A 53739-nucleotide genomic window follows, 5' to 3' on the forward strand; every position below is an offset into this window, starting at 1 on the left:
TAGCAAGGTCTGGCCAGTGCGACGCCTTGTGGCAGTGTCTTTTCCCCTTCAGGAAAAGATCACGAGAGCAAGGTGTCGGCACACAGGTACTACTAAGAACAAAAGGCCGCTCCATTCGGGGCGGCCTTTTGCGTTTGAAATTGTAAGTGAAACTAGCAAGTGAGCAATGAAGCAAAACAACGTGCTATGATAGTTATTCCATTTCTGGAGTTTCACGAACGCGCACGCAAAGACGTTAGAGAGCAAAGCAAATCGAGTTGCGTCAATTTGTTGACTGCGCATCAATTGGCATGGGCGGCCTTGATTTCATACCAAAACCGTTTCCAAAATGTTCAATTCTCTACTGAAAGCCAGTCAATTTTGGGGCGGCTTGGCTTGATTTCGCAATTTGCTATGGGAGTGGAATTGGTCGAGACTTCAATTTGTGAAGGGTTATATCCCCAAGCCGCAAACCTTCTTAAACAAGCTTTAGAGACCCTAGCTGCAGTCGAAGAAATTACAAAAGACCGCCGCGTGGATGGAAGAGCACCCAGATTTATTGGCAGGCTTCAAAATTTTGGACGCCGCTACGGTGAGTTGAATGAAATTGCGCATCCGACGCGCAGTTCGATGGTCGATTACTTCTCACGTCATACCGAAGGAGAACGAACGGGTGCATCCAGCGTGCCGAGATTTAACAAAGAAGTTTATAGGGAGTTATATGGTATGCAGATCTCGCTCATGGTTGTCGCCCTACAGCAAATGAGGGAAGTATTTCTGGAACTTGGACAACTTGACTGGGATGAGGCTGAAGTGCGTCTGGCGCATTCAGCGACTCAGATCCTCTTGGACGAAGGCTTGATAGAAAGTGCGCTCTAGAAGGCTTTTTGCCCGCACAAATTGCTACATCTACCGAACAAGTCGGTATTCACAAATTCTTATAGGTATCGAGTGCCGATTGTTGCTGACAACCCCTTGCCACCTGCCCCGACTCCCCCTATACGCCCCCTAACTCCCGGGGTGCGCCAATGCGTGCCCCGTTTGAGTTGCACTATGCGCGACGAGGGTGCCGGATGAGCCGGTATCTTCCAATCCGCTAAAGCCCTGATTAAAGGGATGATATATACATGGCACAAAGCCAAAATATCCGCATCCGGCTCAAGGCGTTTGACTACCGTGTGCTGGACAGCTCCACACAGGAAATCGTCAACACCGCCAAGCGTACCGGCGCATCTGTTCGCGGCCCGATTCCGCTTCCGAACAAGATTGAGAAATTCACCGTTTTGCGTGGCCCCCACGTAGACAAGAAATCCCGTGACCAGTTCGAGATCCGCACGCATAAGCGTCTGCTGGATATCGTTGATCCGACTCCCCAGACCGTTGACGCGCTGATGAAGCTCGACCTCGCCGCTGGTGTGGATGTCGAGATCAAGTTGCAGTCGTAAGGAGGGCAAATCTATGTTGCGCTCAGGCGTTATTGCAAAAAAGATGGGCATGACCCGTCTGTTCATGGAAGACGGCAAACAGATTCCTGTGACCGTTCTTCAACTCGATAACCTTCAGGTTGTTGCACAGCGTACCATCGAAAAGGACGGCTATGTTGCTGTTCAACTTGGTGCCGGTACGGCCAAGGCCAAGCGGACCTCTCAGGCGATGCGCGGTCACTTTGCAGCAGCAAAGGTTGAACCAAAGCGCAAGGTTGCAGAGTTCCGCGTTGACGAAGACGCGATGTTGCCGGTTGGCGAAGAGATCATCGCGGATCACTATTTCGCGGGTCAGTATGTTGATGTTGCAGGCACGTCGATCGGTAAAGGTTTTGCCGGTGCGATGAAGCGTCACAACTTTGGCGGTCTGCGTGCGACGCACGGTGTTTCGATTTCGCACCGTTCGCATGGTTCCACTGGTCAGTGTCAGGATCCCGGCAAGGTTTTCAAAGGCAAGAAGATGGCCGGTCACATGGGTGCAGCCCGCGTAACCACGCAGAACCTTGAGGTTGTAAAGACCGATACGGCGCGTGGCCTGATCATGGTCAAAGGTGCTGTTCCCGGTTCCAAAGGTGGATGGGTGACTGTCAAGGATGCGGTGAAAAAGCCGTTCCCAGAGAATGCCATTGTTCCAGCCGCCCTGGCCTCTGCAGCACGTGAAGCCGCGAAAGCCGCTGAAGAAGCAGCAGCCGCAGCAGCAGCCGAAGCAGAAGCAGAAGCCAAACGTCTTGCCGAAGAGCAGGCAGCCGCAGAAGCAGAAGCACTGAAAGCAGCCGAAGCGGAAATCGCGTCTGATAAAGAAGAAGCTGGCGACCAGAGTGAGACTTTGGATGCTGACAAGAAAGAGGGTGACGCATGAAACTCGATGTCATCAAACTCGACGGCGGCAAAGCCGGATCGGTAGACTTGGACGAGGCCCTGTTTGGTCTTGAGCCACGCGCCGACATCCTGCACCGTGTCGTCCGCTGGCAGCGCAACAATGCGCAGGCCGGTACGCACAAGGTCAAGACGCGCTCCGAAGTGAGCTACTCTACCAAGAAGATTTATCGTCAGAAAGGTACCGGCGGCGCGCGTCACGGTGCACGTTCTGCGCCGATCTTCCGTGGTGGTGGTGTCTACAAGGGACCAGTGGTGCGTTCGCATGGTCACGAACTGACCAAGAAGTTCCGCAAGCTGGGTCTGCGTCACGCTTTGTCTGCAAAGGCAAAAGCGGGTGAGCTGGTCATTATCGAGGATGCAACATCCGAAGGTAAGACAGCAGCTTTGGCCAAGCAGATTTCCAACCTCGGTTGGAAGCGCACATTGGTCATTGACGGTGCCTCCGTGAACGAAAACTTCGCACAAGCCGCGCGCAACATTGAAGGCCTGGACATCCTGCCGACAATGGGCGCTAACGTATATGATATCCTCAAGCGTGACACTCTGGTGATCACGAAGGCGGGCATCGAAGCATTGGAGGCCCGTTTGAAATGAGCGCCAAGCACACACATTACGACGTGATCCGCAAACCGATCATCACTGAAAAGGCAACCATGGCATCTGAAGCCAATGCGGTTGTGTTTGAAGTGGCGATCGACAGCAACAAGCCAATGATCAAAGAGGCCGTTGAGGCGCTCTTTGGTGTCAAGGTGAAGGCAGTCAATACCTCCATCACCAAAGGCAAGGTCAAGCGTTTCCGTGGCCAGTTGGGCAAGCGGAAAGACGTGAAAAAGGCCTATGTGACGCTCGAAGAGGGCAACACGATCGACGTATCTACCGGTCTGTAACCAGATCTGAATTTAGCGGAAAGGCCCTCGCGAATGCGGGGGCCTTTTGCATTGACGGGCAGTGCATCGCCTCAGGGAGGCGCAGGCTGGTTTGTACCGCAGCGGCAGATAGGACGTGTCGCGGAATCACCCGGAGCTGGGGTATTTCCGCCAATCGGTCGGCTTTGACAGTTGCCGCTTGCTATGTGGTGACAAAAGCGTCATGAGAGCGTTGCGACGTTACCTCTTTCGGCATTACTGCTCCTTACGGCTCAGTCTTTCGATCAAGATCACGACTTAGCCAATCTGCCGCATCCTGTGGGCAGAAAATTCAAGGAATATGACAATGGCCACTGGTACAGTCAAATGGTTCAACACAACTAAAGGCTTCGGCTTTATCGCTCCCGATGGCGGCAGCAAGGATGTATTCGTACATATCTCTGCGGTTGAGCAAGCAGGCCTGACGGGTCTGTCCGATGATCAGAAAGTGACGTTCGACATCGAAGCCGGCCGCGATGGCCGCGAGAGCGCGACAAACATCCAGCTGGCATAAGCTGGCCGCCCCTTTGGGGGCGTTGATGTGAGAGATTTGGGAAGGGGCGTGGCTGTAGTGGTCGCGCTCTTTTTCTTTGTTTGAAAATAAAGTTAGGTTCTCGTATTTCTAGAAGATAGAGATTTCAAAAAACAAAAGGAAATTTCGTGGTTGAGATGACTAATATCACATCGGTTGAAAGAGACCGGCTTGTTTTGTTGCACGAGGGTCATTTCTTCGACTTTAAGAGTAAAGAAATCAGCCCAGCCAGCTTAAGCAAGACGATCTCGGCCTTCGCAAATTCGAGTGGTGGCGAGGTCTTGATTGGTGTCGACGAAGTAGAGGGTCTGTCTGGTGGCGAGCGTCAGTGGAATGGGTTTGTTGAACCCGAGCAAGCCAACGGCATTTTCCAAGTCCTTCATGATCTGGACCCTGTTGGAAGCAACTTTGTAGCGCAATTTCTTTCTGCTGAAGGTGCAAAGGGTTTCGTCCTGCACTTGATGGTTGAAAAAACCCAATCGGTTGTTCGCTCAACCAGCGGCAAAGTCTACGTTCGTAGAGGCGCACAAAACCTACCATTATCAGAGGATGCAATCAAGCGGTTGCATTATGATAAAGGTATCATCTCTTACGAAGATGAGCTTGTTAATGTTGTACATAAAGAGATCACTAATTCTGAGATGGTAATCGAGTTTCTTCTCAATACAATTCCAACTGGTGAACCTCCAGAATGGTTGGAAAAGCAAAAAGTCCTGCTGTCTGGTCGCCCTACAGTAGCTGGAATATTGCTGTTTTCAGACAGCCCGCAATCAACACTTCCAAAACGATCAGCGGTCAAGATTCTTCGTTATCAAACTAAAGATGACGCCGAGCGCGACTACTTGGTCGGGACCCCTGAAACGATTGAGGGACCAGTTTACAGTCTCGTTTTTGATACAGTAGCGCGTGTTCGCGAAATTATCGAAGGCATTGAGAAAGTCGGAGCAAGGGGAATGGAAAAAATTTCATATCCGGAGGAAGCACTTCATGAACTTGTAACGAATGCGATTCTTCACAGAGACTATAGTGTGGCTGCTGACGTACAGGTAAGAATTTTTGACAATCGAGTTGAGATTGAAAGCCCAGGGAAATTGCCTGGTCACGTAACACTCCTGAATATTGCTAAGACCCAATTTGCAAGAAACCCGAAACTAGTTCGTTTGGTAAATAAATTTGAAAATCCACCCAATAAGGACGTGGGTGAAGGTATCAATACAGCCTTCGAAGCTATGGAAAAGTTGAGGTTGAAGAAACCAGAGTTTTCTGAAAGCGACGCGGGTCTCTTGGTTACACTGAGGCACGAAAGCTTGGCATCTCCCGAGCAACTCGTGATGGAATATCTTAAGTCGAACGATGAGATAACCAATCAACAGGCAAGAGAAATTTCAGGAATAAAATCGGAGAATACGATGAAAAACGTGTTTTACAGACTTAGAGGCGCAGGTCAGATTGAGCAAACACCTAAGGTGCCTGGGAAAAAATATTCTTGGCGATTGAAGACCGATAACTAGTTGGTTTGACAGATGTAGTGGTGATTTTCGTTTACGATACCTTGACCCTAACCCCCATCCCCCCTAAACGACCCCATCGGCACTGCCCCAGATTCGTCTGGGGCTTTGTTGTTGTTCGTTAAGGACACACAATCGGGCACCTACGGGGGCCTATAAACCACGCCAGCCTCACTGCTGGCAGCAAGCTAAACGGAAGACAGACAACATGGCACTCAAGTCGTACAAACCGACGACGCCGGGCCAGCGTGGGCTGGTACTGATCGACCGTTCGGAGCTTTGGAAAGGACGTCCGGTCAAGGCCCTCACACAGGGTCTGACGAAATCGGGCGGACGGAACAACACCGGACGGATCACAATGCGTCGAACAGGTGGTGGTGCAAAGCGCCTCTACCGTATCGTTGATTTCAAGCGCAACAAGCTGGACATGTCCGCGGTTGTCGCACGGATCGAATATGACCCGAACCGGACAGCATTTATTGCCCTGATCCAGTACGAAGATGGCGAGCAAGCCTATATCCTTGCCCCTCAGCGTCTGGCGATTGGCGACAAGGTGATTGCTTCGGCCAAGGCCGACATCAAACCCGGCAACGCAATGCCATTCTCTGGCATGCCCATCGGGACAATCATCCACAACATCGAGATGAAGCCTGGCAAGGGGGGGCAGATCGCCCGTGCCGCCGGTACCTACGCCCAGTTCGTGGGGCGTGACGGTGGCTATGCCCAGATCCGTCTGAGCTCAGGAGAGCTGCGTCTCGTACGTCAGGAATGCATGGCCACCGTCGGTGCCGTGTCCAACCCCGACAACTCCAACCAGAATTACGGTAAAGCGGGCCGCATGCGTCACAAGGGCATCCGTCCTTCTGTACGTGGTGTCGTGATGAACCCGATCGACCACCCGCATGGTGGTGGTGAAGGCCGGACCTCTGGTGGTCGTCATCCGGTGACCCCATGGGGCAAGCCGACAAAGGGTGCAAAAACCCGGAACAAGAAAAAAGCGTCAAGCCAGCTGATCATCCGCTCGCGCCACGCCAAGAAGAAGGGACGCTAATTTATGTCTCGTTCAGTATGGAAAGGTCCTTTTGTTGACGCATATGTCCTCAAAAAGGCCGAAGCATCCCGTGAGAGCGGTCGGAATGAAGTGATCAAGATCTGGTCGCGCCGTTCCACCATCTTGCCCCAGTTTGTCGGCCTGACATTCGGTGTCTACAATGGTCGCAAGCATATCCCAGTAAACGTCACAGAAGACATGATCGGTCAGAAGTTCGGTGAATATTCACCAACGCGGACCTATTACGGTCACGCAGCTGACAAAAAAGCGAAGCGGAAATAAGCCATGAGCAAGGATAAGAATCCCCGCCGCGTGGCAGACAATGAAGCGCGCGCAAAACTGCGCATGCTGAAAACGTCGCCGCAGAAATTGAACCTGGTTGCTGGTCTGATCCGCGGCAAGAAGGTGGAACGTGCCCTCACGGACCTGACCTTCTCGAAAAAGCGCATCGCGCAGGATGTGAAGAAATGTCTTCAGTCCGCGATCGCCAATGCCGAAAACAACCACAACCTTGATGTGGACGAGCTGATCGTGGCGGAAGCCTATGTCGGCAAGAACATGACTTTGAAGCGCGGACGCCCACGTGCCCGTGGCCGTTTTGGCAAGATTCTGAAGCCATTTGCCGAAGTCACAATCGTCGTGCGTCAAGTTGAGGAGCAAGCATAATGGGTAACAAAGTAAACCCGATCGGCATGCGTCTGCAGGTCAACCGCACCTGGGACAGCCGCTGGTACGCCGACACAAAGGATTACGGTGATCTTCTGCTGGAAGATCTCGCCATCCGCGCATTCATCAAGAAAGAATGTGCGCAGGCCGGTATTTCCCGTGTGATCATCGAGCGTCCGCACAAGAAGTGCCGTGTGACAATCCACACTGCGCGTCCTGGCGTCATCATTGGCAAGAAAGGTGCAGACATCGAAGGTCTGCGCAAGAAGCTGGCGAACCTGACAGCATCCGAAGTGCACCTCAACATCGTTGAAGTGCGCAAGCCAGAGCTGGATGCGGCCCTTGTTGGTGAAAGCATTGCACAGCAGTTGGAGCGCCGGGTATCTTTCCGCCGCGCCATGAAGCGTGCGGTTCAGAACGCCATGCGTATGGGTGCCCTGGGCATCCGTTGTAACCTTGCCGGCCGTCTTGGTGGTGCAGAAATCGCGCGTACCGAATGGTACCGTGAGGGTCGTGTACCCCTGCATACCCTGCGGGCCGACATTGATTATGCCCACGTCGAAGCCTCCACTGCCTATGGCATCATCGGCATCAAGACGTGGATCTTCAAAGGCGAGATCATGGAACATGATCCCTCCGCGCATGATCGCAAGTTACAGGAACTTCAAGACGGCCCAGCACCTCGCGGTGCAGGCGGTCGGCGTTAAGGAGTAGATAGATGCTACAGCCAAAACGGACGAAATTCCGCAAGCAGTTCAAAGGCTCGATCAAGGGTCTGGCGAAGGGCGGGTCCGACCTCAACTTCGGCACCTATGGTCTCAAGGCAATTGAACCCGAGCGGGTAACCGCACGTCAGATCGAAGCTGCACGTCGTGCCATGACGCGTCACATGAAACGTCAGGGCCGTGTCTGGATCCGTATTTTTCCAGATGTGCCAGTTACCTCCAAGCCTGTCGAAGTGCGTATGGGTAAAGGTAAGGGTTCCGTGGACTTTTGGGCATGCAAGGTCAAACCCGGCCGCGTGATGTTCGAGATCGACGGTGTGAACGACGACATCGCACGCGAAGCGCTGCGTCTGGCGGCGATGAAGCTGCCGATCAAGACACGGGTCGTTGTGCGCGAAGATTGGTGAACGTCGACCCCGCCTCGGCGGGGTCTGGCGAGTCGGAGGCAGGGAATCCTCTTGGGGATGCCCGTTCCGACACCGGTGATTTAGAGAGCCCCCGCTGAGTGATCGGTGGGGGCTTTTTCTAGGCTCGACGTCCCAGAAAATTCATCAGTGTTCTCCAAAACCAAGAGTGTGGCTTACCAGCATTCTTGAGAATCTTTTCGACTGTCTTTGCTTCTCGCTGTGTGAAGCGGGCTTCTTCGCCAGTAGGTGTTTGAGTTGCCTTTTGGCGAATTTGCTTGACCCTTCTAGAGAATTTGTAGCCGATCAAGCCGAGTAAACTGAGCGAAAAAAACGCGATAGAAATTGGTATTATCACCGGCACCGCAGGGACTAGACCAATAGACATAAGAAATCCGGTTATGCCTGTCGCGCCTATTGTTGTTCCAAAAAAACCTGCACTTCCAACAAGTGAAATGACTGCGCCTGAAATAGTCCCGTAGCCTAGCATTGCTGCGCCACCAATTGCGGTAGCTGTTCCTGAAACGGCTAGGGCGGTGGTTGTTCCCGTAAGAAAAGATGCCAGTGCAGCAGTGCTTATATACGTGCCCGCAACATAACTTCCCGTCGAACTCAATACAATCAGGCCACCAGCGGAGTGGGCAACTAATTTCCCCCCTGAGGTCAAAGCCGCAACTGCAGGAAAAAGTGGTAACATGTTTCGATCCTCTTTCACTGAAACTGTAAAACTAATGACAAAAACGCATAATGGCAAAAAGTGAATCATTGGCCCGAGATATCAGAAGATCAGTCCAAATGTTTTATTTACGGAGATTTCAAACCCCACCCATCAACACATCCACCGCCCGCGTAATCTCATCCCCGCTGTCCACCGCAATCCCAACCCGCCGCAAACGCGCCCGCCGCACTGCCGCAATCAACCGTGTCGCGAGGATCAACTCCGCCTCACCCACGCGGATCACTGGGTTTAGCCGCGACACAGCGGGATAGTCGCGCAGCAACGGCATTACCACAACTGCCGGATCAGGCGGGAGCAGGTCGCCTTCCACCACCACCATCAGCACATCGCCATATGCCGCGATGTCGAAGCGGTTCAGGGATTCCACGTCTCACCCGCCGGACCTGTCATGATGTCTGCAAGCGGGTGGTCGTTGTTTTCGTGCCATATGGCCTGTGCTGCGAAGGCATCGGCGTTTTCTTCGAGCCATTTTTGGTGGCGGGCTTTGGCGACGGCTTGTTCTAGGGCTTTGTCCGCAACCGCAGATACGTTCACGCCGTATTCTCGCGCGGCATCCAAGCTGTCTGCATTCAACGTCAGTGATGTCTTGCGTTTTGCAGCCGTATTCATAGCGTTACATCCATCGTTACGTATACCGATATATATACCGCACAATGGTGTGCATCAAGTGTGTGGGCTTAGTCGCTCCATCCGTAATTGAACGACACCGAAACCCGATCTTCCTCAACCATATTCATTGGTACCTCGTGGCGCAGCCAGCTTTCCCAGAGCAGCACGTCGCCCACCGCTGGTTCCACATAGATAAACTGCCGCAACTCCTCCGGCGCGTCCTTTACCCGCCCTGGCGCGGCCATCATCATGGCAAGGCGCGGGTCTTCGAATTTGATCGCGCTCGCGCCTTCGGGCATGGTCACATAGGTTGTGCCGGAAATCACCGAATGCGGGTGGATGTGGGCGGTGTGAATGCCACCCTCGGGCAGGATGTTGATCCACAGGCTATCGAGTTTCAGTTTCCGCTCGCCAAGGTCAAAGGCCAGATCCTTGGCAAAGGTTTTGACGTGTTTATCCAGCACCTTTTTCAGATCCTTGAAGATCGGGAACCGGTAGGGCAGGTCGTCGAGCGACGCATAGGAGGTGTAGCCGGCATAGCCGTTTTCCTCGCACCAGTCCTGCCCCGCCTCATCGTCGTTGGCGATGGCGATACAGGAGGCCTCCATCTCATCGGGATCGATTGGTGCGCCGTGCGCGGAAAGTTGCGCGTGATAAAGACGGGTGGCAAAGAGGGACTTGATCTGGGTCATGGGAATGTGGTCCGGCAAAAGCGTGGGTTTCACCCACCCTATATCACCGCGTAGGGTGGGTGAAACCCACGCTCGACAACCTTTATTCGCAAGGGGGTTGCGCCGCAGAGATAACCCTCCTATACGGCGCACTTCGGAACAGACTCCACCGGAATCAGGGTGACGCATGTGCGGCCTGCCGGTGATGTTGAAAGGAGAGCGTCAATGAACGCCAAAGAACTGCACGACAAGACGCCGGACCAGCTCCGTGACGAACTTGTGAATTTGAAGAAAGAAGCCTTCAACCTGCGTTTCCAGCAAGCCACCGGCCAGCTGGAAAACCCTGCGCGCCTGCGCACGGTCAAGCGTGACGTGGCCCGTGTCCACACTGTGTTGAACCAAAAGGCAGCAACCGCTGCAACGGAGGCCTGATCCATGCCCAAGCGAATTCTGACAGGCACCGTTACCTCGGACGCCAATGCACAAACAGTAACCGTTTCCGTAGAGCGCCGCTTTACCCATCCGGTTCTGAAAAAGACCATTCGTAAGTCCAAGAAATACCGGGCGCACGATGAGAACAATACATTCAAGGTTGGGGATTCTGTCCGCATCATCGAATGTCCGCCACGTTCCAAAACCAAGCGTTGGGAAGTTCTGACTGCGGAAGCGTAAAGAACCATCAACTTAATCGAAACCTCGGGGATAACGCACGCATCGCGCCCCAAAGGTCGGGAGAAACCAAATGATCCAGATGCAGACCAACCTGGATGTAGCTGACAATAGCGGCGCTCGCCGTGTTCAGTGCATCAAGGTACTGGGTGGTTCCAAGCGTAAATACGCATCCGTCGGCGACATCATTGTCGTGTCGGTCAAGGAAGCCATCCCTCGCGGTCGTGTGAAGAAAGGTGATGTCCGCAAGGCTGTCGTCGTTCGCACCGCCAAGGAAGTTCGTCGTGAGGATGGCACCGCCATTCGTTTCGATCGTAACGCCGCCGTCATCCTGAACAACGCAAACGAGCCCGTAGGTACACGTATCTTCGGACCAGTCGTTCGCGAACTGCGCGGGAAGAACTTCATGAAGATTATTTCGCTTGCGCCGGAGGTGCTGTAATGGCTGCTAAACTTCGCAAAGGTGACAAGGTCATCGTGCTGGCCGGCAAGGACAAGGGCAAGACAGGTACATTGACCTCTGTTGACCCTAAGTCTGGCAAAGGTATCGTGGAAGGGATCAACATCTCTATCCGTGCAACACGCCAGTCGCAGGAAAGCCAGGGCGGTCGTATCCCCAAGGCAATGCCGATCGACCTGTCCAACCTCTCGCTTGTTGATGCCAATGGCAAAGCAACACGCGTCGGCTTCAAGATGGAAGGGGACAAGAAAGTCCGCTTTGCAAAAACCACGGGGGACGTGATTGATGCTTGATACTGCTAACTACACACCCCGCCTTCTGAATGTCTATCGCGACGAGATCCGCGCCAAGATGACAGAAGAGTTCGGCTATAAGAACCAGATGATGGTTCCGCGGTTGGACAAAATCGTCTTGAATATCGGTTGCGGTGCTGCCGCAGTGCGGGACAGCAAGAAAGCCAAGTCCGCACAGCAGGACCTGACGCTGATCGCTGGCCAGAAAGCCATGACAACGATTGCCAAGAAATCCATCGCGGGATTCCGCGTACGTGAAGAAATGCCGCTGGGCGCCAAAGTGACTTTGCGCGGTGCACGTATGTATGAATTCCTTGACCGTCTGATCACGATTGCTATGCCTCGTATCCGCGATTTCCGCGGTATCTCGGCTAAATCTTTCGATGGCCGTGGCAACTATGCCATGGGCTTGAAAGAGCACCTCGTGTTCCCGGAAATCGATTTCGACAAGATCGATGAAAACTGGGGAATGGACATCGTCATCGCCACCACGGCGAAAACCGACGCAGAAGCGAAAGCATTGTTGAAAGCCTTCAACATGCCGTTCGCAGAATAAGCGCGGGAAGGATTTAGATATGGCTAAGAAATCCATGATCGCACGCGAAAAGAAGCGTGAAGCACTGGTCAAGAAGTACGCCGCAAAGCGTGCAGAATTGAAAGCAATCGTAAGCGACCAAGAAAAGCCGATGGAAGAGCGTTTTCGCGCGTCCCTGAAGCTGGCGAAACTGCCGCGCAACTCTTCGGCTGTGCGTTTGCACAACCGTTGCCAGCTGACCGGCCGTCCGCACGCTTATTACCGTAAACTGAAAATCTCGCGTATCGCGCTGCGTGATCTTGGCTCATCCGGCCAGATCCCCGGCATGGTCAAATCGAGCTGGTAAGGAGCGCATCAGATGAACGATCCTATCGCAGATATGCTGACACGCATCCGTAACTCTTCCATGCGCGGCAAATCCACAGTCATGACACCTGCCTCCAAGCTGCGTGCATGGGTATTGGACGTGCTCGCCGATGAAGGCTACATCCGTGGCTATGAAACAATGACAGGCCCAGATGGTCACCCTGCCATTGAAATCAGCTTGAAGTACTACGAAGGCGAACCTGTTATTCGCGAGTTGAAGCGGGTCTCCAAGCCCGGTCGCCGTGTCTACATGGGCTCGAATGACATTCCGCAGGTCCGTCAGGGCCTGGGTGTGTCGATTGTCTCCACCTCCAAGGGTGTGATGTCGGATGCTGCTGCACGTTCTGCCAATGTTGGCGGCGAAGTGCTCTGCACCGTATTCTAAGGAGTGCAAGATGTCTCGTATTGGTAAAAAAGCGGTTGAGCTGCCCAGTGGTGTTACCGCCACTGTGTCTGGCCAGTCGATCGAAGTAAAAGGCCCCAAGGGTGTCCGCACTTTCAAGGCAACAGATGATGTTGATCTGAAAGTCGAAGACAATGCGGTTTCCGTGATCCCACGTGGCAAATCCAAGCGCGCGCGCCAGCAGTGGGGCATGAGCCGCACCATGGTTGCAAACTTGGTCACCGGCGTTACCGACGGTTTCAAGAAAGAACTTGAAATCCAGGGTGTTGGTTATCGTGCCGCGATGACCGGCAACGTCTTGAAACTGAACCTCGGCCTGTCCCATGATGTCGATTACACGCCACCTGAGGGTGTCACCGTAACCGCGCCAAAGCAGACCGAAATCGTTGTGGAAGGCATTGACGAACAGCTTGTTGGTCAGGTCGCCGCGAACATCCGCGCATGGCGCAAGCCCGAGCCCTACAAGGGCAAAGGCATCCGCTACAAGGGTGAGTTCGTCTTCCGCAAAGAAGGCAAGAAGAAGTAAGGAACGCAAAGATGGCAAACAGCAAAAGACAACTGTTCATCAAACGCCGCTTGCGCGTTCGGAACAAACTTCGCCGCGCGAACCGGGGCCGTATGCGCCTGTCCGTGCACCGTTCAAACAAGAACATCATGGTCCAATTGATCGACGACGTGAATGGCGTGACACTCGCCTCTGCATCGACGCTCGAAAAAGACCTGGGTTTTGTTGGCAAAAACAACATCGAAGCGGCCACAAAAGTAGGTGCAACGATCGCGGAACGCGCCAAGAAAGCCGGAGTTTCAGAGGCCTATTTTGACCGTGGCGGATTCCTGTTCCACGGCAAGGTTAAAGCCTTGGCCGAAGCAGCCCGTGAAGGCGGCTTGAAGATATAAGTAGGTTGTACCCACCCTACGTAGGGTGGGTGAAACCCACGCATGAAACGCGAAGAGGGCGCGCGCTGTGCCCTCTCGATGATCCGGGGGCGTCACGCTCACCGCGATTGACAAAAACCGGGCATCCGCCCGCAGATCAAGGAGGCCGACATGGCCAGAGACGACAACCGAGGGGGCAATCGCCGGGGTAACCGCGACGAGACTCCAGAATTTCAGGATCGCCTTGTCGCGATCAACCGTGTGTCCAAAACTGTAAAAGGCGGTAAGCGCTTTGGTTTTGCTGCACTGGTCGTAGTCGGTGACCAAAAAGGTCGCGTGGGTTTTGGCAAAGGTAAAGCCAAAGAGGTGCCTGAGGCGATCCGCAAGGCCACTGAGCAGGCAAAGCGCCAGATGATCCGCGTTCAGCTGCGCGAAGGCCGTACGCTGCACCACGATATGGAAGGCCGTCACGGCGCAGGCAAAGTTGTGATGCGCTCTGCACCTGAAGGTACAGGCATCATCGCCGGTGGTCCGATGCGTGCGATTTTCGAAATGCTGGGTGTGAAGGATGTTGTGTCCAAATCCATCGGTTCACAAAACCCCTACAACATGATCCGCGCCACAATGGACGGTCTGCGCAAGGAATCTTCCCCGCGCTCCGTTGCACAGCGCCGCGGCAAGAAGGTTGCAGACATCCTGCCCAAGACTGACGCGCCAGCGCCAGCCACTGAGGAGGCCTAAATCATGGCTAAGACAATTGTTGTTAAGCAGATTGGTTCACCAATCCGTCGCCCCGCAGATCAAAAAGCGACTCTGGTCGGTTTGGGCCTGAACAAAATGCACCGCACCCGTGAGCTTGAGGATACGCCCTCTGTGCGCGGTATGGTGCGCAAGGTCTCTCACATGGTAGAGATTGTGGAAGAGAAGGGGTAACGTTTTCTTTTAAAGAAAACGGCCCGGAGTTTTTTGAAAACTCCGTTGCCCGAGATAGAGCGCCTCGTGGGAAACTGCGGGGCGTTTATTCATTTAACCCGTTAGCAGTTACTTTGGGATTATTCTGAAAAACCTGTTCCATTTTCATCCTATTTGAACCCAATCCGTGGAAGCGGCTCAATTCTTTCCCGCCATCGTCTTCGCAGCTCTCAAGAACAACGCCTGTTCGGTGCATACGGAATCGGGAATTGCCGGGTATAAAGCTCCTAAGAACGTCTTCAAATTTATCTCGAACTGAAGGCCATTTTGTCGTGGGAGGATTATCGACACCCCGACCGGTTCCTCTTTATCTACGACCGTTCGCAAACCGAAATCCGCTGCTTTCTGGTAAAAAAGAGCCTCAACCTCTTTTACAAATTCACTTTGTTCTTGCAAACATTGCTTGCGCGCTTGGCGTTTCACGTAGCACCAACGAGCGATATTATTGAGAATGTTCAAATCACCAACCCTACGGAATTCTATTACCTAAGAGACCGCGCCACATCCATCCGCTGGTGTAGAATGCGTATTACGACGATCTCATCGCTGTCTTCTTGAAAGTAGACCACATGCGATGCCACACGGACCTTCCGACACCGCTCCAAGACATTTTCCGCTGACAGGCTAATTCCAGTTCCATCAATTAGCCTGTCAAGAACTCTCTGAATGCCTCGAAAATAAGTTTGAGCCTGATCCGTTCCCCAATTTTCGACTGAATACGCCCAGATCCCATCCAGATCAGTCCGCGCTTTTGGTCTGAATTTCAGTGCCTTCACGGAGAAAGTTTCTCAGCGACGAAAGCATCGAAATCGAAAGCTTGCGGCTCGCCGGAATTTTCACCCTCAATAAGTGCCTTGCGAAGTGCTTCCAGATTGGCTTCCTGTTCTTCCAACAACCTTAAACCCGCACGCACCACATCGCTGGCCGAATTGTAACGCCCTGAACAAACACTGTTTTCAATGAATCCGGCAAAGTGGTCGCCCAATGATATTGACGTGTTCTTTTGCATATCTTCCTCCGTTGCTAATTATATACCAATAATTGGTACATTCTTCAACCCACCCCCCTTGCCACAAACCCCCACCCGCTCTATACGCCCCCAGTGGCCCCGATTCCGGCCACCACATTTGTAACGCCGCGTCTGCCCACTTCCCGTCGCTGGGGGGCATTTCCGGCAAAAGGAGAAGCGACATGAGACTGAATGAACTGTCTGACAACCCAGGTGCCACCAAGAAACGCAAGCGCGTTGGTCGTGGTCCAGGTTCCGGCACCGGTAAAATGGGTGGCCGTGGTATCAAGGGTCAGAAATCCCGCTCAGGCGTAGCGATCAAAGGGTATGAAGGTGGCCAGATGCCCCTCTACCAACGTCTGCCAAAGCGTGGCTTTAACAAGCCGAACCGCAAATCCTATGCTGTTGTGAACCTTGGTCTGATCCAGAAGTTCGTCGACGCCAAGAAACTGGACATCAAAAAGCCGATCGACGCCGCTGTGCTGATCGAATCCGGTCTGGTGCGCCGCGAATTGGACGGCATTCGCCTGCTTGCCAAGGGCGAGATCACTGCCAAACTTGACCTGCATGTGCATGGTGCCTCTAAAACCGCCATCGAGCTGGTTGAAAAGGCGGGCGGCAAGGTGACCCTGACAGCAAAAGTAGAAGCCGCGGACGCGTAAAGCAGCCTTAAGGCTTGTGAGCGGGCTGCGTCCCGCTTACATAACTCACGAGTTTTCCCAAACGCCGCCCCGCTGGAAAACAGCCTGGGCGGCGTTTGCATAACAACAAAAAGAGATCGTACTCATGGTATCAGCCGTCGAAAACATGGCCGCCAACACCAGCTGGGCTGCGTTGGGCAAGGCCACGGACCTTCGAAACCGTATCCTGTTCACCTTGGGCTTGTTGATTGTCTATCGTCTTGGCACTTTCATCCCCGTTCCGGGCATCGACGGCGGTGCCCTTCGCGACTTCATGGAAAGCGCCGGGCAGGGCATCGGTGGCATGGTCAGCATGTTCACCGGGGGCGCATTGGGCCGGATGGGTATATTTGCCTTGGGCATCATGCCCTATATCTCGGCCTCGATCATCGTGCAGCTTCTCGGGTCAATGTATGCCCCGTGGGAACAGTTGAAGAAAGAGGGAGAGCAGGGGCGCAAGAAACTGAACCAGTATACGCGCTATGGTACGGTGACGCTGGCGATCCTGCAGTCTTACGGCCTCGCGGTATCTCTGGAAGCAGGGGACATTGCCGCGGATCCGGGCATTTATTTCCGCATTGCCTGTATGATCACGCTGGTGGGCGGCACGATGTTCCTGATGTGGCTGGGTGAACAGATCACCGCGCGCGGTATCGGCAACGGTATTTCCCTGATCATCTTTGTCGGCATCATTGCCGAGGTACCCGCCGCCATTGCACAGTTCTTTGCTTCGGGCCGGTCCGGAGCGATCAGTCCGGCCGTCATCATCGGCGTGTTGGTCATGGTGGTTCTGACAATCATGTTCGTGGTGTTCATGGAGCGCGCCCTGCGCAAGATCCATATTCAGTATCCCCGCCGTCAGGTGGGCATGAAGATGTATGATGGCGGATCAAGCCACCTGCCGGTCAAGGTTAACCCGGCCGGCGTCATCCCCGCGATTTTCGCGTCCTCCCTTTTGTTGTTGCCGATTACCATCAGCACCTTTTCAGGCAATTCCACAGGGCCAATCATGTCGGTTCTGCTTGCGAACTTTGGCCCCGGCCAACCGCTGTATCTGTTGTTCTTTGTCTCGATGATCGTGTTCTTCACCTATTTCTATACGTTCAATGTCAGCTTCAAACCGGAAGAAGTGGCCGACAATCTAAAGAATCAGAACGGTTTTGTTCCGGGCATTCGCCCAGGCAAGAAAACGGCAGAATATCTGGAATACGTGGTGAACCGTCTGCTTGTTCTTGGATCCGGTTATCTGGCATTGGTCTGTGTGTTCCCTGAAATCCTGCGGGGCCAGTTTGCTATTCCGTTCTATTTCGGCGGCACCTCGGTGTTGATCGTTGTGTCGGTAACGATGGATACGATCCAACAGGTTCAAAGCCACCTGCTGGCCCATCAATACGAAGGCCTGCTTGAAAAATCGAACCTGCGCGGTAAAGGTAAGGGTTCACGCAAAAAACGGAGCCCGATACGTAAATGAACATTATTCTTCTTGGGCCTCCGGGCGCGGGCAAAGGCACGCAGGCACGGCATCTGGTTGAAACCCGTAATATGGTTCAGCTTTCGACAGGTGATATGCTGCGTGAAGCCAAAGACAGCGGTACCGAAATGGGCAATATGGTTGCCGGTGTCATGGCGCGTGGTGAATTGGTCACAGACGAGATCGTAATCGGATTGATCCGCGAAAAACTGGAAGGCGATAACAAGGGCGGTTTTATCTTTGACGGGTTCCCCCGTACCTTGGAACAGGCGGATGCCTTGGGTCATTTGATGTCGGACGAAGGCAAGACCCTTGATGCGGTGATTGAAATGCGTGTTGACGATGAGGCATTGGTTGACCGGATCACGGCAAGGTCAACGTGTTCGGGCTGTGGTGAGGTGTATAACGACAATACCAAGCCGATCCCCGAAAATGGCAAATGTACCAGCTGTGGCCAAGAAAACCTTTTCACCCGGCGCGCCGACGATAATGAAGAAAGCCTCAAGACCCGTCTGATGGCCTATTACAAACAAACCTCGCCTTTGATTGGTTACTATTATGCCAAAGAAATGCTGAGTTCGGTGAATGGCCTGGGCACGGTCGAGGCGGTTCAGGGTGAAATCAAGAGCGCGCTTGAAACCTGATCGGGCTGGCTACCTGCCGCACATAACCGGTTCGTTGGTTATCAAGTTTGCGCCTGATGCTGCAACTGCATTTCAGGCGGGTTGACGCCAATCTCAAAACCCCATAGTCAGCGCTATCTCGTATGAGAATCAATTTGCGGTCAGGGTCGCTCCCGCCCGCATGATCACCTGATCAGCTTTAGCCCGATGGTCTTAATTGCCTCGGGCTTATGTTGTGAAAAAAGGGTCTGGAATAACGGACCCGCAACAAAAAAGGATATGCAATTTGGCACGTATTGCCGGCGCAAACCTACCCACTGCAAAGCGGGTTCCAATCGCCCTTACATATATCACCGGTATCGGTAACACATCAGCTCGCGCCATTTGCGAAGCGATCGGCATCGACCTTTCGCGCCGCATCAACGAGCTGTCAGATACTGAAATTCTGAAAATCCGCGAGCACATCGACGAAAACTATATGGTCGAAGGTGACCTGCGTCGTGACACGCAGATGAATATCAAGCGTCTGATGGACCTTGGTTGCTACCGTGGCCTGCGTCACCGTCGTAACCTGCCTGTCCGTGGACAGCGCACACACACAAACGCTCGTACACGCAAAGGCCCCGCAAAGGCCATTGCCGGTAAGAAGAAATAAGGGAGGCTGATTAGATGGCACGCGAAGCACGCAAGACCAAGCGCAAGGTCTCCAAGAATATCGCCGCAGGTGTGGCGCATGTGAACTCTTCTTTCAACAACACGAAGATCCTGATTTCGGATGTTCAGGGCAATGCAATTGCATGGTCTTCTTCCGGCACCATGGGTTTCAAGGGTTCTCGTAAATCAACACCCTATGCCGCTCAAATGGCCGCAGAAGATGTGGGCCGCAAGGCGCAGGAACATGGTGTGAAAACGCTGGAAGTCGAAGTCCAGGGTCCGGGTTCTGGCCGTGAATCAGCGCTTCGCGCGTTGGCTGCCGCAGGCTTTAACATCACGTCCATTCGTGACGTGACGCCGATGGCACACAACGGCTGCCGCCCTCCAAAGCGCCGCCGCGTTTAAGCGACGACAATTTTACGGGGTCTGTATGTTTTCATGCAGGCCCCATACCGCCTTTTTGAAACCTCGAGCGTAACTGCCGACGGACATGCAGCAGTTACAAGGATGGAGGGATACCATGATCCACAAAAATTGGGCCGAATTGATCAAACCTGCACAGTTGGACGTAAAGCCGGGCAATGACCCTGCGCGTCAGGCAACTGTCATGGCTGAACCGCTTGAGCGCGGCTTTGGTTTGACAATGGGCAACGCGCTGCGTCGCGTTCTGATGTCTTCTTTGCAGGGTGCCGCGATCACATCTGTACAAATTGATAACGTTTTGCACGAATTCTCGTCTGTTGCCGGTGTGCGTGAAGACGTGACCGACATCATTCTGAACCTCAAGGGTGTCAGCATCCGCATGGAAGTCGAAGGGCCAAAGCGCCTGTCGATTTCGGCAAAAGGTCCGGGCGTTGTGACGGCTGGCGATATATCCGAATCTGCGGGAATCGAGATTTTGAACCGTGATCACGTCATCTGTCACCTTGACGATGGCGCGGATGTTTACATGGAACTGACGGTGAATACCGGTAAGGGCTATGTTTCTGCCGAAAAGAACAAGCCAGAAGATGCACCGATTGGTCTGATCCCGATCGACGCGATCTATTCGCCGGTCAAGAAAGTCAGCTATGACGTGCAGCCGACCCGTGAAGGTCAGGTTTTGGACTATGACAAACTGACGATGAAAGTCGAAACAGACGGCTCCATCACGCCGGATGATGCCGTGGCATTTGCAGCGCGTATCCTGCAGGACCAGCTGGGTATCTTCGTGAACTTTGACGAGCCAGAGTCTGCCTCCCGTGCGGACGAGGATGACGGTCTTGAATTCAACCCGCTGCTGCTCAAGAAAGTGGACGAGTTGGAATTGTCTGTCCGTTCGGCCAACTGCCTGAAGAACGACAACATCGTTTATATCGGTGATCTGATCCAGAAGACCGAAGCCGAAATGTTGCGCACGCCAAACTTTGGTCGCAAATCCTTGAACGAAATCAAGGAAGTGCTGTCAGGCATGGGTCTGCACCTTGGCATGGACGTTGAGGACTGGCCACCGGACAACATCGAAGATCTGGCGAAGAAGTTCGAAGACAACTTTTAAGAACGCGTGGGTTTCATCCACCCTGCGTAGGGTGGGTGAAACCCAACCATCACGACCGGGCATCTGCCCCAAGGAGAACCGGTGACACGCATCGCCGGTCAGACAAAGTAAAACCGCCCGTAGAGGGCATATCTAGGAGACTACAACATGCGTCACGCACGTGGATACCGCCGCCTGAACCGAACACATGAGCACCGCAAGGCGCTCTGGTCAAACATGGCAGGCTCGCTCATCGAACATGAGCAGATCAAGACAACATTGCCTAAGGCAAAAGAACTGCGTCCGATCATCGAAAAAATGATCACTCTGGCCAAGCGCGGCGACCTTCATGCCCGCCGTCAGGCTGCGTCCAAGTTGAAAGAAGACAAATACGTTGCGAAACTGTTTGAAGTCCTGGGCCCGCGCTACAAGGATCGCCAGGGCGGTTATGTGCGCGTATTGAAGGCCGGTTTCCGGTATGGCGACATGGCACCAATGGCGATCATCGAATTTGTTGATCGTGACCGCGATGCCAAAGGTGCAGGCGACAAAGCCCGCTTGGCCGCAGAAGAAGCCGCCGAATAAGATATTCCGCAAGTTGCGAATGCGAGGCCCTGCCATCTGGCGGGGCCTTTTGTTTTGAATATTGGAATTTGATTGCAAAAAGAGGAGAGGAGTTGCGCAAGCGGTCAAGCCTGCGCATATCTGGGGGATGAAGTATCTGATCCTTGTTCTCATGTTCTGCGCCGCCCCTGTGCTGGGGCAGCAAGTGCCGTCCACTGCCGCGCAAATTCAGCTCAGCTTTGCGCCACTGGTCAAAGAAGCCGTGCCGGCCGTTGTCAACATTTACGCCAAGATCATGGCCGAACCCGCACGAACCCCCCTGCAGCGCGATCCCTTTTTTGAACGGTTTTTTCGTGACCCGTTTTCCGAACAACCAAGGGTTCAGAACTCTCTTGGGTCCGGTGTGATCCTTTCTGAGGACGGCATAGTGGTGTCGAATTATCACGTGGTGGGTATGGCGACTGAAATCCGTGTCGTGCTGAACGACCGCCGCGAATTTTCGGCGCGGGTCTTGCTCGGGGATGAAGAGGCGGACCTTGCGATTCTCCAGATTGAAACCGATGACAAGTTGCCATTCCTGAACCTGCGCGAAAGCGAGAGTGTGGAAGTCGGAGAGCTGGTGTTGGCGATTGGCAATCCCTTTGGTGTTGGGCAAACCGTCAGCAGCGGCATTGTGTCCGGTCTGGCCCGGAGCCGCGCAGGTGGGGGCAATTCCGGACTGGGATATTTCATCCAGACGGATGCGCCGATCAATCCAGGTAACTCCGGTGGCGCATTGATCGACATGGCTGGACGTCTAATCGGGATCAATACCTCGATCCTCACACGGTCCGGTGGGTCCAATGGAATCGGCTTTGCGATTCCATCCGATCTGGTTGCAGCTTTTGTTGCTCAGGCGCGGACAGGTCAGACAAGTTTTGGCAGGCCTTGGGCAGGGATCAGTGGTCAACCGGTGGATGCCGATATGGCAGGCCCTTTGGGGCTGGACCGTCCAGGCGGGATCATCGTGTCGGGTATGCACGAGGCCAGCCCGTTTCGTGGCGCGGGGTTGCAGGTGGGGGATGTGATTACCCATGTGGGCGGGCAACCGGTCAATACACCGGCTGAAATGATTTATCGGATGAGCGTCGAAGGCTTGGGCACCAGCGCAAATGTGACGCTGTTGAGAGGCGGAAATGCGCTTGAGATCTATGTTGATCTGATTGCGGCACCGGACAGCCCCCCCAGAGCCGAAACTGTTTTGGGCGACCGCAGTTTACTGCCCGGTTTGAGGCTTGTACGGGTAAATCCGGCCGTGATTACGGAATTGAACCTGATTCTGGAAAGTAACGGCGTTGCTATCTTGGACCCGGGCCGGTTTGGCCGTCGGGTTGGATTGCAGGCCAGAGATCTGATCCTTGAGGTAAACGGGATCGAGATTGACCACCCGGAGGATGTTGCGGCCATCCTTTCGGGTCAGGTGCGGCGGATTGAAATGGTTGTTCAACGCGGTAACAGGCGCACGTTGCTGCGTTTCAGAGTTTGAACCATGGCTGATTTATTCGAAAACACCGAAAAGGTGGCAGAGGCCGGGCATCGTCCCCTGGCGGACCGGTTGCGGCCTCAGTCGATCGGTGAGGTCATCGGCCAGCAAAAACTGCTCGGTCCGGAAGGGCCGCTGACGGTAATGCTGGAATCTGGAAGTCTTTCGTCTTTGATTTTTTGGGGACCGCCAGGCGTGGGGAAAACGACAATCGCGCGGCTGTTAGCAGATGAAACAGACCTGCATTTTGTACAGATCTCGGCAATCTTTTCTGGTGTGCCAGAGTTGCGCCGCGTTTTTGAGGCAGCGAGGCTGAGGCGGCAGAACGGGCAGGGCACCTTGTTGTTCGTCGATGAAATCCATCGCTTTAACAAGGCACAGCAGGACGGGTTTTTACCGCATATGGAGGACGGCACCATATTGCTGGTGGGGGCTACAACGGAAAACCCGAGTTTTGAATTGAACGCAGCGGTGATGAGCCGTTCGCAGGTCATGGTGTTGGAACGCCTGTCATTGGCCGAGTTGGAATTGTTGGCGCAACGCGCGGAAAACGAAGTGGATCGCCCCCTGCCGCTTGAAGATTCGGCGCGTGAAACCCTGCTGGAAATGGCTGATGGCGACGGCCGTGCGTTGTTGAACCTGATCGAGCAGGTGACGGCTTGGAAAAGTGATGTCAAGCTGGACAAGGCGACCCTGGCAACACGTCTGATGCGGCGGGCGGCGCAATATGATAAGGGCGGCGATGCGCATTACAATCTGATTTCCGCCCTGCACAAATCAGTGCGCGGGTCGGATCCTGACGCGGCCTTGTATTGGTTTGCGCGTATGCTGGAAGGCGGCGAGGACCCCAGGTATCTGGCGCGGCGGATCACGCGGATGGCGGTTGAGGATATTGGGCTGGCCGACCCACAGGCCCAGGCGATTTGCCTGCAAAGCTGGGAAACCTTTGAACGCCTGGGCAGCCCTGAAGGTGAATTAGCCTTGGCGCAGGCGGTGACCTATCTGGCCTTGGCCCCCAAGTCGAATGCCACCTATCTGGCCTACAAGGGCGCGCGCAGGGCAGCGCGGGAAACCGGATCAGAGCCGCCGCCAAAGCATATTTTGAATGCGCCTACCAAAATGATGAAAGAACAAGGTTATGGTACTGGGTATGCCTATGATCATGACGCAGAAGATGGATTTTCAGGACAGGATTATTTTCCGGAAACCATGCAACGGCCGATGCTTTATACACCGGTTGAGCGTGGGTTCGAACGCGATCTGAAAAAGCGGCTGGACTATTTTAGCAAGTTGCGGGCAAAGCGTGCGGGTAAAGCCTGAGCCCCTTGGTTGCTTGACAATTGCGTTGCAAACCACGACAGACCGCAGATGTTTTCAACGTTGCTTCTTGTTGCCTTTGGTGGTGCCCTGGGTGCTGCGCTCCGGTTCCTGTCGGGTGTTGCCGTCTTGCGCCTGACGGGTCCAATGGAATTTCCATTGGCGATCATTACCGTCAACGTGATCGGCTCTTTTCTGATGGGGGTTTTCGTAACCGTTGCGGCGCAAAAAGGGCTGACACATCTCAGCCCTTTTGTGATGACCGGCTTTCTGGGCGGGTTTACCACATTCTCGGCGTTTTCGCTTGAGACCGTGACGTTGATGGAGCGGGGCGAGTTCGCATCGGCCTGTATATATGTGGCGCTCTCGGTGGGTTTGTCCGTCGGGGGGCTGATGGCGGGGCTGTGGCTCGCGCGGGGGATGATGATATGAGCCGTGTTCAAATGTTAACGGTGGGCGAAGATGACGGGGATCAGCGGCTTGACCGATGGTTCAAGCGCAATTTCCCACTGATTTCCCAAGGCAAGATCGAAAAGATGTGCCGCAAGGGTGATATTCGCGTGAACGGAGGTCGTGTCAAAGGTTCGACACGGTTGGAAGTCGGTCAGCAGGTGCGTATTCCCCCATTGCCAGATGTAGAGGCACCACCGCCACCCAAACGGACACGTGTGACGGATGCCGATGCGAAATTCATCCGCAATTGCGTGATTTACCGGGATGAACATGTGATCGCCCTGAACAAACCGCCTGGCCTGCCGGTGCAGGGAGGCTCGGGGCAGGGGGATCGCCATGTCGATGCCTTGTCCGAAGCGCTGATCTTTGACGCCGATGAAAAACCGCGTTTGGTGCATCGGCTGGACAGGGATACGTCGGGGGTACTGTTGCTTGCCCGCACGCGCATGGCAGCCAAGGCGTTGACCGCGGCCATGCGTCACCGCGAAACGCGCAAGATTTACTGGGCGATTGTCGCCGGTGTGCCCACGCCATTTCTTGGCGAGATACGCTATGGACTGATCAAGGCCGGGGGCCATGGCAAGGGTGGTGAAGGCGAAAAGATGATCGCCGTCCATCCGCGGGATGTGGATGACACGCCCGGCGCGAAACGGGCGCATACGCTTTACGCTACCTTGTACCGTGTTGCCTCGCGGGCCTCCTGGGTCGCGCTTGAGCCGATTACCGGGCGCACCCACCAGTTGCGCGCCCATATGGCAGAGATCGGCCATCCCATCGTCGGGGACGGCAAATACGGTGGTTCAGGTCAGGAAAACAAGGGTGACGGCTGGGGAGCCCAGCTTGGCGGTATGATCTCGAAAAAATTACATCTGCACGCGAGGATGATGCGGTTTCAGCATCCAGAAACGCGCAAGATCATCACCGTGACCGCAGAACTGCCTGATCATATGGCACATTCCTGGGAAACCTTTGGTTGGACCGAAGATTTGGCGGCGGATGATCCGTTCGAGACATTGCAATGAGTGACGGCTTGCGATTGGTGATATTTGATGTGGATGGCACACTGGTTGATAGCCAGCGCGATATAGTTGCCGCTATGGAAGTTGCCTTTGCCGCTGTTGCCAGACCGATGCCCCAACGCAGTGAAGTGTTGGGGGTGGTCGGTCTGTCGCTTGACGTTATCTTCCCCCGCCTGGCACCGGATTTGCCGGCTGATGCGCATTTGCAAATGTGTGAGGCCTATAAGGCCGCCTATATCGACATGCGCGCGCGCACTGGTGTGAAAAAATCTTCGCCGCTTTATCCCGGCGCGATAGAAATGCTGCGTCGTCTTCATGCAATGCCGGAAATCCTGTTGGGTGTGGCCACGGGCAAATCCAGACGTGGACTGGATAAATTGATTGAGGGTCACGGGTTGCAAGGGCTCTTTGTAACCCAACAGGTCGCCGACCATCACCCCTCCAAACCCCATCCGTCGATGATCCTGCAGGCGATGGCCGAAACGGGTATCGCGCCGCAAGACACTGTCATGATTGGCGATACGAGTTTTGACATGGACATGGCCGCCGCGGCGGGCGTGCGCGGGATCGGCGTGGAATGGGGCTATCATAACCGTGACGCATTAGGCAGTGCCACGGTGTTGATCGACAGCTACGGGGGACTGTTGCCTGCGCTGAATGAAATCTGGAGCGTCCCTGCATGAGTGACTGGAAAGCAAAGCGATTCTGGAAAGAAACTGCTGTCGAAAAAGTAGCAGAGGGTTTCGAAATCAAACTAGATGGCCGTTCGGTCAAGACTCCTGCAAAGCGGGCGTTGATTCTCCCCACGCAAGCCATGGCCAAAGCGGTCGCTGCGGAATGGGATGCCCAGGAGGGTGAGATCATACCGCATAAGATGCCTGCAACAAAAACCGCCAACGCGGCCATCGACAAGGTATTGGTTCAGCATCGGGAAGTGGCCGAAATGCTGGCGGCCTATGGTGACAGCGATCTGTTGTGTTATCGGGCCGAAGCACCCGAGGAATTGGTGACTCGGCAACATGCTCTCTGGGATCCGATGTTGGACTGGGCGCAAGAAAATTTAGGTGTGCAACTGGGCTTGCGCACCGGCGTCATGCATCAACCCCAAGAGGCTGCTGCATTACAGGTGCTAAGGGATCAGACCCGGAAACTCAGCGCATTTGAACTGGCGGCCTTTCATGATCTGGTCAGTTTGACTGGATCGCTGATCCTTGGGTTTGCCACGACCCGCCAGGCCCGTCCGCCAGAAGAAATTTGGGAACTCTCCCGGCTGGACGAAACCTGGCAAGCGGAACAATGGGGCAGCGACGATGAAGCCGAAGAAATGGCCCGGATCAAAAAGGCCAGTTTCCTGCATGCAGCCCGGATGTTCATGCTTTGTCGCGCTGGCTGATCACATTTGTGCGAATTTGCAGTGCTTTACTTAGCGTTGTGTGACGATATAGCCCGATTTTCAGACCGTACCACTTGACCTTCAAACGGGAATCCGAGCACACTCCTCTCCACTGAGCGGGATAAGCCGTGAAGTATCGCCTCCGATGCCACAAAGGCATTGGATCAACCGCCCAAAAACGTGGCGGACTATCAGGAAGAGGTAACAATGAATAAATCTGTAATTTTCGGTGCATTGACGATCGCCGGTCTTGCAGCCGGCGCTGCGGCTGCTGGCACACTTGACGACGTAAAGGCGCGCGGCAAGCTGAACTGTGGTGTGACAACCGGTCTGGCTGGCTTTGCTGCACCTGATGCGACCGGCGAATGGAAAGGCATTGACGCTGCGTTCTGCCGTGCCGTCGCTGCGGCCGTTCTGGGTGATGCGACAGCCGTAGAGTTCGTACCAACAACCGGCAAGACCCGCTTTACCGCGCTGGCGTCGGGTGAAATTGACGTTCTGGCGCGTAACACCACATGGACCCTGTCCCGTGATGTCGACCTCAAGTTCGATTTCCTCGGTGTGAACTATTATGACGGCCAGGGCTTCATGGTTCCCAAAGCACTGGGCGTTTCGTCAGCCAAGGATCTGGACGGTGCCACCGTCTGTGTACAGACAGGTACAACAACTGAGCTGAACCTCGCGGATTTCTTCCGTGCCAATAACATCAGCTATGAGCCAGTGCCGATTGAAACAAACGCTGAAGGTGCACAGCAGTACCTCGCGGGCGCTTGTGACAGCTACACAACCGACGCATCCGGTCTGGCCTCTACTCGTGCGACATTTGAAAACCCGGGCGACCACACCCTGCTGCCAGAGATCATCTCAAAAGAGCCTCTTGGCCCGCTGGTCCGTCACGGCGATAACGAATGGGGCGATGTTGTCCGTTGGACGCTGAATGCTCTGATCTCAGCCGAAGAACTGGGTGTTACTTCTGCCAATGTCGGTGAAATGTCGACAGGTTCAACCAACCCCGAGATCAAGCGCCTTCTGGGTACCGAAGGTACTCTGGGCGAAATGCTGGGTCTGGATGCTGATTGGGCCAAGCGCGCGATTGCGACACAGGGCAACTATGGTGAAATCTTTGCCCGTAACATCGGGGAAGATACTCCGGTTGGTCTGGCCCGTGGCCTGAACGCACAGTGGACAGACGGCGGCCTGCTTTACAGCCCTCCATTCCGCTAAACACTTCGGTCAAAGGGCGCGGATCATTCCGCGCCCTTTGCGCATCACGGCCGTGTATCACACGAGCCATACGACCAACAAATTTATCCGGTACGGGCACCTTAAGGTGCTGATAAAAAACAACGGCCGGGCAGACGGGGAACAATCTGATGTCGACTACCACCGACCCTCAAGGGGGGACGTTCCGGCTATCCATGCTGATGAACGACTCACGATACCGCTCATTGACACTTCAAGCGATTGCAGCCATTCTTTTGGCGATTTCAATCGGATACATCATTTCCAACCTGCTCGCGAACCTGGCAGAACAGGATTTGAATATCTCCTTCGGGTTTTTGGCTACACCAGCCGGCTATGACATTAACCAAACGCTGATTGAATATACCAGTCAATCGTCCAACACGCGGGCTGCGTTTGTCGGGATCATCAATACACTTCTCGTTGCGATTCTGGCCTGTATCACCGCGACGGTTCTGGGCGTCATCGCTGGTGTTTTGCGGCTTTCAAACAACTGGCTTGTCAGAAAGTTGATGTCCTTTTACGTAGAGATCTTCCGGAACATTCCGGTGTTGATCTGGATTATCATTATTTTTACCATCGTGACGGCAGTGATGCCGAGCGCGAAATCCTATCTGGGCGAAGACCCCGAGCGCGGCATGCTGGGCGGTATCATCGCGTTTACCAACCGCGGCGTTTATGTTCCTGCACCGTTTTTTACCAATGGCTTTGGCGGCGAAGAGGGAAGCATCGCCAACTGGTTGTTGGTGATTGTTGTTTTGTTCGGATCGCTGTTTGCAACCAGGGCAATGACCGCCCGTGCGAACAAGATACAAGAAGACACAGGTATTCGACCCGGCACTCTTTGGACAAATCTGGCGATCTGGCTGGTTCCAGTGGCTGTAGTGCTCTTTATTCTTGGGCTGTCATGGGATTTTCCCGATCCATTGGCCAACCGGTTTAACCTGCGTGGAGGCCTCCAGATTGGTGCACCGCTGATTGCGCTTTGGCTGGCTTTGTCGGTCTACACCGGTGCCTTCATCGCGGAAAACGTGCGTGCCGGTATTCAAGCGGTGTCCAAAGGTCAGACAGAGGCGGCTTCAGCGCTTGGGCTGCGCCCACGTCGCACCATGAGCCTTGTTATCCTGCCGCAGGCCTTGCGGGTGATCATTCCTCCGCTGATTTCGCAATATCTCAACATCACCAAAAACTCTTCACTGGCGATTGCAGTAGGCTATGCCGATATTACGGCGACGCTGGGCGGAATCACCTTGAACCAAACGGGCCGCGCGATTGAGTGTGTCCTCTTGCTGATGTTGTTCTATCTGACGATTTCGTTGCTCATCTCTGCGGTGATGAACGTCTATAATAGCTCAATGAAGCTGAAGGAGCGCTAAGATGACCGGTCCAAAGGAGCTTTTGTCATGAGTGATACACATGCACATTCCGTCGCCTTCGTGCGTACAGAAACATTGCCACAGGCAGCCGCGCCGTCAAATGCTGCGGGGCCGACCAAATGGATGCGCGACAATCTGTTTGCTACACCTGCGAATGGATTGCTCACCATTGCCGCGATTTACCTGATTTATCTGGTGCTTGCATCAACACTGCCCTGGATGCTGAATGGTGTCTGGAACGCGGGCAGCCTGGCCGAGTGTCGCGAGATCCTGCAGGGGACATCCGGTGCCTGTTTTGCGGTGCTGACAGAACGCTGGCCGCAGTTGATGTTCGGTTTCAAATATCCGGCAAGCGAATACTGGCGTCCGACCCTGGCCTTTGTGCTGATGTTTGTCGCGCTTGCGCCGGTGCTGTTTTTCGACCTGCCGCGCAAGCTGTTGATCGTCACAGCATTGTTTCCCTTCGTGGCCTTCTGGCTGATCTGGGGCGGTACCGTCTGGACACCAATCTTTGCGCTTTTGGGGGTTATTGTCGGGTATCTGGTTTACGACCGCTTCGTCGCACAGAGCTTTGCCGCGGGTTTCTTTGGAGGGATTGCAGCAGCAATTGTTGTCTGGACCATCTCGGGATACATCGTGCCGGCACTGGCACCTGAACAGCCATGGCTAGAGGCGGTGCCATCCCGAGACATGGGCGGTTATATGTTGAACATGATGCTGGGGATCACCTGTGTGTCATTGTCGATACCGCTGGGCATCATATTGGCGCTGGGACGGCAATCTTCCATGCCCTTGATCAAATGGATTTGTGTGATCTTTATCGAATTCATTCGCGGTGTGCCGCTGATCACGCTGCTTTTTGTGGCAAGCGTGATGCTGGCCTATTTCTTTCCGCCGGATCAGACGGTCGACCTGTTCTTGCGCGTGGTGATCATGATCACCATGTTTTCGGCGGCCTATATCGCCGAGGTGATCCGTGGTGGACTTGCCGCCTTGCCCAAAGGGCAATATGAGGCGGCGGATTCCCTGGGCCTTGATTATGCGCAAGCGATGCGGCTGATCATTCTTCCACAGGCCCTCAAGATTTCGATTCCTGGCATTGTGAACATTGCCGTGGGCCTTTTCAAAGACACCACGTTGGTGTCGGTCATTTCGATGTTTGACATCATCGGCATGATCCGGGGTCCGATCCTGGCCTCGCAGGACTGGAACGGTCTCTATTGGGAACTCTTCCTGTTTGCCTGTCTCGTCTTCTTTGTCGTTTGCTATGGCATTTCGCAATATTCGCAGTGGCTTGAACGCCGGCTCGCGACAGATCATCGTTAAGAAAGGACTAGAATAATGGCGGAAGCTGCTCAGTTGAAAGTATCTGACGAAGTCGCGATTTCGATCCAGAACATGAATAAATGGTACGGTTCGTTCCACGTTCTGCGCGACATCGACCTGACTGTCTATCGTGGGGAACGTATTGTGATTTGCGGACCTTCGGGGTCGGGTAAATCCACCTTGATCCGATGCATCAACGCATTGGAAGAACACCAGAAGGGATCAATCGAAGTGGACGGTACATTGTTGTCGTCCGACCTCAAGAACATCGACAAAATCCGCTCGGAAGTGGGGATGTGCTTTCAGCATTTCAACCTGTTTCCCCATCTGAGTATTTTGGACAACCTGACATTGGCTCCGATTTGGGTGCGCAAAACGCCCAAGAAAGAGGCCGAAGAAGTTGCGATGCATTACCTCGAAAAGGTGAAAATCCCCGATCAGGCGAACAAGTTCCCCGGCCAATTGTCTGGTGGTCAGCAGCAGCGTGTGGCGATCGCACGCTCCCTGTGCATGAAGCCACGGATCATGTTGTTTGACGAACCGACCTCGGCGCTTGACCCTGAGATGATCAAGGAAGTGTTGGACACGATGATCGAACTTGCCGAAGAGGGCATGACGATGCTTTGCGTGACACACGAGATGGGTTTTGCGCGGCAAGTGGCTAACCGCGTGATCTTTATGGATGAAGGTCAGATCGTGGAACAGAACGAACCAGAAGAGTTCTTTAACAATCCGCAATCACCGCGGACACAGTTGTTCCTGAGCCAGATTCTGGGTCACTGAGCAATGGCGGGGCTTTCCCCGCTTCAAGGATCATAATTCGCGCGGCACCACAAAGTGTCGCGCGTTTGCTTTTCCCCAATCGGCATGGGCCCAATCCGGGATGTCAAAATCTGCGACCAATGTTGCACCTGTGGGATATTTCCGAAAATGTGGATGATCCGGCTGATCGCTCAGGATGGCTGTTGCGACCATGCCGATGCCGGGGTTATGTCCGATAAGCAGAACAATGTCTCCCTGCGCCTGTTGCAGGGTGTTCAAGATTACCCCTGCATTTGCCAGATAAAGCGGTTTGAGAAAAGTTTGCTCAGTCATGTCTGGAAGAGCAAGACCCTGACAGGTTTCTTTTGTGCGCTTCGCCGAACTGCACAGCACCTGATCGGGGAACAGCTTTTGTTTGCGTAACCATTCTCCCAGTGCGGCCGCTGCTTTGCGCCCGCGTTGGTTTAGTGGCCTGTCATGGTCGTTGCCGAACCCGCCGGACCAGTCGGATTTCGCATGGCGCATCAAGATCAGGCGTTTCATTTCAGCCCCCTGTAAATTGTTGCATATGATAGGCGGATTGTGCGTTCATGCGACCAAAGCCTCTGGAAACCGGACAGGCACGGCGGACGGCACAACCGGTGTTAAGGTTGAGGGTTCCTGCGTCGGTTTGTAGAAAGGCCCTGCACGCAGGAACATCATAGCCTGTGGCGGTGAGCGCGCCGGATAGGCAGGCAGTCTTGCAAGGCTGTTGTGCACAATCATTGCAGGGGTTCGGTGGCGGTGGCGGCAAATCAAGTTGATCAGGCAGGGCCAAGGCACCCCTGAAGGATACAAACAGACCAGCGTGGTCATGTACAAGGAACTGGACCGGTGAACTATGGGCGCGCCCGGTCCGCAATGCCCAACTGTAAAACGGTTGAAAGGGCGGACCGCCAAAGGGGAAAAGCGCAATGCCTCCGAGGTCCTTGGCCCAATCGCCAATAACCCTTGTTGACCAACGGTCCATCGGATCCGGCCGGGAATCTTGCCATTCTGGAGAACGCGTAAAGGCGGGCCAGAAATCAGGCTCGTCAGGTCCCAGCAGCAATAGCGTTTTGCAGTGCTTTGGTGTCTTGTCTTCTGGGGTCGGATGAAAGCCGCCCAATATGTTCAACTGGCGTTTCCGTGCGCCGTTCTTGAGCGCTGCATATTTCATCCACGTCGGATGATGCTGCCAGCACCGTGTTCGGTAAACAACTCCAACAGACAGGCGTTGGGCGCGCGTCCGTCGAGGATAACCGCCGCCCGGGCCCCGCCCGCTAGCGCATCAAGCGCGGTCTGGGTTTTCGGGATCATGCCGCCGGCGATGCTGCCATCGGCGATCATATCGTCGATTTGCGTGGCGGATAATTCGGTCAGGACTTCACCCTTGGCATTCCTGACACCGTCAACATCAGTGAGCAACAACAGGCGATCCGCGCCGAGCGCCGCAGCAATCGCCCCGGCCGCAGTATCGCCATTGATATTAAAGGTTTCGCCATTCATCCCCATCCCCAAAGGCGCAATGACGGGAATGATACCCTTGTCTGCAAAATCACGTAACAGACGTGGGTCAATCTTGACCGGTTTGCCGACCAGACCCAGAGCGGGATCTTCGGGTTCGCAGATGATCAGACCGGAATCTTTTCCTGAAAGGCCCACCGCCCGGCCGCCTTGTTCTGAAATGGCCTGAACAATGCGCGAATTTACCAAGCCGCTCAGCACCATTTCGACGACCTGCATGGTCGCAGCATCGGTCACGCGTTTGCCGTTGATGAATTCGGACTTGATGTTGAGACGTGCCAGCATGTCATTGATCATCGGACCTCCGCCATGCACGACAACGGGGTGTACACCGACCTGACGCATCAGCGCGACATCACGGGCGAATTCATTCATCGCAGCGTCGCTGCCCATCGCATGACCGCCCAGTTTGATCACAACAGTCGCATCTGCATAGCGTTGAAGAAAGGGCAGTGCCTGTGACAGAGTTTGCGCGGTGGCGATCCAATCACGGTTCATGTCTTGTTTTCTCATGTTTTGTGCTTTGTCGCGTTATTCCAAGGTCGCAATGATGGCACGAAGAGTCGGGATGCCCCAGCCCTTTTCGGAACTTGTCACGACAATTTCCGGAAAGGCGGCCGGGTGTTTGGACAGGGCTTGGCGGACCTGGTTTAACACTTTTTCGCGTTCCACTTCTTTGACCTTGTCTGCCTTGGTTAACACTGTTTGAAAAGTCAGGGCAGAGCTATCGAGCAGAGCCATGATTTCTTCGTCGACTTTTTTGACACCATGGCGGGCATCAATCAGCAAAAATGCACGGCGGAGGGTTTGACGCCCGGAAAGGTATTGTTTGAGAAGGCGTTGCCATTTTTCAACAACCGGTACTGGGGCGTTAGCATAGCCGTAGCCGGGCAGGTCGACGAGATAATGTTGATCACCTGCCGTGAAAAAGTTGATTTCCTGGGTGCGGCCCGGTGTGTTCGAGGCGCGGGCAAGTGCCTTCATTCCCGTCAGCGCATTGATCAGCGTCGACTTTCCCACGTTGGAACGCCCGGCAAAACAGACTTCCAGTCGATCAGGGGCTGGCAAGCCATCCATTGCTACCACCCCTTTGACAAATGCGGTCTCACCGGCGAACAGCAACCGCCCCTTTTCAAGGGTTTGTGCATCCGGTTCTTCGGCGATGGGAAAGGAGAGTTGCATTACAAAAGCTCCAATGTGTCGCCAAGGGCGATGTTGCCGCTTTGCGTGACTTCAACGTAGACGCCAAAATCCTGATGGCCAAGGGTGTTGAGCATGCCCAAGGTGTCGACGTCCCACTCTCCGGTTTCGGGGTTCGCTGTGGTCGCGAGGCAGCGAGTGATGCGCTCTTTGACCCGAAGGGTAGAGCCTCCCAGGCGTAGGTCGCGGTCGATCCATTCGAATTCCTGCCAGGGGGCGGTACCCTCGAACCAGAGGTTTCCGCGCCAGCGCAGCAGCGACAAGGGGCCTTTGTTCAAGGTTTCAACAGCGCGGTGGGAAACTTGGTTACACAGGGATAACGAGGCAAAAGGTGTATCCGTATATCCACGCCCGACCAGTTCCAGGACGCGAGCCGGTAAGGCGCGGTCTTGTGGAACAAGTGGTTGTACCCAGGCGATAAGCCTATCAGCATCACGTATCGGGTGGACCGTTAGGGGATCGCGGTCCGGATGGGTCAGGGTTACCTCATGGGTCGCTTCATCCAGAACCGCGTTGATCGCCATCAACTGTGGTGCTTTCGCACCACGGCTGAAGTTGGCGCAGGGTGCCCATGTGGTTCCGTCCGCCTTGGCGCTGTCATGTGCGACGGCCCAGCGACGGTCAAAGGGCATCGATTGGCCCGCTTCCAATCGCACGCCTTCCAAAGATTCTCGCCCATGGCTTTTGATCGGATGCCGATAGAGTGCGCTGACCCTCATCACTTTTTGCTCTTCGATGCCGGTGCCTTTGGATCGTTCGCCGCCGCTTTGGGTTTCCGGCTAAAACTGCCTTTGATGTTGCCCATCAGATCGGGTTTGTATCCCTGACTGCGCATGATCAAATACTGCTGTGTAAAGGTGATTGTGTTGTTGGCGATCCAGTAGACAACCAGACCACTTGCGAAGCTGCCGAGCATGAACATGAACACCCATGGCATCCATGCAAAGATCATCTGCTGTGTGGGGTCGGTGGGTGCGGGATTGAGCTTTTGCTGCAGCCACATGGAGATACCCAACAACAGCGGCAGGATACCGATAAAGACCAGTGCCATGATGCTGCCCGGTTCCGGTGTCCCCCATGGGGCAAATCCGTAAAAATTGAAGATCGACGTAGGATCGGGCGCGGACAGGTCGTTGAAAACGCCAAACCAAGGGGCGTGACGCAGTTCGATCGTGACAAAGATCACCTTGTAAAGAGAAAAGAAGATCGGAATCTGCATCAGGATCGGCAGACAACCGGCGGCTGGATTGACTTTGTTTTTCTTGTACAACTCCATCATGCCTTGTTGCATTTTCTGACGGTCGTCACCTGCATCCTTCTTGAGCTTTTCCATCTCTGGCTGAAGTTCTTTCATCTTGGCCATCGAAACGTAAGATTTATAAGCCAGGGGGAAAAGCAGGGCCTTGATGATCAGGGTAAGGCCAATGATCGACCACCCCATGTTGCCGATGAGTTTGTTGATTTCATGTAGCAGCCAGAAGATCGGCTTGGTCAGGAAAAAGAACCAGCCCCAATCGATGCTGTCGATGAATTTGGGAACACCTGCAGTTTCATAATCGCGCAGGATTGCCCATTCCTTGGCGCCGGCGAAAAGCTGTGTCGTGATTTCGGTTGATGCACCTGTTGCGATCGTCTGCGTGGGCAGGCGCGTCACGGCGCGGTAGATGTCGCTGCGGGCGTCATAGGTTAAGGCTTGATCAAATGGTTGGTCTGCGTTGGGGATCAGGATTGCCTGCCAGAAATGGTCGGTAAAACCGATCCAGCCTTCGCTGACGCCCTTTTGAACAATCGCCTGACGGCCCCAGGCCGGGTTGACCTCAGCCTCTGCGATGTCGTCCCAATCGGTTTCGGCCAATTCGCCGTCAGCAATGGCAACAGCACCTTCATGCAGGATAAAGAAGTTTTCCAGATCATCAGGCTGCGAATGTTGAACGATCATGCCATAAGGCGCGATTGTCACCGGATCAGTACCGTTGTTTGTGACGCTTTGGGTCATAGAGAACATAAAGTTCTCGTCCACGGTTATGGTGCGTCCGAAAATCTGGCCGGCACCGTTATCCCAGCTCAGGCTGACAGGATTGCCTACAGAGAGCGCGCCCCCAGCGGTTTGCGCCCATTCGGTATCCGGGCCGGGAACGGCCTCGGGAGAGATGCCGCTGCCCGCCGCCCAGCCTTGTAACGCGTAATAGGCATCGGTCGTTCCTTGCGGCGACAGCATTGTGACGATCGGCGCGTCTGGGTCTGTGGTTGTGCGATAACCTTTGAGGTGGAGATCATCGATGCGCCCACCCAAGAGAGAGATCGACCCCTTAAAGCGCGGTGTGTCGATCTGAATACGGGGTGCTGCCTGCAACGCTTCGTCACGGGTTTGCACGGCTGTGCCCAGAACCGCAGGGGCCGGGCCATCCGCCTGGCCAGCCGGTACAACCGCATCGGCGGGTGCATCCGCGCTTGTTTGTACCGTACCGTCAACGGGCGCTTCGCTGTCAGGCGGAGGAAATAAAACAAACCAGATCAGGATCACAACAAAGCTGAGCGCTGTTGCAAGAATAAGATTTTTGTTCTGTTCGTCCATTGGGACCGCCACCTAAATGTCTGCCGAAAACTAGGGTGGTTCAACAGAGTGCAGCCCTAAAGGTCAAGCGGATTCGGGCCTATTGTCCGTATATGCATGTTGTACAGGCATGTAATGATGACCCATTAAGCAGGCACCGCTGTAGGAAAAATCCGCTATCTGGATTTCGATAAGAACAACCAGCGCTGTAAGGTCATCTGTCATGTGATATTTAAATCATATAAAACAAATGATTAGATGGCAATTCAGGTGCCCTTGTCATTCATGATTTGTGGAACGTTTTCCAGCTTGGTGTTGTGGCGGTCGATCCAATCAAGGGTTTTCTCAAATGGCATGGGGCGGCCTATGCCGAAGCCTTGAACATGGTCACAGCCCAATTGCGCCAGCAGGACATGTTCACCGACGGTTTCCACACCCTCAGCAAGGGTTTCCACACCCAAACGCTCTGCCATTGTGAGGATTGCGCTGATCATGCGTTGCTGGTCAGCGTCGCGGTCAGCCTTCATCACAAAGGAACGGTCGATCTTGATCCGGCTGACAGAGAAATTGCGGATAGAGGCAATAGAGGCATGTCCCGTGCCAAAGTCGTCCAGATCCACGCGGCATCCAAGCTTACCCAAAGCGTTGATATTGCGTGTGATCATATCATCCGGACCTGCGGCAACCACGGTTTCCAATACTTCCACGGCCAGTCGGTTGGGTGTCAGGTCGAACCGGTCCAGTTCCCATTTTATTTTGTCGAGAAGTTTGGGGTTGTTCAGTTCCGAGCCAGCGAAATTTACGCCGACTTGCGGCACGTCGACGCCGGCACCATCCCATGCCTTCAGCGCCGCGAAAGAATGATACATGATCACTTCGGCCAGGCGTTCCAACTGGCCGGCCTGTTCGACCGCAGGTAAAAATTCCGCCGGTGAAATCATGCCCCGTTCCGGGTGCTGCCAGCGGGCTAGAGCTTCAAACCCGGAGATATGGCCGGTTTCTGTCGATATTTGTGGTTGGAACCAGGGCTGGATTTCGCCGTTTTCCAATGCGCGCATGACATCTTCGCGCAGTTCGGCACGGGCCAGGCTGGCTTGTTGCATCCGGGTGGAAAAGGCGCGGATCGCCGAAGGTCCGCGCTTTTGGGCTTCTCTTAGCGCGGTTGCGGCGGCATTTATCCAGTCGCTGCCTGATTTTCCCGGTGCACGGCTAAGCTGACAAAAACCAACCGAAACAGAGATATAGACGCCAGTACCCTCAACAGAAACCGGTTCTTCAACGACTGATTGCAACCGGCCCGCCATCTGGATGCACAATTCCAGGTCAAGATGGCGCACAGGTTCTGCACAGATGGCAAACCGCGCATCACCCATTTGTCCGACACGGTCATCGCCGCGTACGGTGGCCAACAGTCGTTCACTGACCCGATTGCACACAATATCGGCAGTGGCCTGTCCAAACCGTTCGATGATCTGCTCAAAATCCTCAATCACCAGAAAGAAGGCGACTGAATGCCGCCCTTTTTCTTGGGCTCTGAAATAAATCTGTTCTGCGAGTTCCTCAAAGGCGCTGCGTGACAGGATTGAAGTAGACAGATCACCGACAGATGCCGGTCGGCCATGGAAGGTATCGCTTAGCAGATAAAGCAGCGGCAAAAGGCCCGCCAGCACAACCAGTGCCCCTTCACCACCGAACCAGAAGGCCGCAAGGCACATCGCGGGAATAAAGGCGAATGCGGGCGGTCCCGTCAGCACGAGGGCAAGGCGCCGTCGCAGTCGTGCAAGGCCAGTGGGCCAAAATTGCAGCATGGGCATCTCCTGTTGGAAACCGATTGGTGTCGCTTCAAGAGTTGATTTAGAGCCAAAGCAGTGTGTCGGATGTTAACGTGTGCCCGCAGTTTATTAGGGATTTTCCTAAAACTGTTTATCCCTCACGACGCAATCCGGCGAAATCAAACAATTTCGGGTCCAACAAGTGGGATGGCCTTGCGTTCATCAGGGCACGAAACATGACCTGACGACGGCCGGGGCTGTTCCGTTCCCACCCGTCAAGGATTTGTTTCACCTGCTGGCGTTGCAAACCGTCCTGCGATCCGCAGAGATCGCATGGAATAATAGGATAATTCATCGCCTTGCTGAATTTTTCGCAGTCTTCTTCTGCAACATGGGCAAGAGGGCGATAAACAAAAAGGTCCTTCTCTTCGTTCAGCAGTTTCGGCGGCATCGTGGCAAGCCTTGCGCCGTGGAAAAGATTCATGAAAAAAGTTTCGAGGATGTCGTCGCGGTGATGTCCCAGCACAACAGCGCTGCAGCCTTCTTCACGCGCAATCCGGTAAAGAATGCCACGACGTAACCGCGAACAAAGGGAACAAAAGGTGCGCCCCTGGGGCACTTTGTCCATCACGATGGAATAGGTATCTTGATATTCAATGCGATGGGGCACGCCCATCTTTTCCAGAAACCCAGGCAGGACTGTCGCCGGAAAACCAGGCTGCCCCTGATCGAGGTTGCACGCCAAAAGTTCAACAGGCAGCAGACCGCGCCATTGCAATTCGTAGAGGAGCGCCAGCAGGGTATAGCTATCTTTGCCGCCTGAAAGACAGACCAGCCATTTACCGCCAGGTTCGATCATGCCGTATTGTTCAATCGCCTCTCGCGTGTGGCGTACAAGGCGCTTGCGGAGTTTTTTGAACTCCGTTGTTTGAGGGGCCCCGTGAAAGAGGGCGTGAATTTCATTTGGATGGTCAAGCATAAATGGGGCTTAGTTCAACGTGGTGAGGCGATCAAGCGTGACATCGCGCAAAGAAGAAATCACGGGAGGCCGAATTTTGCCAGCGCATCGCGGACCTAGTCAGGTACGTTGTCGATGCCGGAGGCACCCCAAGGGTGACATCGTGCAATTCGGCGGGCAGCCAGCCAGCCTCCCTTGAGACCGCCGTGCTTTTGCAGAGATTCAAGCGCATAGGCGCTGCAGGTTGGTTGATAACGGCAATTGAAGCCGATCCAGGGACTAAAAAGCAAACGATAGCCATGCACGGGCAAAGCGAGGAGCCGAGCCAGGGGACTCATGCTTTGATACCATGCAGAACGTCGAGGGCTTTGACAAAATCAGACTGGAGTTGGGCGAAGGGAAGGGACGCCGTTGCGCCCTTGCGTCCGATCAGGACATAATCGTGACCGGGTTGCCCCAGATCGAGCAAAGCGAGGCGGGCGACCTCGCGCAACCGGCGTTTCGCCCTGTTTCGCGCAACGGCATTTCCGACTTTCTTGGAGCAGGTAAAGCCGACACGGATGGCCTCCGGCGCTGTGGCTTCATCACTGCGGCGTTTTCGCATTTGCAGGATGAAACCTGGCTTGGCCACATGGGCCGCCCGCGTGGCTCGTTGGAAATCAGCCCGCTTTCTCATGGTCACAAGACGTGACAAAGCCGCCGACGGCGTGATCCCCCGGGCGGCGGTGTCGCCATCCTTGGGAGCCTTCAGCGGTGCCATAACTGTAACAGGATGAGCCGCTTCAGGCGCTCAGCTTGCTCCGGCCTTGGGCGCGGCGAGCGTTGATGATCTTGCGTCCGGCTTTGGTCGCCATGCGCGCACGAAAGCCGTGGCGGCGCTTGCGGACGAGGTTGCTGGGTTGAAAGGTGCGTTTCATCGCTCCGTCTCCATATAATGTCGAGCCGTCCCCGGAATCGGGGGTACAGCAATAATTCAAGCCCGTGCTTTAGTGGGCTGCTTGGGGCAAGTCAAACCCTATGGCGTGGAAAAGACCGCGATCTGCAACATTTTTCCATGACACCGGGTATGAATGTTTCAATACCTGTCCCGATCTCGCGCGGGACCACGGAAATTGTCACCTTGGTTCAAGGGCGCGTGAACGCCCTATCAACAAGAGGCGTATCAGGTCAGGTTGAGTGGAACAACAGATGCCATTGGCGCAAAAGGGTGCAATAGATGAGTGTAATGAGTGAAACATCACCACCAAAGTCCAGGGTGCGTCGGTACCTTCCACTGATCGCAATCATCGTTGCGGCGGTAATCGGTGCCTTTACTCTGCGCGACTATCTTAGTTTTGATGCGCTGCGCGACAACCGCGAAGCGCTGATCGCCTTGCGTGATTCCAACTACCTGTCCACGGTGCTGGTATTCATTGTCATCTATGTGGCGATTGTCGCGTTTTCCTTGCCTGGTGCGGTCATTGCCACGCTCACCGGCGGTTTTTTGTTCGGAATCGGGCTGGGCACAATGTTCAACGTTGTCGGTGCCACGCTCGGCGCAACATTGATTTTTCTCGCGGCGCGGATGGGCTTGGGTGACAAGCTGAGGCAAAGGATGGATGCCTCTGACGGAGTTGTGGCCAGGATCAAGAGGGGCATCGATGAAAATCAATGGTCGATGCTATTTTTCATCCGGTTGGTGCCCGCGGTGCCGTTCTTCGTTGCCAATCTGATCCCGGCCTTTGTCGGTGTGCCCCTTTTCCGATTTGTTCTGTCTACATTTATTGGCATCATTCCGGGGACGTTGGTCTTTACCTCGGTCGGGGCCGGCCTGGGCGAGGTATTTGCCAAGGGCGATTCTCCCGACCTTGGGATTATTTTTGAACCACATATCCTGTTACCTATTCTGGGTCTGACGGCACTCTCGGTTCTGCCTGTCGCCATCAAGGCGGTCACCGGCAAAAAGGACTTAATGAAATGAAACGTATCAAGACCGATATTCTTATCATTGGGGCCGGGTCCGGCGGGTTGTCAGTCGCCGCAGGTGCCGCGCAAATGGGCGCTGATGTGGTCCTGTTGGAAGGACATAAAATGGGGGGCGATTGCCTGAACTACGGCTGCGTGCCCTCCAAGGCGCTGATTGCAAGTGGCAAGGCGGCGCATTTGCAGCAGACTGCGCAACAATACGGCGTTGCGAATGCCAAGGGGACAGTCGATTACGTAGCGGCCAAAGATCATGTTGCTGATGTGATCGCTCAGATTGCGCCAGTGGACAGCCAGGAACGGTTCGAGGGCCTCGGCGTCAAAGTGATCCGTGCCTTCGGAAAATTCATTTCGCCGGATGAGGTGATGGCGCGGGATACGGTGATCAAAGCCCGACGTATTGTGATCGCAACCGGATCATCGCCCTTGGTGCCGCCGATTCCGGGTCTGGAGTCCATATCCTACGAAACCAATGAAACCTTGTTCGATATGCGTGAAAAACCGAAACACCTGCTGATTATCGGTGGTGGTCCGATCGGGATGGAAATGGCACAGGCGCATGTGCGGATGGGCTGTGAGGTGACTGTGATCGAAGGTGCCAAGGCGCTGGGCAAAGACGACCCCGAACTAGCATCTGTCGTGCTGGAGAGCCTGCGTGAAGAAGGCGTGGCAATAGAAGAGAACGCAATGGCCGCTGAAGTGCGTGAAACTGAAGGTGTGATTGAGATCGAAACCAAGGATGGCCGAACTTTCAAAGGTTCGCATTTGTTGCTGGCGGTCGGGCGACAAACAAACATGGACAAGCTGGATCTTGAAAAAGCCGGTGTTGTAGCAAGCCGCAACGGAATTGAAGTCGACGATAGCCTGCGCACAACGAACAAAAAGGTATATGCGATTGGCGATGTGGCGGGAGGGCTGCAATTTACCCATGTTGCGGGCTATCATGCGGGGGTGATCATCCGTTCGATGCTGTTTGGCCTGCCGTCCAAGGCCAGGACGGCACACATACCCTGGGCGACTTATACCGATCCAGAGTTGTCCCAGGTCGGAATGACCGAGGCACAAGCAAAGGAAAAGCATGGTGATAGACTGGAGGTTGTCCGTTTTCACTATTCACATAATGACCGCGCCATTGCCGAACGCAGAACCAAAGGTTTCATCAAGGTCATGGTCGTGAAAGGCCGTCCAGTCGGCGCGTCGATTGTCGGGTATCAGGCGGGCGAATTGATTAATCTATGGGCGCTTGCACTGGCAAATAAAATGAAAATGAGCCAGATTGCCGCCATGGTTGCCCCCTATCCGACAATCGGCGAGATCAACAAACGTGCCGCAGGTGCCTATTTCAGTCCGCGCTTGTTCGAGAGCGATATGGTCAAGCGTGTCGTCGGGTTTGTCCAGCGGTTCCTGCCATGATGCGCAGCTCTGACCTGATACCGGTAACGCGCGTCCACGACGACGCACGACCCGTCAGCCCGACAGGCTAAAGCAGATGTTGCATTCCCTGTCCGGCCGGCTGCTGATCCTGACGACGGTTTTCGTGATGATCGCCGAAATCCTGATCTTCGTTCCCTCCATCGCACGCTTTCGAGAGGATTATATGCTGAACCGGCTTGAGCGGGCGCAGATTGCCTCGCTTGCCCTGTTGGCGGACGATATGCTGGATCCGGCGCTGGAAGATGAACTGCTCAAGAATGCGGGGGTTTTCAACGTCGTGCTGCGCCGAAACGAGGTGCGCCAACTGATGTTGTCCTCGGATATGCCGCAAATGATTTCCGAAACATTCGATCTGCGCGATGCCACCGCACTTACGTTGATCCGCGATGCGATGCGGCGCATGATCACCCGCGAACCCCAGGTCATCCGTGTCATCGGGGCCCCGGTTCGCGATGCAGGATCATTGATCGAAATCACCATGGAAACTTCGCCGATGCGGACGGCGATGATCGACTATGGCATGCGTATCCTGCTGTTGTCCGCGGTCATATCCGTCATTACGGCCGTATTGTTGTTCGTGGCCCTGCGTGCGCTTTTGCTGAAGCCGATCAAGAGGGTGGTCGGGCATATGCAGCGTTATGCGCTGGCCCCGGAGGACGCGCGGCGGATCATTGAACCTTCAGCCAGCATTACCGAGCTGCGCGAGGCGGAAGTGGCGTTGATGACTTTGCAAACGGATCTGACACAGGCGCTCAAGCAAAAGGAACGCCTGGCGCAACTGGGGTCCGCGGTCAGCAAAATCAGCCATGATTTGCGCAATATCATGACCTCGGCACAATTGTTCACCGACCGGATCGAAATGTCCGAAGATCCCACCGTCAAGCGCATGGCACCCAAGTTGGTTGGCTCGATCACCCGTGCTGTACATCTTTGTGAAAGCACGCTGGCTTTTGGCAAGGCAGAAGAACCGGGGCCGACCTTGACGATGGTGGCGCTTGCCGGCTTGCTGGAAGATGCAGTTGAAGGGGAGAAATTGGCCAGTGGTGAACATGCCATCAGCTATGGTGTGGATATTCCTGCGGGTATGATGGTGCGCGCCGATCCTGAGCAACTTTACCGTGTGATTTCAAATCTGGTGCGCAATGCAAGACAGGCCTTGATGGGAACGAAACAAGGGGGTGAAATTGCTGTGCTGGCTCAGGAATCGGAAACCGCTTGGGTGATTGAGGTCTCGGACACTGGGCCGGGCCTGCCAGCCAAGGCGAAAGAGCATTTGTTCGCACCCTTTCAGGGCGGCGCGCGAAAAGGCGGGTCGGGTTTGGGATTGGCGATCGCCGCTGAATTGGTCAAAGGCCATGGCGGCCAGCTCGCCCTGGCGAAAACGGACGCGCAAGGCACGATGTTTCGGATAACTCTGCCCAAAGGTGATGGCACGGTTTAGGTGACTCAACGATTGTCGCAGTTTGTGTGAAACTTGCACTTGCAAAGGCGGAACAGTCCAACTAAACCGCGCCCTAGTGGACCGATAGCTCAGCTGGATAGAGTACCTGACTACGAATCAGGGGGTCGGGGGTTCGAATCCTCCTCGGTCCGCCACTTTTCCCCCGTCTTCTTTTCTTGCCTGTCTGCCCTTCGGCAACACCTGTAGTGGGGTCGCATTTGCCCACACTGAATGCGGTGAAGGTCCTGGTGAATTCGAGGCCAGAGTGACCTTGCGGTGACAGGGTGACGGCACTTTGGCCCGGAGGGGGCAGGCATCGATCTGATTGATCTTCGACGGCTCTGTGTTGCATCCTGTTGGGAGATGTCAGTGTGGGGTGCTTTTTCACGCGATTATCGAGCCGCTGCAGGAGTGTGGACCTCGCCGCAGCTTTTCTCATAAGGATACAAGAATGCTCAACGGAATACGCATCATCGAAATCGAGGGGATTGGCCCTGCACCGTTTTCCGCGATGCATCTGGCAGACCTGGGTGCGGATGTCATTGTAGTGCATCGAAAGGGTGGGGCGGGTTTGCCGATCCTCGCTGAGAATGCGGTCATTGATCGCGGTAAACGCTCTATCGAATTGGATCTCAAGGCGACTGATGATGTTGCGGTATTGAAACGCCTGCTGGGAACTGCCGATGGGTTGATCGAAGGATTTCGTCCAGGTGTGATGGAGAAACTAGGCCTGGGCCCACAAGATTGTCAGGCGGTTAATCCCGCACTTGTTTACGGGCGTATGACTGGCTGGGGACAGGAAGGACCGATGTCCTCCATGGCCGGACATGATATGAATTACATCGGGGTGTCGGGGGCTTTATGGTATGCATCGTTGCCGGGGCAACCCCCAGTGGCACCGCCGACGCTGGTGGGTGATATTGGCGGTGGGGCAATGTACCTGACGATCGGAATGCTGGCCGGTATTCTGAATGCGCGCAGAACCGGTGTGGGTACTGTTGTCGATGCCGCGATTGTCGACGGGTCGGCACATATGATGAATTTACTGATGGCGTTGCGTCAGTCAGGACCGCAAAACTCTGACCGGGGGACCAGCCTGTTGGATGGGCCGCATTGGAGTCGTAGCTACGCTTGTGCCGACGCGAGGTTTATCAGCGTGCAATGTCTGGAGCCCAAATTTTACAGGATTTTTCTGGAAAAGCTGGGGTTGGAAGATGACCCTGATTTCGCGGCGCAGTTTGATCAATCAAGTTGGCCAAAGGCAATCCGCCGGTTGGTTGATTTGTTCGCCTTGCATCCCCGTGATCATTGGGCGGATGTTTTTGCGAACTCCGATGCCTGCGCTGCGCCGATCCTCAGCCCGGATGAGGCATTGAACCATCCTCTGAGCAAAGCGCGCGGTATCTGGTATGAGGACGACGCCTTGCAGGCCACATCGGCCCCCCGCTTTGACGGGCGGATGTCCCGCTCGGGAAAGCCGCCCGCACGCGGAGAACATACCGATGAGATTCTGGCTCTGCTTGAGGCCGAGCCCTGCAGCAAAGACTGAACTGTGCTATATCTTGTCGACTGGTTTTGGCCCGGATGTGAAAACATTTGAGGGGTGACCGTGTTGTGTGCGGTCTCATATCCGGCCTGTATGAGGTGTAGTATGTTGATATTTTTATATCTTTCTGCCAGCATTTTGCCAATAGGGTGCCCGCAGCCTGGGTTTGAATATCTTCCCGCTGTCTTCGCGCGGCAGTGACTTGTGAAAGTCGATAATGCGTGGATATTTGAAACGGGACAGCTTGCCGTCTAAAAACGCCATCACCTCTGCTGGGTTTGGAGTCCAGTTTTCTGATGGCTCGATTGCTGCAACAATCTGCTCGCCGAATTCCGTATCTGGGGCACCAAAGACGGCGACATCGCGGACAAAGGGCGCGCGCATCAATAGGGCTTCGATTTCCGCCGGAAATACATTTGCCCCACCGGTGATGATCATATCCTTTTTGCGGTCTGTGATGAACAGAAAACCCTCATCGTCAAGCCATCCCAGATCACCCACCGAAATATGACCATGCTTTTCCGCCGCCTTCCGGCTTGCGGGATCGTTTGAATATTCAAAGCCGCCAAAGGCATCCATCCTGGCGTGAATTTCACCGACCTCTCCCGCGGGCAACGGATTGCCATCGGGATCGAGGATCAGAACAGTACCTCCCATTTGCATGCGCCCTGCTGTTCCCGGTTTTGCCAGCGCCTCTTGGGAGGAAACCAGCGTCATGAACCCGATTTCGGTTGCGCCGTAGCTTTCCCAGAAAACAGGTCCCCACCAGTCGATCATCGCAACTTTCAGATCATGGGGCCAAGGGGATCCTGTTGAGATACAGAATTCGATGGAAGACAGATCATAGCGTGCTTTAATGTCCTCCGGCAGTTTGATCATCCGGTTCATCATGGTGGGCACCAGGTAGATATGCGTGATCCGATGTTTTTCGATTGTTTCCAGAAATGCCTCTGGAACGAATTTGGAGGCGACCAGGACCGAAACTCCCTGAGTCATCAGCGCGGCATTGGTGAGGGTCGAGGGGGCGGAATGATAGAGTGGTGCCGCTGTAAGAAACCGCGATCCGGGTTTGAGGCGGAGCATCTCCTGGCCTACTCGTGCGAGGATCTGTTCGAAATCTTTGACGGGGCCTGAGGTAATCTTGCGCACGCCTTTCGGTGTGCCCGTCGAACCGGATGTGTAGCGCATCAAGGGCCGCATCATCTCGCGGTGTTCAAGCGGTGGATGGGCGTTGACCAGATTCCGCCACTCAGGGCTTTCGGGGTCTGTCGCTGCAGCACTGTCGTCAATGCCGTAGGCCTCGCGCAGGGAGGTATCCGGTGAGACGCCAATCACCTGCCGTCCGACAAGGGCAGGGCGCATGGCATCAATCAAATCGCGATGCGTGATGACAAAGCGCGCACCGCTGTCGTCGCAAATCGCGGCAACTTCCGCTGCTGCCGCGTGCCAGTTGAGCGCGACAATCACCGTGCCCGCCAAAGCAGCTGCACGCAAAATCTCTAACTGTGCCAGTTCGTTGCGCATCAGAACCGCAACCGGAACATCAGCACCGGCTCCCATCGCAACGAGGGCGGCGGCACCCTGTCGTGCCTGCATTTCCAGGGTTTCGCGTGAAATCTGTTGATCAAGGTCCGCAACAAATGGCTCTGGCATGATGTTTCTCCTGTAGCGGAAGGCGGCCTGGGGCGTGGTGACTGAACAAGGCACTGTCCGGAACGGTGCCAGGAAGAACCTAGCACGTTTAGAAAACCAATGCCTGACTTCCTTTGTCACGGGCGGTGACAGGTTGCTCAATTCTTGCAGTTTTGCGATTCTGCGATGTCTGGGGCATGCCGGTTGTCGCTCTGTGTGACATGCTCGGATTTATGGTTGGAGTGGAAGTCGAGGAATCGGTGTCGGTTACAGGTGTCCCGCTTTGGCTTCTGGCGGGGCACATCTGACCAGCATGTTGTGGTTTGAGGATGTGTTCAATCCGGCACAGACATGGCAAGGGATTGAGGCTGTTTATTGGCTTAAGGCAAATGTCGATCCGGTTGTGTCCGGGCGCGATGCGGCGCTGCTGCGCCACAGGCTATGCAGGACAACGACCCCGATGAGGATCAAGAGTGGCCCGATCAAGGCGGGGGGATTTCCGTTTGAGTTCGGGCTGACCAGATCAATGATGACCGTCACAGCGATGCCGTAGAAACCGATGATCCAGGCCGCAAGCGTGATCAATGCCTTTTGGAAGTTGTTCGCATGATGCGCTACCGTCGGATATAATAAACTGGCCGCAATGGTCAGGATCGCGAGATCGTAATCGTAGTTGTACGGGCTGACCAAAGCCGAGAAAAAGACACCGACACCAAGCATGTCGCGGTGCAACAACCCTATCTGCATCAAACGAAGTAACGCGGCAAGCGCCCCCAAAACCAGACCGCCATGCAATATCAAGGCAGCCTTGTGGTCCAGTCCGATAGAAAGGCCAAAGGCATAAATGGACGACATGCGGAAAATCGTGAACTGGTTGTTTTGAAAGGCATCGCCCGTGGCAGATACGCCGTCGAAAAAGGCACGCCATGCCTGTGGGCCAAGAAACAGAAAGGACAGGGCGCAGAAAACAGCAACGGTGGCCAATGAGGTGATTGCCAATAGCCAGCGCCGGTTGATCAACGACCAGATACCAAAGCCGATTGCGAGATGCGGCTTGATCGCCATCAAGCCCAGAGGCACGCCCGAATAACGCGATTTGCGCAACGCCAGGACGCAGGTGCACCCGATCAATGTCGCCATCAAAAGACTATTCTGTCCGCCGCGAATGATTAACGTGATCAGCGGCAGGAACAGAATGATCGTGATTTGAAATGTACGGGGATCCAGACGCCGCAATGTCCAGATGAACAAGAACAAAGTGCCAGCCATAAAGATGGGATAGGCAAGCCATGCGGGCAAATACCCAAGCGGCGCGATGACCAGATCAAACGTCGGCGGGTAACTCCAAAGCAATTGTGTACCATTGAATCCGGCCAACACGGCTTGGCGTTCGGTAAAGGTTGCGATGTCATATGCAGCGGCCAGATTGCCTTCTGCCATCATCACACTGGCAAGGTGAAAGGCATCAAAATCCAGTAATTTGGTTTTGTCCAACACGTTGGGCAGTGCAAATTCGAGAGCAACATAGGCAATCAACAACAAGGCACAGACCAAAAGGCCAAAAACAGTGGCGGGTTTGAGAATCATGGAGTTGCCCTGTCAGAAAAGGCCCAGAAACGGGCGCCGATGAAAGAGAGGGCAGGTACGATAAATCCGACGCAGATCATCGCCTGAGCCAAAGAGGCCCCCAGCCCGGTTGCAAGCGCTGTGATCGCGCTGCTTAAAACCAATGAACAGGCAGACAAGGCCAGAAACCGCCGGAGATGGACGACATCCGGGGCATCGACACGAAAGGTGAACCGCGCGTGACCCAGAAAGGAAACGCCAAATGCCACAGAAAATCCGGCAAGGTTCGCGACCATCGGTCCAATCTGAAACACAAGCCCGACAGCAAGCGCCACGGCCACATGAACAAAGGTTGCGCAAAGGCCGATCCCGGCAAATCGCAGGATTTGCAAAATGGTGGAAACAGGTGTCTGCGCCGAAGCGGACATTTTCACACCGTTACTCCGTCCGCGGCAATGTCATCACCGATAAAACGCGAGCGTACGATATAGAGCGGGCGGTCGCGTACTTCGGTCAGGATACGTCCGACGTATTCACCTACAATGCCGATCGCAATCAACTGCATGCCGCCAAAGGCCAGGATAAGCAGCAGGGTAGAGGCGTAGCCGGGCACGTCAGTGCCGTAGATCAATACGCTGATCAGATAATACAGCCCGTAAAAGAATGCCGCCATCGCCAGTCCTGTTCCCACGTAGGTCCAGATGCGCAGCGGCTTTGTGGTCGATGAAAAAATGCCATCCAACGCCATGTTCCAGAGTTTCCAATACCCCATCGTGGTATGACCCGCGCTGCGTTCTTTACGGTTGTAAACGACCTCGGCTGTCTGAAATCCAACCCAGCTGAACAATGCCTTATTCAGCCGTGCCCGTTCACCCATTGAACGCAGGACATCGACAACCTGTCTGTCAAGCAGACGGAAATCACCGACATCGGATGGCATGGGATGATCTGCCAAAGCGTTGAAAACCTTATAAAATCCCTGTGCAGTTGTGCGTTTGAACCAGGTGTCTTGCGACCGATCCCCGCGCCGCGCGTTGACGATTTCCGCGCCGGCGCGCCATTTTTCTATCATTTCGATGATTACGTCAGGTTCGTCCTGCAGATCTACGTCAATGGGAATGATCGCATCGCCCCGGGCATGCTCCATACCTGCACAAAGGGCGGCTTCCTTGCCAAAGTTCCGCGAAAGATTGATCAGGCTTATCGTCGTATTATCACGCATGAAGGAACGGATCGCAAATTCGGTTCCGTCTTTGCTGCCATCATTTACAAACAGGATTTCCCAGTCGATGTCGGGAATGTTGCCCTTTGTAATGCCTTGAATTGCTTCCAGAAACGGTTTTATCGCCCGTTGTTCATTATAGACAGGCACCAGAAGCGTGACCAACTTGTGCGTTATATTGACGGGCTGCGCGGTGCTGCGCATTTCGGGTATATCTGGTGCTTGCATCACTTTGGCCCTCGGGAAATGTGCCCACCGGAGATGGCGGGCGGAACTGATCAGGGCGACAATCACAAACAAAGATGGAGATAATGTGTCGAGATACGGTCTTCATCGTGAAGCGGCACCCGTAAAGATGCGGTGATCTTTTCAGGCAGAACATCCCCCGCGCTGAACAGCTGAGACACCGGATATTAACTGGATTTTTCGCCCTTTTCGGTACCAATTAGCCGGGATGAAGTCAGGGAACGCTGCTCCACAGAGGGAGCTGACGCAGCGTCATTTTACGAAGGATTTTGGTAAAAGTTACATTTTTTCCCTTGCGCACCCGGTGCGTCGCCGGGTCGAAACAGGGGGCCTAAAACAGATCAAACGCCCGATCACGGCGGCATAGACGGCACAAACGCTGTCGAATCGTCTAATCCTTTCCTTTTTTCCTGCGATCAAGCTGAACTCTTGTACCGTTTGATACGCCTGCTAAATTTCTCGTTGTAAATTGATCAACGAGTCGTCAGTCTATGAGGCGACAAATAATAACCTGGCCGCGAACTTTATGCGGAAACAGGAACAACGGGGATGTATCAGAATGACTTCAACCGACGAGGCCTTTGTCGCCTTCGATCGTGTACAAAAGAGCTATGACGGCGAGACACTTGTTGTCAAAGATCTGAACCTCTCAATGCCAAAGGGTGAATTCCTGACCATGCTTGGGCCATCCGGGTCGGGGAAGACAACCTGTCTGATGATGTTGGCGGGCTTTGAGACAGCTACACATGGTGACATTTTGCTGGACGGCGTGTCGATCAACAATATCCCGCCACACAAACGCGGTATCGGCATGGTGTTTCAAAACTACGCGCTTTTCCCGCATATGTCCGTTGCTGAAAACCTGTCTTTTCCGCTGGAAGTGCGTAAAATCGGCAAATCCGATCGTGAGGCAAAGATCACCCGTGCGCTGGACATGGTACAGATGGGTGATTTTGCCGGGCGCCGACCCGCACAATTGTCCGGTGGACAGCAACAACGTATTGCCCTTGCGCGTGCTCTGGTCTTTGAACCCGAACTGGTTTTGATGGATGAACCACTTGGGGCCTTGGACAAGCAACTGCGTGAAACTTTGCAGTTCGAGATCACGAATCTCGCACATCAACTGGGCATTACAACTGTCTATGTCACCCATGATCAGACCGAAGCGCTGACAATGTCGGACCGTGTCGCCGTGTTTGACGATGGCCGTATTCAGCAATTGGCACCGCCGGATGAATTGTATGAAAAGCCAGAGAACAGTTTTGTTGCGCAGTTTATCGGCGAGAATAACACGCTTGAAGGTGTCGTTCAGGAGATCAAGGGTGAAACCTGCATTGTAAAGCTCGACAGTGGCGACATCATTGATGCTGTGCCGGTCAATGTGACGTCAGTTGGCGAGCGGACCAAGGTGTCGATCCGACCAGAGCGGGTCGAATTCAAGAAAGAACGCCTGCAGGAAGGCACCCATACGCTGAAAGCAGAAGTGCTGGAATTTGTTTACATGGGGGATATTTTCCGTACCCGCCTGCGGGTTGCAGGGCAGGATGAATTCATCATCAAAACACGCAATGCACCGGATCAAGAGCGCCTGACACCAGGTCAGATGATCGAGATAGGGTGGTTGCCACAGGATTGCCGGGCGCTGGATGCCTAAAAGGGTCAGCGCAACCGGACAAATGGATACGCGGCCGCCCGGGCTGTGTCCTTCCACTATCAAACCGGGCAGAAATAAACGGGAGATTTCGATGAAAGTTACGATGAAACTGATGGCTACGTCATGTCTGACACTGACTGCGGCAATGGCGCAGGCAGATGGGCATATGGCCAACGAAATGACGATCGTAAGTTGGGGTGGCGCCTATTCTGCATCGCAGCAGGGCGCGTATCACGACCCCTATACTGAGAAAACCGGCGTCACGATCATCAATGATGAATCCTCTGCCGAGGCCGTGGCCAAGCTGCGTGCGATGAACGAAGCGGGCAATGTCACATGGGATGTGGTTGATGTGGTCGCTTCCGATGCGATCCGCCTGTGTGACGAAGGTTTGGCGATGGAAATCGATCCGGACGAAATGCTGGCGGACGGCCACGACGGCTCCAAGGCATCCGAAGACTTTGGTGACTTGCTGGTTTCGGACTGCTTCATTCCGCAGATCGTTTATTCCACCACTGTCGGTTATCGTACCGATCTTGTTGGTGACACGCCCCCGACCGAGATTTGCGCCCTGTTCGACACAGAGACATATCCCGGTAAGCGCTCGCTCGAAAAGCGTCCGATCAACAACATGGAATGGGCTTTGCTGTGCGACGGTGTCGCCAAGGATGATGTCTATGACGTGCTGGAGACCGAAGAAGGTCAGGCGCAGGCATTTGCCAAGCTGGACACCATCAAGGACGATACCATCTGGTGGTCTGCCGGTGCCGATACACCACAGTTGCTGGCTGATGGTGAAGTCATCATGGGGTCTACCTATAACGGCCGCCTGTTCGCTTTGATCGAAGAAGAAAAGCAGCCGGTTGCGATGTTGTGGGACGCACAGGTGTTCGACCTGGACGGTTGGATCATTCCAACTGGTCTGAGTGATGAGCGCAAGGCACGTGCATTGGACTACATCATGTTCGCTACAGACACGCAGCGTCTGGCGGATCAGGCCAAGTACATTTCCTATGGTCCGGCTCGTAAGTCATCTGCACCACTGGTGGGCAAGCACGCCACGCTGGGTATCGATATGGCACCACATATGCCGACCGACCCAGAGAATGCCAAGAATACATTCCTGTACAATTATTCCTGGTGGGCTGATTACCGCGATGATCTGGATGCGAAATTCCAGGCATGGCTGTCCAAGTAATAGCTACCGGAGGGGGCGCGGTTCGCTGCGCCCCTCTCCTCTCTTTCTAACAAGATCAATGTATTGCCTGCACAATACGGACCGAACCCAGCAAGGGATGCCAAATGTCTGACTCCGTGATCGCCGCCGATGGCCGTCCGCTCAAAGCATCGCTGA

The 53739-nt window shown here is 54.5% G+C and carries 69 protein-coding genes and 1 tRNA gene (1 of these 70 only partly in view); 48 read left to right on the top strand and 22 right to left on the bottom strand.

Annotated elements, in window-relative coordinates; all coding sequences use genetic code 11:
• Positions 1–159 precede the first annotated feature (159 nt).
• From OS190_RS03785 to rplP, 12 genes are all read left to right on the top strand, one after another.
• Positions 160–858: a hypothetical protein gene (locus OS190_RS03785; RefSeq protein ID WP_267157348.1), complete on the top strand. Its 699-nt coding sequence runs from the start codon at positions 160–162 to the stop codon at positions 856–858.
• A gap of 248 nt (positions 859–1106) precedes the next feature.
• Complete coding sequence (gene rpsJ / locus OS190_RS03790) at positions 1107–1424, top strand: 30S ribosomal protein S10 (protein WP_025050499.1); 318 nt, start codon at positions 1107–1109, stop codon at positions 1422–1424.
• 13 nt (positions 1425–1437) lie between these two features.
• Complete coding sequence (gene rplC, locus OS190_RS03795; RefSeq protein WP_267157349.1) at positions 1438–2322, top strand: 50S ribosomal protein L3; 885 nt, start codon at positions 1438–1440, stop codon at positions 2320–2322.
• Positions 2319–2936: a 50S ribosomal protein L4 gene (rplD, locus tag OS190_RS03800; protein ID WP_267157350.1), complete on the top strand. Its 618-nt coding sequence runs from the start codon at positions 2319–2321 to the stop codon at positions 2934–2936. The genes rplC and rplD overlap by 4 nt, the downstream gene beginning before the upstream one ends.
• Positions 2933–3229 (top strand): 50S ribosomal protein L23, encoded by a 297-nt coding sequence (locus OS190_RS03805; protein WP_267157351.1) that lies wholly within the window; start codon positions 2933–2935, stop codon positions 3227–3229. The genes rplD and OS190_RS03805 overlap by 4 nt, the downstream gene beginning before the upstream one ends.
• A 325-nt stretch (positions 3230–3554) precedes the next feature.
• Complete coding sequence (locus OS190_RS03810) at positions 3555–3761, top strand: cold-shock protein (RefSeq protein ID WP_025048099.1); 207 nt, start codon at positions 3555–3557, stop codon at positions 3759–3761.
• 155 nt (positions 3762–3916) lie between these two features.
• Complete coding sequence (locus OS190_RS03815) at positions 3917–5290, top strand: ATP-binding protein (RefSeq protein WP_267158286.1); 1374 nt, start codon at positions 3917–3919, stop codon at positions 5288–5290.
• Positions 5291–5495: 205 nt separating this feature from the next.
• Positions 5496–6338 carry a 50S ribosomal protein L2 gene (gene rplB / locus OS190_RS03820; RefSeq protein WP_267157352.1) on the top strand — a complete coding sequence of 281 codons (843 nt, stop codon included), beginning with the start codon at positions 5496–5498 and terminating at the stop codon, positions 6336–6338.
• 3 nt (positions 6339–6341) lie between these two features.
• Positions 6342–6620 carry a 30S ribosomal protein S19 gene (rpsS, locus tag OS190_RS03825; RefSeq protein ID WP_073199632.1) on the top strand — a complete coding sequence of 93 codons (279 nt, stop codon included), beginning with the start codon at positions 6342–6344 and terminating at the stop codon, positions 6618–6620.
• A 3-nt stretch (positions 6621–6623) separates the two neighbouring features.
• Entirely contained in the window at positions 6624–7004 is a 381-nt protein-coding gene (gene rplV / locus OS190_RS03830; protein WP_267157353.1) for a 50S ribosomal protein L22, read from the top strand.
• On the top strand, positions 7004–7711 hold the full coding sequence (gene rpsC, locus OS190_RS03835) for a 30S ribosomal protein S3 (protein ID WP_267157354.1): 708 nt from the start codon (positions 7004–7006) through the stop codon (positions 7709–7711). Before rplV ends, rpsC begins: the two co-directional genes overlap by 1 nt.
• Positions 7712–7722: 11 nt before the next feature.
• The gene (gene rplP / locus OS190_RS03840; RefSeq protein WP_025045935.1) at positions 7723–8136 is read left to right on the top strand and encodes a 50S ribosomal protein L16; all 414 of its coding nucleotides are present in this window, start codon (positions 7723–7725) and stop codon (positions 8134–8136) included.
• 118 nt (positions 8137–8254) lie between these two features.
• Here rplP and OS190_RS03845 read toward each other — a convergent pair whose 3' ends face one another.
• The 4 genes from OS190_RS03845 to OS190_RS03860 form a co-directional block, all read right to left on the bottom strand.
• On the bottom strand, positions 8255–8830 hold the full coding sequence (locus OS190_RS03845) for a hypothetical protein (RefSeq protein WP_267157355.1): 576 nt from the start codon (positions 8828–8830) through the stop codon (positions 8255–8257).
• Positions 8831–8948: 118 nt separating this feature from the next.
• A complete protein-coding gene (locus tag OS190_RS03850) occupies positions 8949–9239 on the bottom strand; it encodes a CcdB family protein (RefSeq protein ID WP_267157356.1) in 291 nt (96 codons plus the stop codon).
• Entirely contained in the window at positions 9227–9481 is a 255-nt protein-coding gene (locus OS190_RS03855) for a type II toxin-antitoxin system CcdA family antitoxin (RefSeq protein ID WP_267157357.1), read from the bottom strand. The genes OS190_RS03850 and OS190_RS03855 overlap by 13 nt, the downstream gene beginning before the upstream one ends.
• A gap of 68 nt (positions 9482–9549) precedes the next feature.
• Positions 9550–10173 (bottom strand): TIGR02466 family protein, encoded by a 624-nt coding sequence (locus tag OS190_RS03860; protein ID WP_267157358.1) that lies wholly within the window; start codon positions 10171–10173, stop codon positions 9550–9552.
• A gap of 204 nt (positions 10174–10377) precedes the next feature.
• Here OS190_RS03860 and rpmC point away from each other — a divergent pair, with 204 nt between their 5' ends.
• The 11 genes from rpmC to rpmD all read left to right on the top strand — a co-directional run bounded on the left by rpmC (position 10378) and on the right by rpmD (position 14687).
• Positions 10378–10584: a 50S ribosomal protein L29 gene (gene rpmC, locus OS190_RS03865; RefSeq protein WP_267157359.1), complete on the top strand. Its 207-nt coding sequence runs from the start codon at positions 10378–10380 to the stop codon at positions 10582–10584.
• A 3-nt stretch (positions 10585–10587) separates the two neighbouring features.
• On the top strand, positions 10588–10824 hold the full coding sequence (rpsQ, locus tag OS190_RS03870; RefSeq protein WP_267157360.1) for a 30S ribosomal protein S17: 237 nt from the start codon (positions 10588–10590) through the stop codon (positions 10822–10824).
• 70 nt (positions 10825–10894) lie between these two features.
• Complete coding sequence (gene rplN / locus OS190_RS03875; RefSeq protein WP_049641324.1) at positions 10895–11263, top strand: 50S ribosomal protein L14; 369 nt, start codon at positions 10895–10897, stop codon at positions 11261–11263.
• Positions 11263–11574 carry a 50S ribosomal protein L24 gene (gene rplX / locus OS190_RS03880; RefSeq protein WP_267157361.1) on the top strand — a complete coding sequence of 104 codons (312 nt, stop codon included), beginning with the start codon at positions 11263–11265 and terminating at the stop codon, positions 11572–11574. The genes rplN and rplX overlap by 1 nt, the downstream gene beginning before the upstream one ends.
• Complete coding sequence (gene rplE, locus OS190_RS03885) at positions 11567–12130, top strand: 50S ribosomal protein L5 (RefSeq protein WP_267157362.1); 564 nt, start codon at positions 11567–11569, stop codon at positions 12128–12130. Before rplX ends, rplE begins: the two co-directional genes overlap by 8 nt.
• 19 nt (positions 12131–12149) lie before the next feature.
• Positions 12150–12455, top strand: a complete 306-nt coding sequence (gene rpsN, locus OS190_RS03890; RefSeq protein ID WP_025045926.1) for a 30S ribosomal protein S14 — start codon at positions 12150–12152, stop codon at positions 12453–12455.
• Between the two features lie 12 nt (positions 12456–12467).
• Complete coding sequence (rpsH, locus tag OS190_RS03895) at positions 12468–12860, top strand: 30S ribosomal protein S8 (RefSeq protein WP_267157363.1); 393 nt, start codon at positions 12468–12470, stop codon at positions 12858–12860.
• 10 nt (positions 12861–12870) lie between these two features.
• Positions 12871–13404, top strand: coding sequence for a 50S ribosomal protein L6 (gene rplF / locus OS190_RS03900; protein WP_267157364.1), 534 nt, complete (start codon positions 12871–12873; stop codon positions 13402–13404).
• Between the two features lie 11 nt (positions 13405–13415).
• Positions 13416–13775 carry a 50S ribosomal protein L18 gene (gene rplR, locus OS190_RS03905; RefSeq protein ID WP_267157365.1) on the top strand — a complete coding sequence of 120 codons (360 nt, stop codon included), beginning with the start codon at positions 13416–13418 and terminating at the stop codon, positions 13773–13775.
• A gap of 150 nt (positions 13776–13925) precedes the next feature.
• Positions 13926–14495: a 30S ribosomal protein S5 gene (gene rpsE / locus OS190_RS03910; protein WP_267157366.1), complete on the top strand. Its 570-nt coding sequence runs from the start codon at positions 13926–13928 to the stop codon at positions 14493–14495.
• A 3-nt stretch (positions 14496–14498) separates the two neighbouring features.
• On the top strand, positions 14499–14687 hold the full coding sequence (gene rpmD, locus OS190_RS03915; RefSeq protein ID WP_267157367.1) for a 50S ribosomal protein L30: 189 nt from the start codon (positions 14499–14501) through the stop codon (positions 14685–14687).
• A gap of 177 nt (positions 14688–14864) precedes the next feature.
• On the opposite strand, the gene OS190_RS03920 is transcribed toward rpmD, so the two are convergent.
• Genes OS190_RS03920 through OS190_RS03925 form a run of 3 tightly spaced genes read right to left on the bottom strand, consistent with a single transcriptional unit; the run spans position 14865 to position 15735 of the window.
• On the bottom strand, positions 14865–15185 hold the full coding sequence (locus tag OS190_RS03920) for a hypothetical protein (RefSeq protein ID WP_267157368.1): 321 nt from the start codon (positions 15183–15185) through the stop codon (positions 14865–14867).
• Between the two features lie 23 nt (positions 15186–15208).
• A complete protein-coding gene (locus tag OS190_RS20555; protein WP_416237369.1) occupies positions 15209–15502 on the bottom strand; it encodes a type II toxin-antitoxin system RelE/ParE family toxin in 294 nt (97 codons plus the stop codon).
• Positions 15499–15735 carry a type II toxin-antitoxin system ParD family antitoxin gene (locus OS190_RS03925; RefSeq protein WP_267157369.1) on the bottom strand — a complete coding sequence of 79 codons (237 nt, stop codon included), beginning with the start codon at positions 15733–15735 and terminating at the stop codon, positions 15499–15501. The genes OS190_RS20555 and OS190_RS03925 overlap by 4 nt, the downstream gene beginning before the upstream one ends.
• Before the next feature lie 182 nt (positions 15736–15917).
• On the opposite strand from OS190_RS03925, the gene rplO reads away from it, so the two are divergent.
• The 17 genes from rplO (at position 15918) to OS190_RS04010 (ending at position 31674) form a co-directional block, all read left to right on the top strand.
• Entirely contained in the window at positions 15918–16397 is a 480-nt protein-coding gene (gene rplO / locus OS190_RS03930; protein WP_267157370.1) for a 50S ribosomal protein L15, read from the top strand.
• Between the two features lie 124 nt (positions 16398–16521).
• On the top strand, positions 16522–17886 hold the full coding sequence (secY, locus tag OS190_RS03935) for a preprotein translocase subunit SecY (protein WP_267157371.1): 1365 nt from the start codon (positions 16522–16524) through the stop codon (positions 17884–17886).
• Positions 17883–18530, top strand: coding sequence for an adenylate kinase (locus tag OS190_RS03940; protein ID WP_267157372.1), 648 nt, complete (start codon positions 17883–17885; stop codon positions 18528–18530). The genes secY and OS190_RS03940 overlap by 4 nt, the downstream gene beginning before the upstream one ends.
• Positions 18531–18795: 265 nt before the next feature.
• On the top strand, positions 18796–19164 hold the full coding sequence (gene rpsM / locus OS190_RS03945; protein ID WP_267157373.1) for a 30S ribosomal protein S13: 369 nt from the start codon (positions 18796–18798) through the stop codon (positions 19162–19164).
• 14 nt (positions 19165–19178) lie between these two features.
• Positions 19179–19568, top strand: coding sequence for a 30S ribosomal protein S11 (rpsK, locus tag OS190_RS03950; protein WP_267157374.1), 390 nt, complete (start codon positions 19179–19181; stop codon positions 19566–19568).
• A gap of 115 nt (positions 19569–19683) precedes the next feature.
• Entirely contained in the window at positions 19684–20700 is a 1017-nt protein-coding gene (locus OS190_RS03955; RefSeq protein ID WP_025045915.1) for a DNA-directed RNA polymerase subunit alpha, read from the top strand.
• Positions 20701–20847: 147 nt separating this feature from the next.
• Positions 20848–21264, top strand: coding sequence for a 50S ribosomal protein L17 (rplQ, locus tag OS190_RS03960; RefSeq protein ID WP_267157375.1), 417 nt, complete (start codon positions 20848–20850; stop codon positions 21262–21264).
• A 127-nt stretch (positions 21265–21391) separates the two neighbouring features.
• Positions 21392–22768, top strand: coding sequence for a trypsin-like peptidase domain-containing protein (locus OS190_RS03965; protein WP_267157376.1), 1377 nt, complete (start codon positions 21392–21394; stop codon positions 22766–22768).
• A 3-nt stretch (positions 22769–22771) separates the two neighbouring features.
• The gene (locus OS190_RS03970) at positions 22772–24085 is read left to right on the top strand and encodes a replication-associated recombination protein A (protein ID WP_267157377.1); all 1314 of its coding nucleotides are present in this window, start codon (positions 22772–22774) and stop codon (positions 24083–24085) included.
• Positions 24086–24133: 48 nt separating this feature from the next.
• Positions 24134–24514 carry a fluoride efflux transporter CrcB gene (crcB, locus tag OS190_RS03975; protein ID WP_267157378.1) on the top strand — a complete coding sequence of 127 codons (381 nt, stop codon included), beginning with the start codon at positions 24134–24136 and terminating at the stop codon, positions 24512–24514.
• Entirely contained in the window at positions 24511–25557 is a 1047-nt protein-coding gene (locus OS190_RS03980; protein WP_267157379.1) for an RluA family pseudouridine synthase, read from the top strand. Before crcB ends, OS190_RS03980 begins: the two co-directional genes overlap by 4 nt.
• The gene (locus tag OS190_RS03985) at positions 25554–26237 is read left to right on the top strand and encodes an HAD-IA family hydrolase (RefSeq protein WP_267157380.1); all 684 of its coding nucleotides are present in this window, start codon (positions 25554–25556) and stop codon (positions 26235–26237) included. Before OS190_RS03980 ends, OS190_RS03985 begins: the two co-directional genes overlap by 4 nt.
• Positions 26234–26947 carry an ATP12 family chaperone protein gene (locus OS190_RS03990; protein WP_267157381.1) on the top strand — a complete coding sequence of 238 codons (714 nt, stop codon included), beginning with the start codon at positions 26234–26236 and terminating at the stop codon, positions 26945–26947. The genes OS190_RS03985 and OS190_RS03990 overlap by 4 nt, the downstream gene beginning before the upstream one ends.
• 207 nt (positions 26948–27154) lie before the next feature.
• The gene (locus OS190_RS03995; RefSeq protein WP_267157382.1) at positions 27155–28171 is read left to right on the top strand and encodes an amino acid ABC transporter substrate-binding protein; all 1017 of its coding nucleotides are present in this window, start codon (positions 27155–27157) and stop codon (positions 28169–28171) included.
• A 149-nt stretch (positions 28172–28320) separates the two neighbouring features.
• Positions 28321–29565, top strand: coding sequence for an amino acid ABC transporter permease (locus OS190_RS04000; protein ID WP_267157383.1), 1245 nt, complete (start codon positions 28321–28323; stop codon positions 29563–29565).
• Between the two features lie 27 nt (positions 29566–29592).
• Positions 29593–30891 (top strand): amino acid ABC transporter permease, encoded by a 1299-nt coding sequence (locus OS190_RS04005; protein WP_267157384.1) that lies wholly within the window; start codon positions 29593–29595, stop codon positions 30889–30891.
• Positions 30892–30906: 15 nt separating this feature from the next.
• The gene (locus OS190_RS04010) at positions 30907–31674 is read left to right on the top strand and encodes an amino acid ABC transporter ATP-binding protein (protein ID WP_267157385.1); all 768 of its coding nucleotides are present in this window, start codon (positions 30907–30909) and stop codon (positions 31672–31674) included.
• A 30-nt stretch (positions 31675–31704) separates the two neighbouring features.
• On the opposite strand, the gene OS190_RS04015 is transcribed toward OS190_RS04010, so the two are convergent.
• The 11 genes from OS190_RS04015 to rpmH form a co-directional block, all read right to left on the bottom strand.
• On the bottom strand, positions 31705–32196 hold the full coding sequence (locus tag OS190_RS04015) for a SixA phosphatase family protein (protein WP_267157386.1): 492 nt from the start codon (positions 32194–32196) through the stop codon (positions 31705–31707).
• Position 32197: 1 nt separating this feature from the next.
• Positions 32198–32851: a ferredoxin gene (locus tag OS190_RS04020; RefSeq protein WP_267157387.1), complete on the bottom strand. Its 654-nt coding sequence runs from the start codon at positions 32849–32851 to the stop codon at positions 32198–32200.
• Positions 32848–33711, bottom strand: coding sequence for an acetylglutamate kinase (gene argB, locus OS190_RS04025; protein ID WP_267157388.1), 864 nt, complete (start codon positions 33709–33711; stop codon positions 32848–32850). The genes OS190_RS04020 and argB overlap by 4 nt, the downstream gene beginning before the upstream one ends.
• A gap of 18 nt (positions 33712–33729) precedes the next feature.
• A complete protein-coding gene (gene yihA / locus OS190_RS04030; RefSeq protein WP_267157389.1) occupies positions 33730–34380 on the bottom strand; it encodes a ribosome biogenesis GTP-binding protein YihA/YsxC in 651 nt (216 codons plus the stop codon).
• Positions 34380–35117 carry an MOSC domain-containing protein gene (locus OS190_RS04035; RefSeq protein WP_267157390.1) on the bottom strand — a complete coding sequence of 246 codons (738 nt, stop codon included), beginning with the start codon at positions 35115–35117 and terminating at the stop codon, positions 34380–34382. The genes yihA and OS190_RS04035 overlap by 1 nt, the downstream gene beginning before the upstream one ends.
• Entirely contained in the window at positions 35117–36973 is a 1857-nt protein-coding gene (yidC, locus tag OS190_RS04040) for a membrane protein insertase YidC (protein WP_267157391.1), read from the bottom strand. Before yidC ends, OS190_RS04035 begins: the two co-directional genes overlap by 1 nt.
• Positions 36974–37218: 245 nt before the next feature.
• Positions 37219–38760 carry a putative bifunctional diguanylate cyclase/phosphodiesterase gene (locus OS190_RS04045; RefSeq protein WP_267157392.1) on the bottom strand — a complete coding sequence of 514 codons (1542 nt, stop codon included), beginning with the start codon at positions 38758–38760 and terminating at the stop codon, positions 37219–37221.
• Positions 38761–38875: 115 nt separating this feature from the next.
• Positions 38876–39703 carry a tRNA 2-thiocytidine(32) synthetase TtcA gene (ttcA, locus tag OS190_RS04050; protein ID WP_267157393.1) on the bottom strand — a complete coding sequence of 276 codons (828 nt, stop codon included), beginning with the start codon at positions 39701–39703 and terminating at the stop codon, positions 38876–38878.
• A 95-nt stretch (positions 39704–39798) separates the two neighbouring features.
• Positions 39799–40020: a membrane protein insertion efficiency factor YidD gene (gene yidD, locus OS190_RS04055; RefSeq protein WP_267157394.1), complete on the bottom strand. Its 222-nt coding sequence runs from the start codon at positions 40018–40020 to the stop codon at positions 39799–39801.
• Positions 40017–40442 (bottom strand): ribonuclease P protein component, encoded by a 426-nt coding sequence (rnpA, locus tag OS190_RS04060; protein ID WP_267157395.1) that lies wholly within the window; start codon positions 40440–40442, stop codon positions 40017–40019. Before rnpA ends, yidD begins: the two co-directional genes overlap by 4 nt.
• 22 nt (positions 40443–40464) lie before the next feature.
• Positions 40465–40599 carry a 50S ribosomal protein L34 gene (gene rpmH, locus OS190_RS04065; protein WP_025045894.1) on the bottom strand — a complete coding sequence of 45 codons (135 nt, stop codon included), beginning with the start codon at positions 40597–40599 and terminating at the stop codon, positions 40465–40467.
• A gap of 308 nt (positions 40600–40907) precedes the next feature.
• On the opposite strand from rpmH, the gene OS190_RS04070 reads away from it, so the two are divergent.
• From OS190_RS04070 to OS190_RS04090, 5 genes are all read left to right on the top strand, one after another.
• Complete coding sequence (locus OS190_RS04070) at positions 40908–41642, top strand: TVP38/TMEM64 family protein (protein WP_267158287.1); 735 nt, start codon at positions 40908–40910, stop codon at positions 41640–41642.
• Positions 41639–43057, top strand: a complete 1419-nt coding sequence (locus OS190_RS04075; protein ID WP_267157396.1) for a dihydrolipoyl dehydrogenase family protein — start codon at positions 41639–41641, stop codon at positions 43055–43057. The genes OS190_RS04070 and OS190_RS04075 overlap by 4 nt, the downstream gene beginning before the upstream one ends.
• A 76-nt stretch (positions 43058–43133) precedes the next feature.
• Complete coding sequence (locus tag OS190_RS04080) at positions 43134–44519, top strand: sensor histidine kinase (protein WP_267157397.1); 1386 nt, start codon at positions 43134–43136, stop codon at positions 44517–44519.
• Positions 44520–44597: 78 nt separating this feature from the next.
• Positions 44598–44674: transfer RNA gene (locus OS190_RS04085), tRNA-Arg, on the top strand.
• 296 nt (positions 44675–44970) lie between these two features.
• Complete coding sequence (locus OS190_RS04090; protein ID WP_267157398.1) at positions 44971–46068, top strand: CaiB/BaiF CoA transferase family protein; 1098 nt, start codon at positions 44971–44973, stop codon at positions 46066–46068.
• Positions 46069–46182: 114 nt separating this feature from the next.
• Here the strand turns inward: OS190_RS04090 and OS190_RS04095 are convergent, their stop codons facing one another.
• The 4 genes from OS190_RS04095 to OS190_RS04110 all read right to left on the bottom strand — a co-directional run bounded on the left by OS190_RS04095 (position 46183) and on the right by OS190_RS04110 (position 50713).
• Positions 46183–47718: an AMP-binding protein gene (locus OS190_RS04095; protein WP_267157399.1), complete on the bottom strand. Its 1536-nt coding sequence runs from the start codon at positions 47716–47718 to the stop codon at positions 46183–46185.
• Positions 47719–48069: 351 nt separating this feature from the next.
• Positions 48070–49284 carry a glycosyltransferase family 87 protein gene (locus OS190_RS04100; RefSeq protein WP_267157400.1) on the bottom strand — a complete coding sequence of 405 codons (1215 nt, stop codon included), beginning with the start codon at positions 49282–49284 and terminating at the stop codon, positions 48070–48072.
• Positions 49281–49691: a GtrA family protein gene (locus OS190_RS04105; protein WP_267158288.1), complete on the bottom strand. Its 411-nt coding sequence runs from the start codon at positions 49689–49691 to the stop codon at positions 49281–49283. The genes OS190_RS04100 and OS190_RS04105 overlap by 4 nt, the downstream gene beginning before the upstream one ends.
• 2 nt (positions 49692–49693) lie before the next feature.
• A complete protein-coding gene (locus OS190_RS04110; RefSeq protein ID WP_267157401.1) occupies positions 49694–50713 on the bottom strand; it encodes a glycosyltransferase family 2 protein in 1020 nt (339 codons plus the stop codon).
• A 577-nt stretch (positions 50714–51290) separates the two neighbouring features.
• Between OS190_RS04110 and OS190_RS04115 the strand changes: the two genes are divergently transcribed.
• From OS190_RS04115 to OS190_RS04125, 3 genes are all read left to right on the top strand, one after another.
• Positions 51291–52385 (top strand): ABC transporter ATP-binding protein, encoded by a 1095-nt coding sequence (locus OS190_RS04115; RefSeq protein WP_267157402.1) that lies wholly within the window; start codon positions 51291–51293, stop codon positions 52383–52385.
• A 91-nt stretch (positions 52386–52476) separates the two neighbouring features.
• Positions 52477–53583, top strand: a complete 1107-nt coding sequence (locus OS190_RS04120; protein WP_267157403.1) for an extracellular solute-binding protein — start codon at positions 52477–52479, stop codon at positions 53581–53583.
• Between the two features lie 104 nt (positions 53584–53687).
• Positions 53688–53739: the beginning of an ABC transporter permease gene (locus OS190_RS04125; protein WP_267157404.1), read on the top strand. The gene runs 1466 nt beyond the window's last position; 52 of the gene's 1518 nt are visible here — the first part of the coding sequence; its start codon is at positions 53688–53690; its stop codon lies beyond the right edge, outside the window.

This window comes from Sulfitobacter sp. F26204 (assembly GCF_026410305.1).
Lineage (GTDB): Bacteria > Pseudomonadota > Alphaproteobacteria > Rhodobacterales > Rhodobacteraceae > Sulfitobacter.

What these genes read in the sequence shown, in the direction of transcription:
- rpsJ (WP_025050499.1), top strand. Translation starts at nt 1,107, where the DNA reads ATGGCACAAAGCCAAAATATCCGCATCCGGCTCAAGGCGTTTGACTAC.
- rplC (WP_267157349.1), top strand. Translation starts at nt 1,438, where the DNA reads ATGTTGCGCTCAGGCGTTATTGCAAAAAAGATGGGCATGACCCGTCTG.
- rplD (WP_267157350.1), top strand. Translation starts at nt 2,319, where the DNA reads ATGAAACTCGATGTCATCAAACTCGACGGCGGCAAAGCCGGATCGGTA.
- OS190_RS03805 (WP_267157351.1), top strand. Translation starts at nt 2,933, where the DNA reads ATGAGCGCCAAGCACACACATTACGACGTGATCCGCAAACCGATCATC.
- OS190_RS03810 (WP_025048099.1), top strand. Translation starts at nt 3,555, where the DNA reads ATGGCCACTGGTACAGTCAAATGGTTCAACACAACTAAAGGCTTCGGC.
- OS190_RS03815 (WP_267158286.1), top strand. Translation starts at nt 3,917, where the DNA reads ATGACTAATATCACATCGGTTGAAAGAGACCGGCTTGTTTTGTTGCAC.
- rplB (WP_267157352.1), top strand. Translation starts at nt 5,496, where the DNA reads ATGGCACTCAAGTCGTACAAACCGACGACGCCGGGCCAGCGTGGGCTG.
- rpsS (WP_073199632.1), top strand. Translation starts at nt 6,342, where the DNA reads ATGTCTCGTTCAGTATGGAAAGGTCCTTTTGTTGACGCATATGTCCTC.
- rplV (WP_267157353.1), top strand. Translation starts at nt 6,624, where the DNA reads ATGAGCAAGGATAAGAATCCCCGCCGCGTGGCAGACAATGAAGCGCGC.
- rpsC (WP_267157354.1), top strand. Translation starts at nt 7,004, where the DNA reads ATGGGTAACAAAGTAAACCCGATCGGCATGCGTCTGCAGGTCAACCGC.
- rplP (WP_025045935.1), top strand. Translation starts at nt 7,723, where the DNA reads ATGCTACAGCCAAAACGGACGAAATTCCGCAAGCAGTTCAAAGGCTCG.
- OS190_RS03845 (WP_267157355.1), bottom strand. Translation starts at nt 8,830, where the DNA reads ATGTTACCACTTTTTCCTGCAGTTGCGGCTTTGACCTCAGGGGGGAAA.
- OS190_RS03855 (WP_267157357.1), bottom strand. Translation starts at nt 9,481, where the DNA reads ATGAATACGGCTGCAAAACGCAAGACATCACTGACGTTGAATGCAGAC.
- OS190_RS03860 (WP_267157358.1), bottom strand. Translation starts at nt 10,173, where the DNA reads ATGACCCAGATCAAGTCCCTCTTTGCCACCCGTCTTTATCACGCGCAA.
- rpmC (WP_267157359.1), top strand. Translation starts at nt 10,378, where the DNA reads ATGAACGCCAAAGAACTGCACGACAAGACGCCGGACCAGCTCCGTGAC.
- rpsQ (WP_267157360.1), top strand. Translation starts at nt 10,588, where the DNA reads ATGCCCAAGCGAATTCTGACAGGCACCGTTACCTCGGACGCCAATGCA.
- rplN (WP_049641324.1), top strand. Translation starts at nt 10,895, where the DNA reads ATGATCCAGATGCAGACCAACCTGGATGTAGCTGACAATAGCGGCGCT.
- rplX (WP_267157361.1), top strand. Translation starts at nt 11,263, where the DNA reads ATGGCTGCTAAACTTCGCAAAGGTGACAAGGTCATCGTGCTGGCCGGC.
- rplE (WP_267157362.1), top strand. Translation starts at nt 11,567, where the DNA reads ATGCTTGATACTGCTAACTACACACCCCGCCTTCTGAATGTCTATCGC.
- rpsN (WP_025045926.1), top strand. Translation starts at nt 12,150, where the DNA reads ATGGCTAAGAAATCCATGATCGCACGCGAAAAGAAGCGTGAAGCACTG.
- rpsH (WP_267157363.1), top strand. Translation starts at nt 12,468, where the DNA reads ATGAACGATCCTATCGCAGATATGCTGACACGCATCCGTAACTCTTCC.
- rplF (WP_267157364.1), top strand. Translation starts at nt 12,871, where the DNA reads ATGTCTCGTATTGGTAAAAAAGCGGTTGAGCTGCCCAGTGGTGTTACC.
- rplR (WP_267157365.1), top strand. Translation starts at nt 13,416, where the DNA reads ATGGCAAACAGCAAAAGACAACTGTTCATCAAACGCCGCTTGCGCGTT.
- rpsE (WP_267157366.1), top strand. Translation starts at nt 13,926, where the DNA reads ATGGCCAGAGACGACAACCGAGGGGGCAATCGCCGGGGTAACCGCGAC.
- rpmD (WP_267157367.1), top strand. Translation starts at nt 14,499, where the DNA reads ATGGCTAAGACAATTGTTGTTAAGCAGATTGGTTCACCAATCCGTCGC.
- OS190_RS03925 (WP_267157369.1), bottom strand. Translation starts at nt 15,735, where the DNA reads ATGCAAAAGAACACGTCAATATCATTGGGCGACCACTTTGCCGGATTC.
- rplO (WP_267157370.1), top strand. Translation starts at nt 15,918, where the DNA reads ATGAGACTGAATGAACTGTCTGACAACCCAGGTGCCACCAAGAAACGC.
- secY (WP_267157371.1), top strand. Translation starts at nt 16,522, where the DNA reads ATGGTATCAGCCGTCGAAAACATGGCCGCCAACACCAGCTGGGCTGCG.
- OS190_RS03940 (WP_267157372.1), top strand. Translation starts at nt 17,883, where the DNA reads ATGAACATTATTCTTCTTGGGCCTCCGGGCGCGGGCAAAGGCACGCAG.
- rpsK (WP_267157374.1), top strand. Translation starts at nt 19,179, where the DNA reads ATGGCACGCGAAGCACGCAAGACCAAGCGCAAGGTCTCCAAGAATATC.
- OS190_RS03955 (WP_025045915.1), top strand. Translation starts at nt 19,684, where the DNA reads ATGATCCACAAAAATTGGGCCGAATTGATCAAACCTGCACAGTTGGAC.
- rplQ (WP_267157375.1), top strand. Translation starts at nt 20,848, where the DNA reads ATGCGTCACGCACGTGGATACCGCCGCCTGAACCGAACACATGAGCAC.
- OS190_RS03965 (WP_267157376.1), top strand. Translation starts at nt 21,392, where the DNA reads ATGAAGTATCTGATCCTTGTTCTCATGTTCTGCGCCGCCCCTGTGCTG.
- OS190_RS03970 (WP_267157377.1), top strand. Translation starts at nt 22,772, where the DNA reads ATGGCTGATTTATTCGAAAACACCGAAAAGGTGGCAGAGGCCGGGCAT.
- crcB (WP_267157378.1), top strand. Translation starts at nt 24,134, where the DNA reads ATGTTTTCAACGTTGCTTCTTGTTGCCTTTGGTGGTGCCCTGGGTGCT.
- OS190_RS03980 (WP_267157379.1), top strand. Translation starts at nt 24,511, where the DNA reads ATGAGCCGTGTTCAAATGTTAACGGTGGGCGAAGATGACGGGGATCAG.
- OS190_RS03985 (WP_267157380.1), top strand. Translation starts at nt 25,554, where the DNA reads ATGAGTGACGGCTTGCGATTGGTGATATTTGATGTGGATGGCACACTG.
- OS190_RS03990 (WP_267157381.1), top strand. Translation starts at nt 26,234, where the DNA reads ATGAGTGACTGGAAAGCAAAGCGATTCTGGAAAGAAACTGCTGTCGAA.
- OS190_RS03995 (WP_267157382.1), top strand. Translation starts at nt 27,155, where the DNA reads ATGAATAAATCTGTAATTTTCGGTGCATTGACGATCGCCGGTCTTGCA.
- OS190_RS04000 (WP_267157383.1), top strand. Translation starts at nt 28,321, where the DNA reads ATGTCGACTACCACCGACCCTCAAGGGGGGACGTTCCGGCTATCCATG.
- OS190_RS04005 (WP_267157384.1), top strand. Translation starts at nt 29,593, where the DNA reads ATGAGTGATACACATGCACATTCCGTCGCCTTCGTGCGTACAGAAACA.
- OS190_RS04010 (WP_267157385.1), top strand. Translation starts at nt 30,907, where the DNA reads ATGGCGGAAGCTGCTCAGTTGAAAGTATCTGACGAAGTCGCGATTTCG.
- OS190_RS04015 (WP_267157386.1), bottom strand. Translation starts at nt 32,196, where the DNA reads ATGAAACGCCTGATCTTGATGCGCCATGCGAAATCCGACTGGTCCGGC.
- OS190_RS04020 (WP_267157387.1), bottom strand. Translation starts at nt 32,851, where the DNA reads ATGAAATATGCAGCGCTCAAGAACGGCGCACGGAAACGCCAGTTGAAC.
- argB (WP_267157388.1), bottom strand. Translation starts at nt 33,711, where the DNA reads ATGAGAAAACAAGACATGAACCGTGATTGGATCGCCACCGCGCAAACT.
- yihA (WP_267157389.1), bottom strand. Translation starts at nt 34,380, where the DNA reads ATGCAACTCTCCTTTCCCATCGCCGAAGAACCGGATGCACAAACCCTT.
- OS190_RS04035 (WP_267157390.1), bottom strand. Translation starts at nt 35,117, where the DNA reads ATGAGGGTCAGCGCACTCTATCGGCATCCGATCAAAAGCCATGGGCGA.
- yidC (WP_267157391.1), bottom strand. Translation starts at nt 36,973, where the DNA reads ATGGACGAACAGAACAAAAATCTTATTCTTGCAACAGCGCTCAGCTTT.
- OS190_RS04045 (WP_267157392.1), bottom strand. Translation starts at nt 38,760, where the DNA reads ATGCTGCAATTTTGGCCCACTGGCCTTGCACGACTGCGACGGCGCCTT.
- ttcA (WP_267157393.1), bottom strand. Translation starts at nt 39,703, where the DNA reads ATGCTTGACCATCCAAATGAAATTCACGCCCTCTTTCACGGGGCCCCT.
- yidD (WP_267157394.1), bottom strand. Translation starts at nt 40,020, where the DNA reads ATGAGTCCCCTGGCTCGGCTCCTCGCTTTGCCCGTGCATGGCTATCGT.
- rnpA (WP_267157395.1), bottom strand. Translation starts at nt 40,442, where the DNA reads ATGGCACCGCTGAAGGCTCCCAAGGATGGCGACACCGCCGCCCGGGGG.
- rpmH (WP_025045894.1), bottom strand. Translation starts at nt 40,599, where the DNA reads ATGAAACGCACCTTTCAACCCAGCAACCTCGTCCGCAAGCGCCGCCAC.
- OS190_RS04070 (WP_267158287.1), top strand. Translation starts at nt 40,908, where the DNA reads ATGAGTGAAACATCACCACCAAAGTCCAGGGTGCGTCGGTACCTTCCA.
- OS190_RS04075 (WP_267157396.1), top strand. Translation starts at nt 41,639, where the DNA reads ATGAAACGTATCAAGACCGATATTCTTATCATTGGGGCCGGGTCCGGC.
- OS190_RS04080 (WP_267157397.1), top strand. Translation starts at nt 43,134, where the DNA reads ATGTTGCATTCCCTGTCCGGCCGGCTGCTGATCCTGACGACGGTTTTC.
- OS190_RS04090 (WP_267157398.1), top strand. Translation starts at nt 44,971, where the DNA reads ATGCTCAACGGAATACGCATCATCGAAATCGAGGGGATTGGCCCTGCA.
- OS190_RS04095 (WP_267157399.1), bottom strand. Translation starts at nt 47,718, where the DNA reads ATGCCAGAGCCATTTGTTGCGGACCTTGATCAACAGATTTCACGCGAA.
- OS190_RS04100 (WP_267157400.1), bottom strand. Translation starts at nt 49,284, where the DNA reads ATGATTCTCAAACCCGCCACTGTTTTTGGCCTTTTGGTCTGTGCCTTG.
- OS190_RS04105 (WP_267158288.1), bottom strand. Translation starts at nt 49,691, where the DNA reads ATGTCCGCTTCGGCGCAGACACCTGTTTCCACCATTTTGCAAATCCTG.
- OS190_RS04110 (WP_267157401.1), bottom strand. Translation starts at nt 50,713, where the DNA reads ATGCAAGCACCAGATATACCCGAAATGCGCAGCACCGCGCAGCCCGTC.
- OS190_RS04115 (WP_267157402.1), top strand. Translation starts at nt 51,291, where the DNA reads ATGACTTCAACCGACGAGGCCTTTGTCGCCTTCGATCGTGTACAAAAG.
- OS190_RS04120 (WP_267157403.1), top strand. Translation starts at nt 52,477, where the DNA reads ATGAAAGTTACGATGAAACTGATGGCTACGTCATGTCTGACACTGACT.